At 36.0% G+C, this 57,671-nt stretch carries 49 protein-coding genes (1 of these 49 running past the window's edge); 32 read left to right on the forward strand and 17 right to left on the reverse strand.

The genetic code is table 11. From position 1 onward, the window contains the following. Nucleotides 1-115 precede the first annotated feature (115 nt). Together HNS40_RS07200 and HNS40_RS07205 are read right to left on the reverse strand one after the other, a co-directional pair. Entirely contained in the window at nt 116-976 is an 861-nt protein-coding gene (locus HNS40_RS07200; protein ID WP_172279170.1) for a hypothetical protein, read from the reverse strand. Between the two features lie 9 nt (nt 977-985). Continuing rightward, entirely contained in the window at nt 986-1,807 is an 822-nt protein-coding gene (locus HNS40_RS07205) for a hypothetical protein (RefSeq protein ID WP_172279172.1), read from the reverse strand. A 232-nt stretch (nt 1,808-2,039) separates the two neighbouring features. Here HNS40_RS07205 and HNS40_RS07210 point away from each other — a divergent pair, with 232 nt between their 5' ends. The 11 genes from HNS40_RS07210 to HNS40_RS07260 all read left to right on the forward strand — a co-directional run bounded on the left by HNS40_RS07210 (nt 2,040) and on the right by HNS40_RS07260 (nt 14,454). Beyond that, nucleotides 2,040-3,428, forward strand: coding sequence for a PQQ-binding-like beta-propeller repeat protein (locus HNS40_RS07210; protein ID WP_172279174.1), 1,389 nt, complete (start codon nt 2,040-2,042; stop codon nt 3,426-3,428). Between the two features lie 7 nt (nt 3,429-3,435). Further along, the gene (locus HNS40_RS07215) at nt 3,436-4,407 is read left to right on the forward strand and encodes an NHL repeat-containing protein (RefSeq protein ID WP_172279176.1); all 972 of its coding nucleotides are present in this window, start codon (nt 3,436-3,438) and stop codon (nt 4,405-4,407) included. Between the two features lie 2 nt (nt 4,408-4,409). Next, the gene (locus HNS40_RS07220; RefSeq protein ID WP_172279178.1) at nt 4,410-4,613 is read left to right on the forward strand and encodes a hypothetical protein; all 204 of its coding nucleotides are present in this window, start codon (nt 4,410-4,412) and stop codon (nt 4,611-4,613) included. Continuing rightward, complete coding sequence (locus HNS40_RS07225) at nt 4,606-5,187, forward strand: ferredoxin (RefSeq protein WP_172279180.1); 582 nt, start codon at nt 4,606-4,608, stop codon at nt 5,185-5,187. The genes HNS40_RS07220 and HNS40_RS07225 overlap by 8 nt, the downstream gene beginning before the upstream one ends. Nucleotides 5,188-5,437: 250 nt before the next feature. Further along, entirely contained in the window at nt 5,438-6,763 is a 1,326-nt protein-coding gene (locus HNS40_RS07230; protein WP_172279182.1) for a 4Fe-4S binding protein, read from the forward strand. Nucleotides 6,764-6,954: 191 nt separating this feature from the next. Next, complete coding sequence (locus tag HNS40_RS07235) at nt 6,955-7,314, forward strand: four helix bundle protein (protein WP_172279184.1); 360 nt, start codon at nt 6,955-6,957, stop codon at nt 7,312-7,314. Between the two features lie 170 nt (nt 7,315-7,484). Next, the gene (locus HNS40_RS07240; protein ID WP_172279186.1) at nt 7,485-9,437 is read left to right on the forward strand and encodes a PQQ-binding-like beta-propeller repeat protein; all 1,953 of its coding nucleotides are present in this window, start codon (nt 7,485-7,487) and stop codon (nt 9,435-9,437) included. Nucleotides 9,438-9,664: 227 nt separating this feature from the next. Beyond that, nucleotides 9,665-9,901 (forward strand): hypothetical protein, encoded by a 237-nt coding sequence (locus HNS40_RS07245; RefSeq protein WP_172279188.1) that lies wholly within the window; start codon nt 9,665-9,667, stop codon nt 9,899-9,901. After that, nucleotides 9,883-10,203, forward strand: a complete 321-nt coding sequence (locus HNS40_RS07250; protein ID WP_172279190.1) for a type II toxin-antitoxin system RelE/ParE family toxin — start codon at nt 9,883-9,885, stop codon at nt 10,201-10,203. Before HNS40_RS07245 ends, HNS40_RS07250 begins: the two co-directional genes overlap by 19 nt. A gap of 122 nt (nt 10,204-10,325) precedes the next feature. Continuing rightward, on the forward strand, nt 10,326-12,662 hold the full coding sequence (locus HNS40_RS07255) for an NAD(P)H-dependent oxidoreductase subunit E (protein ID WP_172279192.1): 2,337 nt from the start codon (nt 10,326-10,328) through the stop codon (nt 12,660-12,662). A gap of 232 nt (nt 12,663-12,894) precedes the next feature. After that, nucleotides 12,895-14,454 (forward strand): FAD-dependent oxidoreductase, encoded by a 1,560-nt coding sequence (locus HNS40_RS07260; protein ID WP_172279194.1) that lies wholly within the window; start codon nt 12,895-12,897, stop codon nt 14,452-14,454. Nucleotides 14,455-14,506: 52 nt separating this feature from the next. Here HNS40_RS07260 and HNS40_RS07265 read toward each other — a convergent pair whose 3' ends face one another. Then, complete coding sequence (locus HNS40_RS07265) at nt 14,507-15,205, reverse strand: hypothetical protein (protein ID WP_172279196.1); 699 nt, start codon at nt 15,203-15,205, stop codon at nt 14,507-14,509. A gap of 284 nt (nt 15,206-15,489) precedes the next feature. On the opposite strand from HNS40_RS07265, the gene HNS40_RS07270 reads away from it, so the two are divergent. Next, nucleotides 15,490-16,089: a hypothetical protein gene (locus HNS40_RS07270; protein WP_172279198.1), complete on the forward strand. Its 600-nt coding sequence runs from the start codon at nt 15,490-15,492 to the stop codon at nt 16,087-16,089. A 98-nt stretch (nt 16,090-16,187) separates the two neighbouring features. Here the strand turns inward: HNS40_RS07270 and HNS40_RS07275 are convergent, their stop codons facing one another. The 4 genes from HNS40_RS07275 to HNS40_RS07290 form a co-directional block, all read right to left on the reverse strand. Continuing rightward, nucleotides 16,188-16,964, reverse strand: coding sequence for an SGNH/GDSL hydrolase family protein (locus HNS40_RS07275; protein ID WP_172279200.1), 777 nt, complete (start codon nt 16,962-16,964; stop codon nt 16,188-16,190). Between the two features lie 75 nt (nt 16,965-17,039). Then, the gene (locus HNS40_RS07280) at nt 17,040-17,279 is read right to left on the reverse strand and encodes a hypothetical protein (RefSeq protein ID WP_172279202.1); all 240 of its coding nucleotides are present in this window, start codon (nt 17,277-17,279) and stop codon (nt 17,040-17,042) included. A gap of 145 nt (nt 17,280-17,424) precedes the next feature. Continuing rightward, nucleotides 17,425-17,793: a porin gene (locus HNS40_RS07285; protein ID WP_172279204.1), complete on the reverse strand. Its 369-nt coding sequence runs from the start codon at nt 17,791-17,793 to the stop codon at nt 17,425-17,427. A 214-nt stretch (nt 17,794-18,007) separates the two neighbouring features. Further along, entirely contained in the window at nt 18,008-19,228 is a 1,221-nt protein-coding gene (locus tag HNS40_RS07290; RefSeq protein WP_172279207.1) for a DUF418 domain-containing protein, read from the reverse strand. A gap of 116 nt (nt 19,229-19,344) precedes the next feature. On the opposite strand from HNS40_RS07290, the gene HNS40_RS07295 reads away from it, so the two are divergent. The 3 genes from HNS40_RS07295 (at nt 19,345) to HNS40_RS07305 (ending at nt 22,294) form a co-directional block, all read left to right on the forward strand. Beyond that, nucleotides 19,345-20,448, forward strand: coding sequence for a PQQ-binding-like beta-propeller repeat protein (locus HNS40_RS07295; protein ID WP_172279209.1), 1,104 nt, complete (start codon nt 19,345-19,347; stop codon nt 20,446-20,448). Between the two features lie 4 nt (nt 20,449-20,452). After that, the gene (locus tag HNS40_RS07300; protein ID WP_172279211.1) at nt 20,453-21,529 is read left to right on the forward strand and encodes an alanine racemase; all 1,077 of its coding nucleotides are present in this window, start codon (nt 20,453-20,455) and stop codon (nt 21,527-21,529) included. Between the two features lie 72 nt (nt 21,530-21,601). Further along, a complete protein-coding gene (locus tag HNS40_RS07305; RefSeq protein WP_172279213.1) occupies nt 21,602-22,294 on the forward strand; it encodes an NUDIX hydrolase in 693 nt (230 codons plus the stop codon). Here the strand turns inward: HNS40_RS07305 and HNS40_RS07310 are convergent. Continuing rightward, nucleotides 22,291-23,754 (reverse strand): M28 family peptidase, encoded by a 1,464-nt coding sequence (locus HNS40_RS07310; protein ID WP_172279215.1) that lies wholly within the window; start codon nt 23,752-23,754, stop codon nt 22,291-22,293. The genes HNS40_RS07305 and HNS40_RS07310 overlap by 4 nt on opposite strands. A 134-nt stretch (nt 23,755-23,888) precedes the next feature. On the opposite strand from HNS40_RS07310, the gene HNS40_RS07315 reads away from it, so the two are divergent. From HNS40_RS07315 to HNS40_RS07330, 4 genes are all read left to right on the forward strand, one after another. Continuing rightward, entirely contained in the window at nt 23,889-25,895 is a 2,007-nt protein-coding gene (locus tag HNS40_RS07315) for a DUF4139 domain-containing protein (RefSeq protein WP_172279217.1), read from the forward strand. Between the two features lie 164 nt (nt 25,896-26,059). Then, on the forward strand, nt 26,060-26,557 hold the full coding sequence (locus tag HNS40_RS07320; protein WP_172279219.1) for a hypothetical protein: 498 nt from the start codon (nt 26,060-26,062) through the stop codon (nt 26,555-26,557). Nucleotides 26,558-26,651: 94 nt separating this feature from the next. Beyond that, nucleotides 26,652-27,776 carry an acyloxyacyl hydrolase gene (locus tag HNS40_RS07325; protein WP_172279221.1) on the forward strand — a complete coding sequence of 375 codons (1,125 nt, stop codon included), beginning with the start codon at nt 26,652-26,654 and terminating at the stop codon, nt 27,774-27,776. A gap of 76 nt (nt 27,777-27,852) precedes the next feature. Next, complete coding sequence (locus HNS40_RS07330; protein ID WP_172279223.1) at nt 27,853-28,428, forward strand: hypothetical protein; 576 nt, start codon at nt 27,853-27,855, stop codon at nt 28,426-28,428. Here the strand turns inward: HNS40_RS07330 and aroA are convergent. The 5 genes from aroA to HNS40_RS07355 form a co-directional block, all read right to left on the reverse strand. Continuing rightward, nucleotides 28,425-29,681 (reverse strand): 3-phosphoshikimate 1-carboxyvinyltransferase, encoded by a 1,257-nt coding sequence (aroA, locus tag HNS40_RS07335; protein ID WP_172279225.1) that lies wholly within the window; start codon nt 29,679-29,681, stop codon nt 28,425-28,427. The genes HNS40_RS07330 and aroA overlap by 4 nt on opposite strands. 215 nt (nt 29,682-29,896) lie before the next feature. After that, nucleotides 29,897-30,982 carry a bifunctional 3-deoxy-7-phosphoheptulonate synthase/chorismate mutase type II gene (locus HNS40_RS07340; protein ID WP_216663695.1) on the reverse strand — a complete coding sequence of 362 codons (1,086 nt, stop codon included), beginning with the start codon at nt 30,980-30,982 and terminating at the stop codon, nt 29,897-29,899. Between the two features lie 159 nt (nt 30,983-31,141). Beyond that, nucleotides 31,142-31,984, reverse strand: coding sequence for a prephenate dehydrogenase (locus HNS40_RS07345; RefSeq protein WP_253916271.1), 843 nt, complete (start codon nt 31,982-31,984; stop codon nt 31,142-31,144). After that, the gene (locus HNS40_RS07350; protein ID WP_172279229.1) at nt 31,984-33,144 is read right to left on the reverse strand and encodes a pyridoxal phosphate-dependent aminotransferase; all 1,161 of its coding nucleotides are present in this window, start codon (nt 33,142-33,144) and stop codon (nt 31,984-31,986) included. Before HNS40_RS07350 ends, HNS40_RS07345 begins: the two co-directional genes overlap by 1 nt. Further along, nucleotides 33,128-33,988, reverse strand: coding sequence for a prephenate dehydratase (locus HNS40_RS07355; protein ID WP_172279231.1), 861 nt, complete (start codon nt 33,986-33,988; stop codon nt 33,128-33,130). Before HNS40_RS07355 ends, HNS40_RS07350 begins: the two co-directional genes overlap by 17 nt. Before the next feature lie 643 nt (nt 33,989-34,631). Between HNS40_RS07355 and HNS40_RS07360 the strand changes: the two genes are divergently transcribed. The 12 genes from HNS40_RS07360 to HNS40_RS07415 all read left to right on the forward strand — a co-directional run bounded on the left by HNS40_RS07360 (nt 34,632) and on the right by HNS40_RS07415 (nt 52,641). Beyond that, nucleotides 34,632-35,630: an AAA family ATPase gene (locus HNS40_RS07360; RefSeq protein WP_172279233.1), complete on the forward strand. Its 999-nt coding sequence runs from the start codon at nt 34,632-34,634 to the stop codon at nt 35,628-35,630. Between the two features lie 3 nt (nt 35,631-35,633). Beyond that, a complete protein-coding gene (locus HNS40_RS07365; RefSeq protein WP_172279235.1) occupies nt 35,634-38,099 on the forward strand; it encodes a S8 family peptidase in 2,466 nt (821 codons plus the stop codon). Nucleotides 38,100-38,304: 205 nt separating this feature from the next. Then, nucleotides 38,305-38,979, forward strand: coding sequence for a hypothetical protein (locus HNS40_RS07370; protein ID WP_172279237.1), 675 nt, complete (start codon nt 38,305-38,307; stop codon nt 38,977-38,979). 202 nt (nt 38,980-39,181) lie between these two features. After that, nucleotides 39,182-39,898, forward strand: coding sequence for an RluA family pseudouridine synthase (locus HNS40_RS07375; RefSeq protein ID WP_172279239.1), 717 nt, complete (start codon nt 39,182-39,184; stop codon nt 39,896-39,898). 29 nt (nt 39,899-39,927) lie between these two features. Further along, nucleotides 39,928-40,509, forward strand: a complete 582-nt coding sequence (locus tag HNS40_RS07380; RefSeq protein ID WP_172279241.1) for a YdeI family protein — start codon at nt 39,928-39,930, stop codon at nt 40,507-40,509. 178 nt (nt 40,510-40,687) lie between these two features. Then, nucleotides 40,688-42,559: a M1 family metallopeptidase gene (locus HNS40_RS07385; RefSeq protein ID WP_172279243.1), complete on the forward strand. Its 1,872-nt coding sequence runs from the start codon at nt 40,688-40,690 to the stop codon at nt 42,557-42,559. Nucleotides 42,560-43,014: 455 nt separating this feature from the next. After that, a complete protein-coding gene (locus tag HNS40_RS07390; RefSeq protein ID WP_172279245.1) occupies nt 43,015-44,955 on the forward strand; it encodes an ATP-binding protein in 1,941 nt (646 codons plus the stop codon). Between the two features lie 120 nt (nt 44,956-45,075). Continuing rightward, nucleotides 45,076-46,554, forward strand: coding sequence for an alpha-L-fucosidase (locus HNS40_RS07395; protein ID WP_172279247.1), 1,479 nt, complete (start codon nt 45,076-45,078; stop codon nt 46,552-46,554). A gap of 17 nt (nt 46,555-46,571) precedes the next feature. Then, complete coding sequence (locus tag HNS40_RS07400) at nt 46,572-48,230, forward strand: PNGase F N-terminal domain-containing protein (protein ID WP_172279249.1); 1,659 nt, start codon at nt 46,572-46,574, stop codon at nt 48,228-48,230. A gap of 229 nt (nt 48,231-48,459) precedes the next feature. Next, entirely contained in the window at nt 48,460-49,779 is a 1,320-nt protein-coding gene (locus HNS40_RS07405; protein ID WP_172279251.1) for an alpha-L-fucosidase, read from the forward strand. 327 nt (nt 49,780-50,106) lie between these two features. Then, complete coding sequence (locus HNS40_RS07410; RefSeq protein ID WP_172279253.1) at nt 50,107-51,417, forward strand: T9SS type A sorting domain-containing protein; 1,311 nt, start codon at nt 50,107-50,109, stop codon at nt 51,415-51,417. A gap of 138 nt (nt 51,418-51,555) precedes the next feature. Beyond that, on the forward strand, nt 51,556-52,641 hold the full coding sequence (locus tag HNS40_RS07415) for an acyl-CoA desaturase (protein ID WP_172279255.1): 1,086 nt from the start codon (nt 51,556-51,558) through the stop codon (nt 52,639-52,641). Between the two features lie 138 nt (nt 52,642-52,779). Here HNS40_RS07415 and HNS40_RS07420 read toward each other — a convergent pair whose 3' ends face one another. From HNS40_RS07420 to HNS40_RS07435, 4 genes are all read right to left on the reverse strand, one after another. Continuing rightward, nucleotides 52,780-54,000, reverse strand: a complete 1,221-nt coding sequence (locus HNS40_RS07420; protein WP_172279257.1) for an ammonium transporter — start codon at nt 53,998-54,000, stop codon at nt 52,780-52,782. 33 nt (nt 54,001-54,033) lie between these two features. Further along, nucleotides 54,034-54,798: a TorF family putative porin gene (locus tag HNS40_RS07425; protein WP_172279258.1), complete on the reverse strand. Its 765-nt coding sequence runs from the start codon at nt 54,796-54,798 to the stop codon at nt 54,034-54,036. A 166-nt stretch (nt 54,799-54,964) separates the two neighbouring features. Further along, on the reverse strand, nt 54,965-55,624 hold the full coding sequence (locus HNS40_RS07430; RefSeq protein ID WP_172279260.1) for a response regulator transcription factor: 660 nt from the start codon (nt 55,622-55,624) through the stop codon (nt 54,965-54,967). Continuing rightward, the gene (locus HNS40_RS07435) at nt 55,617-57,377 is read right to left on the reverse strand and encodes a HAMP domain-containing protein (protein ID WP_172279262.1); all 1,761 of its coding nucleotides are present in this window, start codon (nt 57,375-57,377) and stop codon (nt 55,617-55,619) included. The genes HNS40_RS07430 and HNS40_RS07435 overlap by 8 nt, the downstream gene beginning before the upstream one ends. 228 nt (nt 57,378-57,605) lie before the next feature. Here HNS40_RS07435 and HNS40_RS07440 point away from each other — a divergent pair, with 228 nt between their 5' ends. Beyond that, nucleotides 57,606-57,671, forward strand: the beginning of a protein-coding gene (locus HNS40_RS07440) for a hypothetical protein (RefSeq protein ID WP_172279264.1). It continues 513 nt past the right edge of the window; the window shows 66 of its 579 coding nt (coding positions 1-66); the start codon lies at nt 57,606-57,608; the stop codon falls past the right edge of the window.

The following is a 57,671-nucleotide window of genomic DNA, read 5'->3' on the forward strand; positions in this document are numbered from 1 at the left end:
TATGAGTGGCACAACTTGCTCCGGTACGAGTGGCACAACTTGCTCCGGTATGAGTGGCACAACTTGCTCCGGTTTGAGTGGCACAGTTACATCGGTATAGGTGGCACAACATGAGTCAGCCTATCCAGTTTATTCCAAACTCTTTGAAAAAGCGATGGATTCTTTTTATAAAAACAGTATAAACAGTGTCTTCTTCAAGGTGACTTCTAAAATTGTAATCCTGAAGTATAAACTTATGATTAGTCAGTTGGGTTTTCAGGTCATTATGCTCTTCTTGTGATTTTGCTGGTGATTTCACCAGTTTTAAAGTTTTAAAATCTTTGGTTTCCCAAACGTCATAAATCTTAAGAATTATAGTATCCTTATTAAGCTCAATAACTTGATATATATCGGGTTCGAAATTAGAAAATGCAGTACTGATCAAATAAGAATATCCATTAAACTCCATCAAATTCCAAGCTGATTGTTTACCCCATCCTCGAATATTATGAGCAAATTTAAATGTTTTGTCATGGTTTAAAATCTTAATGTCATCATTAGTAAAATCAACTCTATATTTGTTTTCTCCATCAAGGAGAAACCATTCGTTTTCAAATAAATTCTCCTCTTTAATGGTTACCTTTTGTGATTCTTTATGTGGTAACTTAACATAAGTGACAATTGTATTATCCCAAGGAAAAATAAGTCGGAGGCTATCTGGTCCAAGATAATTAATGTGTATTTCACTTGAGTCTTGCAAAATGATTGAGCTATTGGTGAATGTTACATTTTCCTCCACTAAACTATCACTATAGCCATGTTGAAATATTCTTTTTCCTGGTTTGATTTCCATAAAATAGCCTTGATACAAAGTATTTATTTTTCCATCTTCAACTGAAGGCACAGATAACCAAGTTCCTTCTAATCCTTTTGGTGGAGTTTTAGAGGGTGGTGTACAGCTGGTGATGATGACTAATAATATGAGTAGTTTTTTCATAATGGAGAACTATTTTGAAAAAGGATTTCTAGTCTTTTTAATCAATTTCCCACCTTCATAGATTTTTTCAACTTTTAAATGGCAATCGTATTTAGAATAGGTTCTCCATGGTCCATGCTTTTCTCCATTTGAAAAGGATTCTAATTTTTGTAGACATCCGATTCTAGAATATTTAGTCCATCCACCATGTTTTTCTCCATTTAAATATGACTCTTCTTTCCATATAACACCATTTGAACGGTAGGTTTTAGTAATGACAGTAGTATCTGTATAATCTGTTGTATAATAAATATCATTCTCGAATGGATTGTATCTAATCCAGTGACAGATTTTTTTTCGTTCTTTAGAGTAATATCCTATTTTTTTTATATGACCATTTTTTAAGAAACTTACAAAAAGAGATTTGTAAACATTGTCACATTCTTTTAAAAGTGCAGAATATTTCTTCATTTCTGGAAAAAACTCAATTGTAGAATGATAATCATATAATGCATACGCTTCTATTTTCCCGCTTTTGGAGTAAAATGAGTGTAGTCCAACCCATTGCTTAGAACCAATTGAATCGGTTATGTAACCAGTGGCCTGAATAACGTTTTTATCATCATAAGCCTCGAAGGAAATTAAGTTTTTGTTATTGACTATATAACTCGTCTCTTTATATATTTCAATATATTTATACTTTTTCTCAGAACATTCATTCCATTTTTTATCTAAATAAATGCTATCATAATTTGTCTGTGCAAAATTGAAGCTAGGAATTAAAATAATAATAAAAGCTAAGTACCTAGAAACAGAACTTCTAAAACGAGAATTGGTAGAATTTGGATTCATAATTGTCAAATTGCTTGTAATTTTCAAATCTAATGAAAAAACCAAATACTTACACATGATAACAGCATAAAATCTAATCACCATTCTTTATACAAAGTAAAAATAAGCCCCAAACCATTTATCATTAAGGCCCAACTTCATATAGTTTTGTATTTTTACCCTGCAAAACTATTCCTACTCACAAAAACTAATACAAATCAAAAACCAACAAACATATCTAATCCTAAGCTCTGTGCTGATAGCGCTGATGCTATTGGCATTTTGGCTGTTTTATAATCCAGTAAAGGATTTTGAAATGAGTGTGCCAGGTATGGATAATCGTCCTGATAGCATTTCTGGAAGTGGAGAGAAAGTGAAGATTGGAGCCGATTTTATTCGTTTTGCTGAATCCTCTAGTCAACTGCAAGGAAAATGGACAGAATTTAGAGGAGGGCAAAGAGATAATATTTACTCTGGAACTATTCCTCTTATCGATAAATTTCCTGAATCTGGTCCTAATATTTTATGGACTAAGGAATTGGGAGAAGGCCATGCTGCTCCTGCCATCTACAATGGCGAAGCCTATATCCTCGATTATATGGAGGATGAAAAAGCCGATGCCCTGCGCTGCTTTTCTCTCGAAACTGGAGAAGAGCTTTGGCGAAGAAGCTATAAAGTCCATATTAAAAGGAATCATGGGATTTCAAGAACCATTCCAGCTGTAAATGAAGATTATATTGTCAGTTTAGGTCCAAAAGCCCAAGTGATGTGCTGCGATAGAAAAACCGGTGAATTGATTTGGGGTTTAGATTTGGTGAAAGATTATCAAGCAGAAATTCCATTTTGGTACACCGGTCAATGTCCTTTGATTATAGATAATGTGGCGATAATAGCTCCCGGAGGAAATAGTTTGCTTATGGGCGTGGATTGTAAAACCGGAGACATCCTCTGGAAAACTCCAAATCCAAATCATTGGAAAATGTCTCACTCATCGGTGATGCCCATGGAACTCAATGGCCAAGAAATGTTGGTTTATGCTGCGGTAGGTGGCATTTGTGGAGTGGCTGCTGATGGTGATAATGCTGGAGAGTTGCTCTGGGAAATGAAAGATTTTGCTCCAAATGTAGTGGCACCATCTCCTCTAATTTTGAAAGATGGAAAAATATTTATGACCGCTGGCTATGGTGCGGGTTCCGTATTGTTTCAAGTGAAAGAATCAGCAGGAAATTATAAAGTAGAGCTATTACAAGAATTCAAACCCAAACAGGGGATGGCTTCGGAACAGCAAACAGCCATATATTTTCAAGACCATATCTTCACCATTTTACCCAAAGATGCCGGAAGCAAAAGAAATCAATTTGTCTGTTGCCAGGCTGATGATGCCATGAATATTCTGTGGACAAGTGGGAAAGAGGAGCGCTACGGGCTCGGGCCTTATGTGATTGCTGATGGAAAATTCTTCATTCTTAAAGATGAAGGAACCTTATCCATAGCTAAAGCTTCTACCAAAAAATTCGTACTTTTAGATAAGCATAAAATACTAGATGGTCACGATGCTTGGGGACCTATTGCTATTGCCGATGGTCGATTGCTGATGCGCGACTCTAAAACATTAGTATGCATTGATATTGAAAAAAGATAAGGATATTATGAAAGGAAATAAAATCATCATACCCATTGCAATTGTGCTATTATTAGCCATTACTGGTTTTATGGCTATGGATTTCTTTGGCGTTTTCGAGAAGCCAAACGAAAATCCTTATGAGTATAATTTAGATACTTTTAAAGATGTCAAACCCCAAGATATTTCCCATAAGGAAATTCAGCAAATCTTCACCCAAATAGAAGCATTACGCGCTATTGCTATAGATAAAGACGATTATATCTATGTAAGTGGAGCTGATAAATTAATCAAATATGATAAATCTGGTCAGTTTCTCCATGAAATAGAAACTGGTTTTGATGCTTTTTGTATGGCCATTTCTGAACAAGGGAAATTATATTTGGGAAGCAGAAAAGAGATTCAGATATACACTTTAAGCCTAGAATTGATTGATACTTGGAAAATACATGCTGAAAATGCCATCCTCACCAGTTTGGCAGTGAATGAACAAAATATTTATCTGGCGGATGCTGGAAACAAAATAATTTTCCGATATGATTTGAATGGGGAGTTTCAAAATGAAATAGGAAGAAAAGACCCCAGTCAAGGTATTGATGGTTTTGTGATTCCAAGTCCTTATTTTGATGTGGCCTTAGGTAGGGATGGAGAGCTTTGGGCGGTAAATTCAGGCCGACATCAATTGGAGTCTTATCAGGAAGATGGTCGTTTGATATCTTCTTGGAAAAAGTCTTCCATGGGAGTAGATGGATTTAGCGGATGTTGTAACCCTTCTCATATTGCTATCCTCTCAAATGGTTCTTTCGTGACTAGTGAAAAGGGCATAGAAAGAATAAAAATCACAAGCCCAACCGGAGAGTTTCTTTCTGTGGTAGCTCCTCCTAAGTCGTTTGATTTAGGAACTAAAGGAATTGATTTGGCGGTGGATTCAAAGGATAGAATATTGGCCATCGATCCTAAAAGAAAACAGATAAGAATCTTTACAAAATTGGAGGAGTAGCCATGTATAACAGAAGAGATTTTATCAGAAAAATATTTAGAACCACTAGCCTTTTATCATTGGCAGTATTGAGTGGTTATTTACTATTCGGAAGGAAAACGGAGGAGGTCTGCGATTTTAGTTTTGTGTGTAGAAATTGCAAAAAGCAAGACAATTGTAGTTTGCCAGAAGCACGAGAATTTCAAGAAAAGAGAGTAAATGAGTAAGGACGAGAAAAATAAGGATTTGAGTAGGCGAGATTTCCTACAAAAGGGATTTCGGCTCACAGCTGCATTGTCGCTAGGAGGTTTGGGAATCTTTTTAGCCAAAGATGCTTCCTCTGAGGATATGCTTTGGCAGCTCGATCCGGCCAAATGTGTACAATGTGGCCGTTGTGCTACCCATTGTGTGGTTACTCCATCAGCAGTAAAATGTCTTCATGTTTTCGATATGTGTGGCTACTGCGATTTATGCGGTGGCTATTTCCGTCCCGAAGCTAAACAATTACATACCGGCGCCGAAAATCAATTATGTCCAACAGGAGCCATCAAGCGAAACTTTGTAGAAGATCCATTTTTTCAATACGAAATCATTGACGAACTCTGTATTGGCTGTGGAAAATGTGTAGCAGGCTGCGATGCCTTCGGAAATGGCTCCTTACAATTACAAGTAAGCCACGATATTTGTGTGAATTGCAATCAATGTGCCATTGCCACCAATTGCCCTGCCGACGCTTTTGAGCGAGTGCCCAGCAGTAAAAAGAATATTTCCAAAGGTTTTAGCGGAGGTGAAGATGTTTAAGGTTAACTGGGATATTAACTTTTTTGATTGCCCCTTCCCTAAAGGGAGCAAAAAAGAATACACAACTTCCTTAGACTTTAGACAGTTTTTTCAAAGAATCCTCCCTTTAGGGTCGGGGCAAAGATTCTTTGAAAAATATATTAGAGAAAATAAGCTAGCACCCAAGCTAGCGCGGATTTGTAATCCGTGCGATAAAAATACTCTCAATACTTCCTTAAGTTTGCACGGAAAACATTTCCGCGCGAGCCTCTTGTATATCACAAGGCTATTCTCTCGTGTTTTTAGCTTTTCTAAAAATTTAAAACCAAGATTAATACCACTTCTCCTAGTCTTATTCTTATCCATCTTTTCCTTCAATGCTTCAGCCCAAAGGTTCCCAAAACCAGAGTTCGAGTCAGGCTTCGAGCAAGAAGCTCATCAACTCACCTTACCTCGTTCCGACTTTATGGAATACTTCGATGTATTTGTATTGCTGGTGGCAATGAGTTTAATCACCTGGTTGGTTTTGAAAAAGAGATCTCGAAAAGGCGTGTTCTGGATGTCCCTATTTAGCATCCTCTATTTTGGTTTTTATCGAGAAGGCTGTGTCTGCTCAGTGGGCTCCTTACAAAATATTGCACTTGCCTTATTTAATCCTGGCTATAAAATCCCACTTACTGTATTGGCCTTTTTTCTGATACCACTTATTTATGCTCTTTTCTTTGGCCGGACTTTCTGTGCAGGAGTTTGCCCATTGGGTGCCATTCAAGATATATTTGCTTGGAAGCCTTTGCAGCTCAAACCTTGGCTACAAAAATTGTTGGGTTTAATTCCTTTTATCTATTTAGGATTGGCCGTTTTGTATGCCGCTACAGCCACCGATTTTGTGATTTGTCGCTACGATCCATTTGTGGGTATTTATAGAATCAATGCAGAATTCACCATGATTGTTCTTGGAGGATTGTTTTTACTCACCAGTATCTTTATTGCCAGGCCCTATTGTCGGTTTTTCTGTCCTTATGGAGTCTTACTAAATTGGATGAGTCGTTTCTCAAAATATCACATGACCATCACACCAAGTGAGTGTATTCAATGTAAGCTTTGTGAAAATTCCTGTCCTTTTGGAGCCATAGAAATTCCAGAAGTCTCAGTGCCAAAAGAACCCAAAAAGAAAAGTGTGAGAAGGTTTGTGTCTCTAGCTATGATTATTCCAGCTTTAGCCATTTTGGGAGCATGGACAGGAGCACAATTTCATGAGAATTTAGCTATGGTTCATCCCAAAATGAAATTAGCGGAGGAGATTTTTATCATCAATGAAAATGGAGGATTTGATGAGAACAGCAGTAAAAAAGAAACATTAGAAATAGATGCATATAGAAGGTCGGGGCAAGCTGCTGAAGAACTATATGCTGAAGCAGATATTATATTAAAACAGTTTTATATAGGTGGGATATGGTTAGGAGGATTCCTAGGATTGGTATTCGGTTTTACCTTGGCAGGTTTGAGTTTATTTAGATATAGAGAAGATTACGAGCCTAATAAAGGAGAATGTTTAAGTTGTGCTAGGTGTATGGATTATTGTCCTGTGGAAAATTAGGGAACAGTTAATAGTGAAAAACTAACAGTTGGGATAGCTTGGGAGGTTTTATACATGTTTTGAATGTTCCTTTCTGGTTGGTAAGGAAGTTTATTTATAAGTTAATAGTTGTTTGGAATTGAGGAATATTAGTTTGTGCTTAATTGAAATATTAGAAATGATAAAATTATAAACGCCTTAAATATAATGTCATGACTGAATCGATTTTAAGAAAAAAGAGTTATTTGTTTGCTGTAGAGATTGTTTTATTAGTGAAGAAGCTTCAGCAAGAAAAGAAAGAATACATATTAACGAAGCAAATTATAAGAAGTGGAACTAGTATTGGAGCTAATATTCGAGAGGCAGAGTTTGCACAAAGTGATGCTGATTTTGTTCATAAAATGAGCATATCTTTGAAAGAAGCTAACGAAACTATTTATTGGTTAGATTTACTGAAGGATACAGATTATTTAGGTAAAGAAGAATATAAAAAGCAAGTTCATAACGCAAAAGAATTATTGAGAATGTTGATATCAACAATAAATACAATGAAAAAGAAAAATAAGAAATAGAGGGAAGAACTTCAGGAGGGTAAACACTGTTACCTATTCACTATTAGTTTTTCACTTTTATAAAATGAAAAAGAAAAACAAGAACAAGAAATAGTTGTATGAATCCAGTGAATACTAAACTGTTAACTATTAGTTATTAACTGTTAACTAAAAACTCTTTCAAATAAAAAATGAAGACAAGAAATAATAACATAAAAACCTGGGAAACCATAGCAAGAATAAGCATAGCATTCGCCCTGCTCATATCCGTGTTGTTAATCGCTAACTATGCGCAATACAAAACCATGGATCCGGTGGAGTCGGAGCTCATTTTAGGTTTGGTACAGCGACTCAATGAAAACCCCGATGATGCACAATTACGCGATCAGATTCGAGCTTTAGACCTGCTATCTCGCAAGGCCTATTTTACCAAGCAGTGGCAGGTTCGAACTGGTGGATATTTATTGTTGATGAGTATCATCCTTTTGGTGATTTCCAAGCAAATGCAGCTTACCAATAAAGGAAAAGAAGTCGATTTTACAGAAAGAGAAGAGGGATTTGCGAGCCAAAAGAAAACCAGACTGTGGGTGAGTATTGCTGGAGGAACTATTGTGGTAATAGCCTTAGCATTCGCTTTTTTAAACCATAAAGATTTGGGTGAGAATTTAAACTATGCTATTGCTCAGAAAACGGAAGTTGAGTCCACTCCGGAAGCTCAAATCACTCCAGCTTCTCAAGAAACCATTATTGAAAATCCGAATGAACCTATCCAGACTCCTCCAGAGGAAATTCCTGCAATAGTTGAAGAAAAACAAGAGGAGCCTAAACCTGAACAAATAGAAGAAAAGATAATAGAAAAAACACCGAAGAAAGAACTTGAAAAAGAAGAATCAGTACAGCAAGAAGAACAAGTAAAAGCAGAGCCCATTGTAGAAGAAGATAAAGTAGTGAAAGAGGAAAACTCAAACACGCCAAGTTTTCCAACAGAAGCAGAACTCAAAGCCAATTATAATGCATTCAGAGGATTTGGAAGCAATGGAATCGATTTCCATAAAAACATTCCTACCACTTGGGATGCCAGCACAGGAGATAACATCCTCTGGAAAATAGAAATCCCCATTCATGGTTATAATTCTCCAATAATTTGGGGTGATAAACTATTTTTAAGTGGAGCGGATGCTAATAAACGAGAAGTTTATTGCATCGATAGAAATACTGGGGAAATCATTTGGACTTACGATGTAAGTGCTGTCCCAGGCTCACCAGAAAAATCACCCAAAGTAACTGATGATACAGGATTGGCAGCTCCTAGTCTTACTACCAATGGAATTCAGGTTTTTGCCCTCTTTGGAAATGGAGATTTAGTAGCCTTAGATTTATCAGGAAATAAACTATGGGATAAGAACCTCGGCGCTACCAATAACCACTATGGTCATTCCTCATCTTTAGTAGTTCATGAGGAGGTTCTAATAGTCCAATATGACATTAAGAAAAATCCCAAACTGATGGGTTTGAACATATTCACAGGAGAACAAATCTATTTAACACCTAGAAAAGTAAAAGTATCATGGGCTTCTCCGGTTCTTGTCAATACCGGAAATGAGATGGAAGTTATCCTAGCTGCCGACCCAATCATCGCCTCCTATCATCCAAAAACAGGAGTAGAGAATTGGCAAGTGGATTGCATTTTTGGAGAGGTTGGTCCTTCAGTTGCCTATGGCGATGGACTAGTTTTTGGAGTGAATGAATATGCCAAATTAGTAGCCATCAAATTGGGTGAAACAGCAGAAATCCTTTGGGAAGATGATGAATTGCTCTCCGATGTACCAAGCCCAATTGTAAAAGATGGGTTGATGTATTTAGCCACCAGCTATGGAGTAGTAGCTTGCTACGATGCAAATAGCGGAGAAAAATACTGGGAAAACGAATTTGATAATGGTTTTTATGGTTCACCCATTTATTCCGATGGAAATATTTACTTAATGGATATGGGCGGAATTGTTCATGTGTTTAAAGCAGGAAAAGAATTTGTATCTATTGCCTCCAATCCTTTAGGAGAAGATGGCATGACCAGCCCAGCTTTTATGGATGGAAGAATTTATCTTCGCGGTAATAAACGTTTGGTATGCATAGGGAAAAAGTAAAGGATGATAGCCCTGAAGTATACATGGAGCGGAGGTGAAATGTAAAAAGGGATAGCGTCCTTGGTTTTCAGACCAGGGCCTCAATCCTTTCGCAATGCTCAAGGCTTTGATCCCTTAGCTAATTTGAAAGGATGAAACGTATCCTTGGTATTAGGCGAAAATAAGATATTAGAAGTTCGAAATATCCATTCATCAATTTCCTTATCTTTGTAAGATAATTCTTCATTATGAGTACAATAGAAATTCGAAATCATATCATGCAACATCTTTCAAAAATCGAGGATGTATCATTTTTAAATGCCATTAAAACGATTATAGAATCTAAAGTTTCTTCAGATTATTATGAACTTAGTGATTATGAAATAGGAAGAGTAAATGAAGCAAGAGAGGATTTCAAGAATCAGAAAACCATTTCAAATGATGATCTCCAAAATGAAATAGGGGAATGGCTGAAAGAAGAATAGAATGGTCTATAGAAGCAAGAAATGATTTATTCCGAATCCTCAAGTTTTATAGAAATCGAATTGAATCGAACAAGTATAGCATAAAACTAAATAATAAGATTTCTAAAACACTTCTCACACTCTCTAAAAACCCCAATATAGGACTGAAAACCAGATTTGAATCAGTTAAAATTTATAATACTGGAGATTATCAAATTATCTATGAAATCTACGACCAACTTATTTTGGTGATTCTAATTTGGGATTGTAGGAGAAATCCATATAATAAGCGGATAGGTAAGCGAATCTCAAAGTATACATAGTCTTTTAGAAGTATTCTAAACTTTACAAAATTGGAGCCAAATAGGCTGGTTTTTACTATCTTCATCCTCTCATTTTATGGATATCAATATTCGTGAAAATCAGCGTAATTCGCGGACAAAATATGAAACAAAAAGTAGATCAAATAATAGCCGAAAAAGGCAGGAAGGTAGAAGCGGTCATACCCATTCTACAGGCCATTCAGGACGAGTATAATTACTTGCCTGAAGAGGCTTTGCAGCATGTGGCCGATAACACCGAGATTACATTGGAGCGTATTTATGGGATTTCTACTTTTTACTCTCAGTTTCGTCACGAACCTGTAGGGAAACACATGATAAAAGTGTGTGTGGGTACCGCTTGCCACGTGAAAGGAGCCATGCAGGTTTATGATGCTTTTAAACGAGAATTAAACATCCCAGAACAAAAAGAAACGGATTCAGATGGACTTTTTACAGTAGATAAAGTAGCTTGTCTTGGGTGTTGTACCATTGCGCCCGTTGTGCAAATCGACCAAACTACTTTCGGACATGTAGAGCCTTCCAAAGTAAAAGAGATTCTCGAAGATTTTCTCTCCTCGGATGTAAATCCAGCAACCTCAAAACTCGCAGCAAGTTTAAGTGATGCTAATAAAGACGGAGAGGTGAGAATCGGATTAGGTTCTTGCTGTGTGGCTAGTGGAAGTTCCGATGTGAAGAGAGAACTAGAGGAATCTTTACAGAAAAACCAAGCCAATGTGGATGTGAAAGAAGTGGGCTGTGTGGGTATTTGTAATCAGGTGCCTTTGCTCGAAATTCATAAACCCAACGAAAGCCCAACTTATTATACAAAAATAAAAGCCGAAGAGGTTAGTGAAATCATCAGGAAACATTTTAGGTCCAAGAGTATTTGGACCCGATGGAAGAATGATATTTCTGGAATCATAGACCAATATGTATTGAAAGACATCCCAAAGTCGGTTAAAAGATATGATTCTGAGCAGGTGGATACACCTGTTGCTGAGTTTTTAGATGGTCAGATTAATATTGCCACAGAGCATAGAGGATTTTTACAACCCACTGATTTAGAAGAATATTTAAAACTAGGAGGATTCCAGGCTTTCAAAAAATGTCTTAAGGAATTAGATCAGGATGCTATTATTAAATCCATTGAGAAGAGTGGATTGAGAGGAAGAGGCGGAGGAGGTTTCCCAACCTATAGAAAGTGGGAAATGGTAAAGAATGCCACCGATGATGAAAAGTATATTATTTGTAATGGTGACGAAGGTGACCCCGGTGCTTTTATGGATAGAATGCTTTTAGAATCCTATCCTTTTAGAGTGATTGAAGGTATGATGATTGCCGCTATTGCTGTGAAGGCCTCCTCTGGAATATTTTATATCAGAGCAGAGTATCCTTTGGCCGTGAAGCGAATCAAAGAAGCCTTGTATTTATGTGAGAAAGCAGGCTTGATAGGGAATAATATTTTAGACAGTGGAATTGATTTTCCAATTGAAGTTTTTGAAGGTGCTGGTGCTTTTATCTGTGGTGAAGAAACCGCTTTAATTGCTTCCGTAGAAGGAAATAGAGGATTGCCTAAAATGCGTCCGCCTTATCCAGCCATTAAAGGCTTGAATCAAAAACCAACTTTAATAAATAATACAGAAACCTTTGCCATGGTGCCTTGGATTATTCGTGAAGGGGCTGAGAAATTTGGAGAAATAGGAACTGATAAAAGCAAGGGAACCAAGGTTTTTGCCCTTGCTGGAAAGATAAATAGAGGAGGTTTGATTGAAGTTCCCATAGGCATTACTCTAAGGGAAATTGTGGAGCGCATTGGAGGAGGAATTCCTAATGGCAAAGCTTTTAAAGCGGTACAAATTGGAGGACCTTCGGGAGGTTGTATTCCTGCTTCCATGATGGATACTCCCATCGATTTTGAATCTTTAAAAGAAGCTGGCGCCATGATGGGCTCCGGTGGTTTGGTGGTTTTGGATGAAGACGATTGTATGGTAGATATTGCCAAGTATTTCTTAAGCTTTACCCAAGATCAGAGTTGTGGAAAATGTACTTTCTGCCGTATTGGAACCACTAGAATGTTAGATGTTCTAGAGAAAATCACCAGTGGGAAAGGGGATATGGAAGATTTAGAGGTGTTGGAAAAATTAGCTTATAGTACCAAAAAAGGGAGCTTATGCGGTCTTGGGAAATCCGCACCAAATCCTATTCTATCTACCTTGAAATATTTCAGAGAAGAATATTTAGAGCATATCAATGGCACTTGTAGTACTGGAAAATGCCATGAAATGATAGAGTATTTCATAGAGGAAGAATGTATTGGATGTACCAAATGTGCACAAGATTGTCCCACCCAAGCCATTGCCCTAAAACCTTATGAAGTACATGTGGTGGAGAATGAGAAATGTATTAAATGCGATATCTGTCGCCAGGTTTGTCCTGTAAATGCTGTAATCATACGATGATTATTTTCTATAAAAAGCTAATGCGGATTTGTAATCTGCATAATAAATGAAGATTAAAGTCAGGCACACGGATTGCAAATCCGTGCAAGCAGAATGCAGTAATCATATAATGATTATTTTTAATGAAAAGCTAGCGCGGATTTGCAATCCGTGTAATAATGAAAGAATAATGTTTGGTGCACGGATTACAAATCCGTGTTAGTAGAACGGTAGTAAAATTCAGTTTAAAAAGATGATTAAACTCAAAATAAATAATCGATTTGTGGAGGTTGCTGAAGGTATATCAGTACTTAAAGTAGCAGAGAGCTTAGGCATTGAAATCCCTACCATGTGTTTCAAAGATGGTTTTGGCAATCACCCCAGCTGTATGTTATGCTTGGTGAAAGATGCTAAAAATGGACAATTACATCCTTCTTGTGCTTTGCCAGCTGAAGAAGGTATGGAAATCATTACTGATGATGAGGAGATTTATAAAGCCAGAAAAGAATCGTTAGAATTACTCTTGAGCGATCATGTGGGAGATTGTGAAGCACCCTGCCGTACTGCTTGTCCCGCCTATATGGACATACCAAAAATGAACCGATTGATTGCTGAGCGAAAGTTTGATGAGGCATTACGATTGGTGAAAGAAGAGATTGCTCTTCCACTCATCTTGGGCTATATTTGCCCAGCTCCTTGCGAAGGTGCTTGTAGAAGAAGTCAGGCTGAAGCACCTGTTAGCATTTGTGAATTGAAGAAAATGGTTGCCGATGAAGACTTAAAGTCCGATGATTACTACTTACCCGAAAAATTGGCCTCCTCAGAAAAAAATGTTGCGGTAATCGGTAGTGGCCCCGCAGGATTGTCTGCTGCTTTTCATTTACTTAAATTGGGTCATTCGGTAGTGATTTTTGATCAGAATGAAGAAGCTGGAGGAAGCCTCCGATATGATATCCCTGAGGAGAAATTACCAAATTCTGCTGTAGGTGCAGAAGTAAAAATGGTAGAGAATTATGGAGCAGAATTCCGATTGAATACCACTATCGATAAAACCATTTTTGAAGATGAATTAAAGAAGGATTTTGATGCTGTCGTTTTTGCCTTAGGCAATTTTGAGGATGGTATAATGAAAGACTTCGGCTTCGAGAATAATAAATTTGGTTTACTAGCTGATAAAGCCACCTTACAAGTCAATGGAGAAGGAATATTTGCCTGCGGAAATGTGATTCGCTCCAGGAAAATGGCAGTGACTTCAGTGGCACAAGGAAAACAAGTGGCCCATTCTATCCATGATTATTTAGCTAAAAAAACTCCAGAAAAAATCTATCGAATGTTCAATTCTAGATTTGGTAAGTTAAAGCCCGAAGAAGTGGGAGAGTATTTGAAGGAAAGCCCAGAAGCAGAAAGACTAGAGTTAAACAAAGAGTCAAGAGTTTTTACAATGGATCAAGCAGTGGAAGAAGCTGGGCGTTGTATGCATTGTGAATGCCGAAAACCACATACCTGTAAACTCCGTATTTTCTCCGACGAATATCAAGCCGACCGCAGAAGGTTTATGTTTGGAGAACGCAAAACCCTTAAAAAACACATGCAACACGAGCTTATCGTCTATGAGCCAGAAAAGTGTATCCGATGTAATCTTTGTGTGGATATTTCTGCATTGCAAAAAGATAGTTTGGGATTTACGAGTATTGGTAGAGGATATACTGTTGAAATCAATATTCCCTTCAATAAAAACATGAAAGATATTTTTGATAAAACCGCTTTGGAATGTGCAGAGGCTTGTCCTACTGGAGCTATTAGTTTGAAGTAAAAGAGGTCCGCTAATTTTCGCGAATAAAACTAATTTTCACTAATTGAATTAACTAATTAATCCATTGTCTTTCTAATTTTACTACTTTCCAATTTTCTTGTGTCTCTAATAGAGCAATAAACCCAACGCCACAATCCATTTCGCATCCCCAATATTCAAACATAATAATTCCAAGTTGATCATCATGGAAGAACCTTGAAAAACGAATATGACCACCATATAAAAAAGGATACATGTTATAGAATAGATCTTTAAATTCATTGTCAAATTCAGAAAATGATTTTAAACGATACTTCATATATAGGCTTGTATTTAATTTTTTAACTCTAGCTTTTGTCCTTTCTTTACTGTTTGATTTTAAACTATCAATGAGAAAATGATAAATCTTATTATCATTGTTTTTTATAGTTGCCCAACTATAATTTGAAAATAAACTATCTGACATTGATAAGAAAATATAGGAACTATCTTGAATAGGTGTATTTATTCTCCTTAAATAATACCATTTTATGTTTTCTCTATATACACGATCATTTCTTATAAGTTGATTCAATACTGTGGAGTCTAGTTCTGTTCCGGGAAATGGATATGGAGGAGGTGGTCCCAACCTAGGGAATACTGTTCCATTTAAGAAATTTGATTCCTCTAAATAATGAATTGTTGCAACAATAGCTTTTTCATTCTCTGTTTCAATATCTTTTTCACAAGATAAAAGAGGTAGTAATATTATTAGGAGTAGGAGTCTTTTCATGCTTTTATTCTTACAAAAAGCAAGCCATATTGATTTTAGTAAGAGCTAATTTTAAAACTTTTTTATTGTCCCAGGGGAGCTAATAGTTTGATTTGATGATGGTCTACTAATTTTTGTGGATGGAGCCAATTAGACTAATTCAGATAATCAATGACTGGAAATCATTATGAATTACCACTTTGCGACCTTTGCATGTTTTTCCTCTGCCCCCTTTGCGTGGAATCTTATTTTTAATCATAAAACAATTTCATCTACTTTTACACTCAAAACTAATCAAGCCCACAATGATGAAAATATCAAGCATCCTCAAATCATTTTTTCTAATCAGCTTATTGGCTGTTTTTACTTTGCAAACCAATGCTCAATCTAGTGCAAAAAGTCAAAGGGATGCACAAATCAGTAAATCAATAGGCCATGGGGCCCTAATTGGAGGACTATCGGGTTTAGTATTTGGGAGAGGTTTTGGTGGAGTAGTGGGTGGAGCTATGATAGGCGCAGGAATAGGAGCAGTGGCAGGAGCTGTGAATGGAAGCTCAGATAATCCTCAACTGCAAAGTGAAGTAGACTTCTTGATTGACAAATATGGAGAAAGCAATATGCTAGGCTATGTAGATTTAATGGAATGCAAACATGATGAAGCCATCACTCACTTTATAGAACAAGAATTCTCTAATAATAAAGATTATAAAGTGGCCAGCCTTTGGATGAAAGCCATCACCGAAAAAGATAGAGGAAATACAGAACGTTGTAATGAACTCTATCAATTGATTGCTAATAATGACTCTAGATTCGAAACTCCACAAAATGCAGAGATTCAAGTGATAGAATTATATATTGGTTTGATGGCGGATAGAGAGTCTTATGAGATAGTTTGTGGGGAATAGAATCAAGTTGATTTATTTTCTTTGTGGAACTTAGTGAATCCTTTGTGCTTCTTCGTGTAATCGCTTTTGTAATAACTGTTCTAAGAATAAACAGAGCATTATTTTAATATCTTTTTTTCAATTATAAAATCCACAACATCCTTAGCCCAAACCTGATAAGTAAATTTTGATGGATGAACCCCATCACTGAAAAATTCAGAAGCTTTACCTTCTACTTGATATTTCTTTTTCCAAGATTCTACGGTGATCAGTTCTTGTGAGAAATATACATCATCAAATGATTTGATGGTTTCGTCGAGTTCTTTTCCTAACATATCCACTAAATTCCCCACTGAAAAACGAATAAGCCTGCTAAAAGCTGGGAATTCTTTGATGGGAGGCATATTCATAAATACGATGGGTGTATTGGGAAATAGTGCTTGTGTGTCTTTTAAAAGCGCAATGATATTTTCTCGCCAAGTCTTAGGGCTATTCATAGCAAAGGAATCGTTTGCGCCCAAAGCAATCACTATGATATCGAAATTCCGTTCTGTGATTTTAGGAAGGATCTTAAATCGAACTCGTTTTGCTGTATAGCCATTCCTAGCATAAACTCTCCAATAGACATTAGTATTTAATCGGCTCGATATTTCCTTGGCAATAGTTCCTCCAATGGCCTCCTCATGGGTTTCTGCTCCTACACCAGCCATACTACTCTCACCAATACATAGTAAACGGAGGCTTTTATCAGAATTAACTTTTACATTTCCTTCTATTCCTGTGGCTTCGGGCAATCTAGGAACGGTTCTTTTAATGATTTCTCCTTGGATATAGATGATAGGTAAAATGGGAAGCACCAAAGGAGCGGCAAGTATATATTTAGTCTGAGGTTTCATAAACAATATTTAGCTACAAAGGTGATTCATTTTCTCGATTCTGAAAAGTGAAAATCCCTTAAAAATGGTGTTGTTCTAGCTTTCTGATTGCTCAGCAAGTTCTTCATTCCTCATGAATATAGCCTGAAAGGTTTTGAAGGTAAAAGCCAGAACTACCGCACCAATAAATAATCCAATAATTCCACCAAGTACCATCCCGCCAGTAGCTCCCAATAAAATAGCCAACATAAGAATATTAACTCCTCTACACTTTAAGATAGGTTTAATGAAAGAATCGCTGATGGCCCAAGCCAAACTCCAAATGGCAAAAATCACAGCGGGGGTGGTGTTGGCATAGCTGAATACACGATGATGACTGGCAAAATAATAAAGGCTAGCGGCAGTTGAATGATAGCTATGAATAGAATGATGAGGGATACTACTCCTGCAGCTGGAAAACCAATGGCAAATAAAGCAATACTTAAGAATATGGTCTGCAATACGGTCGTTCCCAACACCTTTGAACTACTCCGCGAATGGTGGCACTGGCTAACTTGGCAAACTCTTTTCCTTCTTTTCCAGCAAAGAAGTTGTCGGCTTGTTGAATAATATCCGAAAATCCATATACATAAATCGGGTTTAAACCGAATTCTATTCCTCCCCAGCCGGCCCAGGTTTTACCAACAGTAAGTTGCCATTTTGGAGCAATATTGAAGCGTAGAAAGGCAAAGTTAAGGCCTTTAAAAATATTATCAATAGATTGAGGTTCAAAGGTGAAGGTATATCTATTGTTTGAAATGGAAAATTTTTCATGAACATAAGCCTTAATTTCCAATCTGAATTGCTCCATACTAAATTTGATGAAAGGTGTGTTCCGTCTTGAAACCGACTGGTAAAACCAGAACGAAAATGCATCAATACATCTATGTTCTTAAACAATTTTTGTTTCTCAATAGTGATGATACTGCTGGTGCTTGTAGTATCATCTTGTTCTACTTGTGCAAAACTCGTGAATACAATTCCAACTAATTAAGATCAGGAATATAACTTTTAGTTTCATGATTCTAGCTTTTGTCCTCTTTTTTCATCGATAGAAATTTTCCATAAGTTAGACTCCTCCATAGCCATTCTAATGGACCAAAAGTGTAATACTTTAACCAAAGTTTAGCCAAATACACTTGTAAAATGAAAATAATAACTGCAATGATTTCCGCTTGCCATAGCGTAATCTTCCCAAAATATCCTAAGGCATAAGGATAGAAAATTAAAATGCCAAAGAAAGTATGACTGAGGTAACTGGTAAACGACATTCTTCCAGCAAACTTTAATCCCGACATCATATTTTCTCCTATCTTGGTTTTATAGAGGATGGTAATAATGGAGATATAGGCAAAAGCCATATTTATCTGCCCAAAACTGAATAGGAATTTATAAAGGATATCGTTCCAAGTGCTAGGAAATTGGCCCATGCTGCCACCTACTTGTTTCGATAAGAGGGTGAGCCCCAAACCTAAAATAGAATAGATGACAAGGCGTTTCACAGAATGTGCTTTCTCTTGAAAATAGCCTGTGTACATTAAGTAATAACCTAAAATGAACAGTGATAGTAATTTAAATGGACGCCCAGAAGGCAATAAATCGAACCAGCGCCAAAGCAAGTTATGCCAATTCATTTTTGTGACTTCCCAGAAGCTTCCATTCATAAAGGGTTCTACGAGTTGTGTGGGTTCGATATCTAAATGGGTTTTTAAGGCCAAACTCTTTTCAGGATTCATAAATCCAGGTTTCCACATCAGCATAAAGATGTCAATAAGTAAGGGCATCATAAATGCAAGAGCAGAAACGGTGAATAGTTGTTTGGGTTTTAGGTTTCTGAACAAGGTGAAAAGAAATCCAACGAAAGCATAAATCATTAAAATATCGCCAGACCAGAAGAAGCTATGAATAGCTCCAAAAAGGATTAAAAACCCGAGTCTTCGATAATAAATGGGCATAAACTCAGCTTGGTTATTTCTGTTTTTATGGAACTGAAAATAGAAACCAATTCCAAAAAGAAGCGAGAAAATGGTATAGAACTTGGTGTCGACAAAAATTCCGATAAGCTTATAAATCATCAAATCGGTTTCGAAGCTGGGCCATAGTTTAATCTCTGTAAAAGGGAGAAACCTCACTCCACTAAAGCTCATAATATTGGCCAATAAAATTCCTAAAACGGCGAATCCTCTCAATGCATCAATGGCTTCTACTCTGTTTTTTCCTTTGGTAGGGGACTGTTTGGTGGGCATAAACATTAATTTTGTTTTGGGTTTTTAGATATTTTACAAGTATAGTAAAAAAATGACAATGCCTATTCTATTGTCATGCATAAAAATTGAGTAATTTTGAGGCAAAAGATATGTTTATGAAACCAATACTTTTTCTTTTGTTATTCCTTCCATTATTGAATTTTAGTCAATCCTTTGGTTGGAATATTAACCGAGGAGACCAAAACTTAAGTGGAGTCACAAATGTTGAGATAGCCGATCAGCTTGAAGTGAAATGGACTTTTAAGGCAAATGATGTGATCAAGAGTTCGCCAGTTTTTGGAGGGGATTTGATATTTGTGGGCTGTGATGATGGAAGTTTATATGCCCTCAATAAGAAGGGTGAGCAGGAATGGAAGTTTCAAGTGGAGACCAGTTTTGAAGCACCACCCATGTATTTAGATGGATTGGTTTATATTGGTTCATTGGAGGGGGGTCTTTATGCTATTGATGCCAAAACTGGAGAAGAAAAGTGGAGCTATGAAACCGAAGGTCAGATTTCAGGCTCGGTGAATTGGGCATACTCGTCCGACCAAAAAACCAAACAAATTCTCTTCGGCAGCTACGATTTCTTTCTTCATTCTGTGGATGCTCAATCCGGAAAGCTCCTCTGGAAGTATGAAACCGATAATTATATAAATGGAGCTGCTGCCATTTATGAAAATCTAGCCATTTTTGGAGGCTGTGATGGCTACCTTCATTTGGTGGATGTTTATACAGGGAAAGTAAAAGACACCATTATGATGGGGACTTATATTGCTTCGTCTTCTGCCATTCATGAACATTATGCCTATTTTGGAAATTACGATGGAACTTTTTTTAAAACGGATTTAAAGGAAATGAAGATCATTTGGAAGAACGAGCAAACAGGCTCTTTTGTGGGTTCTCCTGCTGTTAATGAAAGTAAAGCCATCATTGGTTCTCAAAACAGATATGTCTATTGTTATGATACAGAAAGTGGAGATGTTTTGTGGAAATTTAAAACCCTGAGAAAGGTAGACAGTTCACCGATTATTGCCCATGATAAAGTCTTGGTAAGCTCCACTGATGGGAGAGTATATGTTCTTGATATTGAAACAGGGGAGAGGCTCTGGTCTTACGAAATAGGTAGCCCTATTATTGGAACTCCTGCAATCAATAAGAAGATGATCATCGTGGCAGCTCAAGATGGTAGTATATTTTGTTTCACCGAAAAAAAATAGAAAAATGACTCGCCCAACTTTAACTTTAAACACCCTTCAGGCTAAAAAGAATATTCAGAAGATGAAGGCTATTTGTGAGCAGCATGAAATGGATTTTCGACCTCATTTTAAAACGCATCAATCTCCTCAAATAGCGGAATGGTTCAGACAAGAAGGCATTGACAAGTGTACTTGCTCATCATTAGATATGGCTTATGAATTTGTAAACCATGGATGGAAAGATATTTGTGTGGCTATTCCTCTAAATGTGAGAGAAATGCAAAAAGCGAATCTAATAGCTAGTCAAGTGAAATTATCCTTATGTGTTGACCATTTGGAAACCCTCACTCGTTTGGCTCAAGAAACCTATTCTCCCATTTTTGTTTTTATAGAGATTGATACGGGATATGGAAGGAGCGGGGTTTATTATGAAGACAGAACTTTAATCAATAGCCTCCTCAAAAAGATTGATGTTACTGAACATCTGGAATTCTCTGGATTTTTAAGTCATACCGGCAATAGCTATCATTCATTAAATGCTAAAAAAGGAAGAAGTATTTTTGAGGAAGCCAGAAAAAACATGGAGGAGCTTAAGAAGGAATATATGGAGCAATATCCTCAAATGATCCTCAGCATGGGAGATACCCCTTCGAGTAATTTCGCCGACAAGTTTGATGGGATTGACGAGTGGCGCCCCGGAAATTTCATCTTCTACGATTTTATGCAATATGCTATAGGGGCTTGTGCAGAAGAGGAAATCGCAGTACGAGTAAAATGTCCGGTCATTGGTATTTACCTCAAAAGAACAGAAATTGCCATTTATGGTGGTGGAGTTCATCTCTCAAAAGATTCCATACAATACCAAAAAGAAACCATTTATGGCTGGGCCCATTATGAAAATGAAAGTATAGCAAATGGATTTCCTGTTATAAGCCTAAGTCAAGAGCATGGAATTATCAGGGTTTCTGAAGCCTTTCTCAAAAGAGTAAAAATTGGAGATATTTTAGATATTATCCCCATTCATAGCTGCATGACAGCGGATTTAAATGCCTATTATTTAACAGAAGACAGTCGGCAAATATCTAAGTTTCGTACTTATTAGAATATTTTAGCACTATTTAATTTCTTCAATTTCTGTGATTTACTAAATTTGTAGCACCAAAAAACTAATATCATGGAACGAAAAGACATTGAAGAGTATTTTAATGTAGCTCTAGCTACCTCTCTAGTTATTTTTGGTTTCGACTTGGAAAAACTCCACGTACTATTGAAACTAAAAGATGAAAACCCTTATAAAGGAGCCTATATTTTACCCTCGAAATATATAAAACCAGATGAAAGTATCGATATTTGTGTCAAACACCTCTTGGAGGAATCTATAGGGAACGAAGAAGCCTATATTGAACAGCTCAATGCCAGTGGTAAGGTGTTTCGTAACCCTCTGGGAAGGGTTGTCAATATTGGTCATTATGGGCTAATCAGATATGATAGTGATGAGTCCATGAAATGGTCGAAAACAGGATTGAAATGGTTTCCTTACGATGAAATTCCCGATTTGGCCTTCGATCACAATGATATCATCGATTTTGCCAAAGAGAGATTGAAGAGAAGGGTAAAACGTCGTCCGGTTGGTTTTAACCTTTTGCCAAAAGAGTTCACCATTACGCAATTACAGGCGCTTTACGAAGAAGCACTGTCCAAGTCATTCGATAAAAGAAATTTCAGGAAAAAGATTTTCAACTCCAATTTACTCGTTGACTTAGAGAAGACAGTAGAATCAATAAATGGAAAAGATTCTAAGCTTTATAAATTTGATGAAGATAAGTATGCTAAGATGTCATTAAAGGGATATGATTTCTTGTTTTAAAACATATACCCAATCGTAAAATAACTAGCTCGGGAACTCATCTTTGGCGCATCTTGTTCTTTCATAATTTCGGAGAAGCCATTCTTGAAGTTTAGACTCACAAATATGGAGCTCACTTCCAGTCCTATTCCAAATACTAAGCCTGTTTCTGATTGGTGGAATCGATTTTCAAAATCTAAGGATTCTCCCCCTGCTTTTCCAGAAAAATGATAGGAATAGTAAGCTCCTGCTGAAACATAGAAACGACTATTCATTTGTCCCATTCCAGAAGCCAATACTAAACTGACAGGCGTACTGATGCTTTGTGTTCTGAAGTTTCCATCAGGGAATCCGCTTCCCATTGAAGAGTAAAGTACTTCGGGTAGTAAAGAAATGTTTTTGGTAATTTTTAGTTGGGTCATCAGACCTATTTCATAGCTAAATTTGTTTTTACCATTATAAAAGTCATCTGAATAATGATGATGGCTACTTCCAAAACTGGCTTTTAAACCATATCTGAGTCTTGGGACTCCTCCATTTTTTGTTTGTGCGATTAGATATTTACTTGGCTCTAGTTTTTCTTGTTCCGCTAACTTTATCGTCAAGTCGAAAAGAAGCTCTGTTATTTCCTTCATGCCATTATAGTCGATGGTTTCTGCATCATCTTGAGGTTTGTGGTATGGGCCAACAATTCCCGAAGAAATATAAAGTGCAGGAATTCCAAAATCTCCAAATGGCCCCGAATCGGTTCTTTGTGATACTTTCTTACCGGAATTCTTAATCTTGATTTGATGGTTTTTGGCCACTTCTTCCAAGATGTCATTTCCTCCATTAACACTAGCCATAGCGCCAATCACGCATTGTTGGCTCTCCGAATATCGACCTATCATATCGATACTCATCATTAGCTTTATATCATCAGCAGGAAAGAATTCCTGTTTTAATACCTTAGTAGAGCCAATCAACCCACTTTCTTCTCCATCAAATGCAATGAGAATAACACTACGTTTCAATAAATGACTATTTTCTTTTAATGCCCTCCCCAGTTCTATCACACCTGAAGTACCCGATGCATTATCATCGGCCCCATTATAGATAATTTTTTCGCCTTTAGAATTATAATAAAAGGATACATGATCATAATGTGCACCCAAAACGATATATTCATCTTTTAATTTGGAATCACTTCCTTCAATCAGAGCAATTACGTTGTGACCAACAAGATTGGTGGTGCTGAAATAGGTATTAAAAGGATGCAGATAAGAGTCTCCAATGGTTTCTAGACCAAATTCTTTAAAATAGCCAGCAATATAGTGAGCGGCTTTTAATCCTGAGTGAGTGGAGAGGCCTCTACCTTCTAAGGAATCACTAGCCAACACATAAACATGTTTTTTTAATGAATCGGCTGAAACTTCAACTTGTGCAATAACATTAATTCCACTGATGAGGATGACTAAAAAAGTTAGGATGTGTTTTTTCATAGATAGTTGATGTGTTTTTGAGGATGTCAAAGATAAAAATAATCGTTATGTATAATTTTTCTTCTTCGTTTTATCCTATTAATCTTTATATTATATTTGACTGCTGTAGTCTACACATTGTAAAACCATATCTCATGAAGAATATTCTCTTTTTATTTCTATCCTTATTTACCTTTGGAGCTTTTGCTCAAGGTTCTGATACCTTAATTGCAGAGTCAAAAATTAAAGAAGTCAATCTGTTTTTTAGTGGTGCAGAAGTGAGTCGTGAAGTCACTTTTAATGCCAAGAAAGGCAAGCAATTATTATTAGTTGATGAATTACCGGTTCAATTTAATCATCAGAGTTTGCTAGTGAGTAATGTGAAGAATGCCAAAATATTGTCGGTGAAGTTAGAGAATGGGCGTTCAAAAAAAGTAGATGATAGAGCTCAAATCAAAGCTATTGAATTAGAAATTAAAAATCTGAAGCAAAAGATAAAAGACAATAGAATTGAAAAGCAGGTCTTTCAAATGGAAAAGGATTTTATTTTAAATAATGGTGTGTTAGGTGGTGATAAAGGAGCTACCATAGCCGAAATTAAAGCTGGCGCAGAATTTTATAGAACCAAGCTGACCGAGATCAGTAAAAAGGTTTCAGCACTTGATTTGGAACTGGATAATATAAAAGAAGAGATAGTGGACTTAGATAATAAGAGGTCTAAAATCAAAATGGAAGGGAGCAAAGAGTATAGTCAAGTTTATATTCTTTTAGAAAATGAGAAAGAGGTTTTAAAGCAAACTTTCAAGCTAAGCTATTATTTAACCGCCGCAGCTTGGGAACCTGTTTACGATTTTAGGGTGAAAGAATTAGGCGAGCCTTTAGCCATTGATTATAATGCGATTATTTATCAAAACTCTGGCGAAGATTGGAAAGAGGTAGCTTTGACTTTGTCCACAAGCGATCCAAGTTTGGGGAGTGCCAAGCCCGAGTTGGAGGACTGGTTTATTGATAAGAGAAAGGCAAAAGAAAATAAATATAATTCTACTGTTCTTGGAACTGAAAAAAACGCATCGTTAAAAGGACAATTAGTTGATGCTGAGACTTATGAACCGGTTCCCTTTACAAATGTTATTCTTGAATATAATGGTACTCAAATTGCTGGTACATCAACAGATTTTGATGGGAATTATACTATGAAACCTATTCCTAATGGTGTGTTTACGCTTAAGGCAAGTACGATTGGTTATCAGCCAGTTATAGTTGAGTATGTGATTGTAGAAGAAGGAAAAATTAATTTTTTGGATGTTGAAATGAATTCTCGAGAAATAAATTTGGACGCGGTAGAAATTATAGCCTATGAAGTACCATTAATATCTAAAGATGAGACTACAACAGGCGGCACATTTTCATTTAATGATGATGCTCGTAGGCCAAATAGAAATGCTTCATCTGTTGTAACAACAGTTGGAGGTGTAAATCTTTCAGATCGGAGTAAAGGTTCCAATAGTTCCATTATAACAGAAAACTATCTTACAGAAAATGTAAAGCAAAAGTTGAGCAATCTAGAATATGAGGTTAAAACGCCATTCACCGTTCTTTCCGATGGGAAAGATTATAGCCTAAAGATTAAAGAAGTAAAAGTCCCAGTAGACTACGTTTACTATGCTATTCCTAAATTGGATGATGATGTTTTTCTAACCGCACAAATTCCCAATTGGACAGATTTAAATTTGCTCTCCGGAAAATCGAATATCTATTATAGCGGCACCTATGTTGGAGAAAGTTATATTAGTGACTCCTATGCAGGTGATACTTTGGATGTTTCTCTAGGAAGAGATAGAGATATTATGGTCACCAGAAAAGGAAATAAAGAAAGACTAGAAAGAAAAGTATTAGGCAAGAGCATTCTAGAAACCCTAAGTTGGGATATTGAAGTGAAGAATAATAAAAACACTGCTGTAAAAGTGATTTTAGAAGACCAGTTTCCACTTGCCATCAATCAGAATATTGAAATTGAATTGATTGAAGTTTCTGGTGCTAAATCTGAACCGAAAACAGGAAAACTCACATGGGATTTGGAGCTTGAACCTAAAGCCTCTGTTGAATTACAGGTGACTTATACTGTTCGCTATCCAAAATATTCAAAATTATATCTTGATTAGCCGATCAAGGGTTGTCGACCTTTTTGGAAGGTCGGCAACCCTTGACCTTTTTGGAAGGTCGGCAACCCTTGACCTTTTTGGAAGGTCGGTAACCCTTGACCTTTTTTTTGCCTTTTGAAAGAAATATCGATGCCAGAATTATTTAACAACAAATATTAATATTTATGAGTAATCAAGAAACACCAATGTTGGTCCTATCAAAAATCGTTGATAAACAGATTGAGAAAATAGAGCTATTGGAGAAAATAGCGCTGGGTATATTTGGTTTAGGCATTTTGATATTTTATACAAATGCTATAGTTTATGTAATGGCATTTGGAGGAATATTATTATCAATGAGCTATTTCTTATTGGCATTCAGAACCTATAAATTTGAGGACTCTCAAGAGTCAGAGTCTATACTACAATCACAAGGAATGATTTTGTTTCTCTCGAAGCTTAATTATTTGGCCTTTTCCATTGGAAGTGTTGGTTTGTTATTTGCCATCGCAAGTATAGCTGGTTCTGAGAAAATGGTATCAATTTCAATTATCACTCTAGTCACTAGCACCGGTTTTCTTATTGCCAGTAAATCATGGCAAGAAAATCATGTTTTAGGAAAGGGCTTATTGATTAGAAATATGCTTTTCTTAATAGCCTTAGGAATGACTTTATTGGTTTAATTGAAGTTCTACCTTAACTATCAGAATAGGGAGTTTGATTTTTTTAATTCCAGTATTCTAATATCTTTGTTCTAACAAAATCAAATATTAAATAATGAAATCATCCAAATTTATACTTGCTATCCTATTCTTGTGTTTATCCTTTTCGGTATATGCGCAAACGGAGGAGGCTAAAGTTAAAACTAAGAAGTTCTCAAAAACCTTTGATCTAAGATTTGAGAATGGTGCCATGTTGGGTAATAATACTGAATTTTCTCAGCAAGTGGTGGATGCATCCTATTATAATGGTGCAGATATACGTTTGGGGTTTCGTAATGCTAATGCAGATGATATTTATAGTAATGTATATCGTCGTCCTTATTTTGGAGTTGGACTTTATACCTCTACTTTCCATAATACCGACATCGGAAATCCGGGAGCGGTATATTTCTTCTTAACCATCCCCCTCAAATTTGAGGGCCTCAAAAAATGGTCTTTCTCTTATTCTGGAGCATTTGGTTTATCTTATAAATTCAATCCTTACGACCCTATTAAAAACCCAACCAATGTATTCGTAGGTTCCTATAAAAACTGTTATGTACATTTAGCTTTTGTAGCTAATTATAAATTTAATGACCGATGGTCAGCTAATGGTTCTTTCGGATTCAAACATTTTTCCAATGGCTCTTTCAAGCAACCAAACTACGGTTTAAACCTAATTCCTATAACAGTTGGTGTAAGTTATAAGATGGACAAAGTGGAGGTTGTTAAAGAAGGTCGCCCTATCCCGAAATTCGAAAGACATAACCTGGTGAATGTAGCTCTTGGAGTGGGAAGTAAGAACTATCAAGTTGGAGGAGATAACTACTTGAAAACTACTTTAACTATCGATTTCTTAAGACAGATTAATTATAAATATAGAATTGGAGCTGGTTTGGATATTTTTTATTCTGATAAATCCAATTATAGAAATAAATCAGATCAATCTACTTTTTCCAAATCCTATACATATGCACTTACTGGTTCTTGGGAGTGGGCCTTAACAAAGAAATTATATGTGCCAATCGCTATCGGTTTCTATTTACATCGCAATGAAGAAAACGATGAAAAAACAGTGTATTACGAAAGAGTAGGTATGCGCTATCGCATCACTGATCATTTCTTTGCGGGAGTTACTATAAAAGCTCATGCCGGTGCTGCTGATTATTTTGAATGGGCTGTTGGGTATACGATTTACTAGGGTCGTCGACCCTCTTAAGAGGGTCGACGACCCTAAAGCTTTCTTTTTTTCCTTATCTTTATGGCAAAAAAATATCATGCCCTCAGAAAAGATTTTAACGCGCATCGAACCTGGGAATGTATATCACATCTATAATAGAGGATTGAATCATCAGAAAGTATTCTTTCGAGAGAAGGATTATTATATGTTTCTGGATAAATTTATTGAATACCTTTATGATTACTGCGATTTATATGCCTATTGTCTTATACCCAACCATTACCATTTTGTATTACGAGTGAATGATGAAAATGGAGATCAATTTAGTAGACAAATAGGAAGCCTCATCGTGAGTTATACCAACAAAGTTAATTTGCGAAAGGATAGAATCGGAGGATTATTCATGAAACCATTTAGAAGGATTCTGGTCAGAAGAGAGGACTATTTAAAAAGGCTTATATTTTATGTAAATCACAATGCTGCAAAGCATGACTTAGTGAAAAACTTCAGAGATTATAAATTCAGTTCCTATCCAGCCATGTTATCTGATGAAGATACTATTGTTGCTAGAGAAAAGGTGTTTCAGATATTCAACAACAAGGAAGAATTTGTTGAGTACCACAATTTCCGTCATGAAGATTTCAAAATACGGAGGTATCTTCTAGAAGACTAGGTTCGTCGACCCGCTAAAGGGGTCGACGACCCTAAATCCTCAAAAAAACCAGGATAACTCTTATTAATAGCCTCTGCATGTTCAATTTCAATGGGCCCTGAAGCAATTAATGCAGCAATTGCACCTGCCATGGCAATTCTATGGTCATTATTGGAATGGATTTTTCCTCCACTGATTTCTCCTCCTTTTATAATCATCACATCTCCATCTAGTTTTATTTTTATGCCTAATTTCCCCATCTCTTGCTGAAGAACCAAAGCTCTATTGCTTTCTTTATGATACAATCTTGTGACGCCTGTTATTCTTGTTTCACCTTTGCAAGCTGCTGCTAAAACAACCAGAGGAGGGAATAGATCAGGACAATGGGTGGCATCAAAATCGAAAGCCTGCAAGGGAGCTTTGCTGATTTTTATAGACTCCTCAGAGATTTCAACTTTTGCACCTGATTTCTCTAATGCATCGAGTAGGGCTCTGTCTGCTTGAAGTGATTGAGGGTTTAAGCCTTTTACATCTACTTCACCAGCAATGGCTCCAGCCACCAAGTGAAAAGCCGCGCCACTCCAATCGCCTTCTATCTTATAGTTTCTGGCTTTGTATTTTTGGCTTCCTTTTATTTTGAAAGTTTCGTAATTCTCTTGCTCCACTTGGGCTCCAAATGCTTTGAGGATGTCTAAAGTCATGTCGATATAGGGAATACTTTGGAGTTTATTGACTTTTAAAAGGCTATCGTTTTCTGCCATGGGTAGGGCAATCAGTAGGCCTGTGAGGACTTGTGAACTAATACTCCCGTCAACTTCTGCTACTCCACCTTTTAAGGGCCCAGAAACAGTAAGAGGAAGATATCCATTATGACTTTCCACTGTTACTCCTAAATCTCTCAAAGGAGTTTCTACCATGTTGATAGGGCGTTTTAATAGCGAGCCCTCCCCAGTAAGCTTTATGGTTTGAGGGAATAATGCAGCAATAGGAGTGAAGGTCCGAATACCCAAGCCAGACTCCCCAGCCGATAAGGTTTTTCCTTTGAAGTCTCGCTTTCCTAAAATACATACCTGATCACCAGAAATATGAACCTCAGCACCCAATTGCTCTGCTACTTTTAAAATGGACATGCTATCATTACTAAAATCGGCATTACTAATCTGAGTTTCCCCATCAGCTAATAAAGCTATAGCGATAGCTCTTTGCATATAACTTTTTGAGGAGGGTGCTTTAACAACACGCTGATATTTTGAAGGATAAATTGTTTTGTTCATTATTCTAGTTTTTTTTGGGGGTTGTCATCTTTCTAAGCCTTATCTATTATGAAGAGACTAAAAATGGGTGCGTTTTTCTTTTACCTGGTCGGCTCGATATTAAATAGCTTAATTATAATCTCAAATTCGAGGCTTGTGCAGTCATTAAAATGTGAGTTTACTGTTGTAAATGACCATTTTATGTGCAAGCGTAACGAAGAAGTCTGAATTTCTAATTAACCATTTAGAATCTGTGTTTGTTTGTTAATAGACTCCTGATGTATAGCCTTAAATACAGCCGCAATGATTTCTGGACTCAACTGAGCTTCTTCTCCTTTTTTAATGTTTTTATCTAAAAGATGATCCCATCGCTTCGATTGTAAGACAGTCATATTATTCTCTTTTTTATACCTACCAATGGCTTCCACTTCCTCCATTCTCTTACCAATTATCTTGATGATTTCTTGATCGTATATGTCTATTTTATAACGTAAATCCTCCAATTCATCCAAACTCACATTCTCTGGTTTTACTTGGCGGAAAACTAATTTCTCAAGCATTTCATCAAAAGCTGCTGGAGTAATTTGTTGTTTGGCATCGCTCCAAGCACAATCTGGGTCGGGGTGTACTTCTACCATCAATCCATCGAAATTTAAATCTAATGCCTTTTGTGATAAACTTTGAATAAGACTCCTTCTACCACCAATATGACTTGGATCACAAATCAAAGGTAAGTTTGGAAGTCGGCGTTTCAATTCAATGGGGATTTGCCATTTAGGTATATTTCTAAATAGACTTTGCTCATAAGTGGAGAATCCTCGGTGAATGGCTCCAATTTTATCAATTCCTGCTTGATTGAGTCTCTCAATGGCTCCAATCCACAGCTCCACATCAGGATTAATGGGGTTTTTTACAAAAACAGGAATATTAACGCCTCTTAAAGAGTCGGCTATTTCTTGCATAGCAAACGGATTTGCAGAGGTTCGAGCCCCAATCCAAATGATATCAACGCCAGCTTTTAAGGCTTCATAAACGTGTTTTACCTGAGCCACTTCGGTGGAAGTGAGTAGACCAGTTTCTTGCTTTGCCGTTTTTAGCCATTCTAATCCTTGGCTACCTACTCCTTCAAAGGTATTGGCGCGGGTTCTAGGTTTCCAGATTCCGGCTCGGTACACTTGAACTCCAGTGTTCTTTAATTCTTTGGCGGTATTGACCACTTGTTCTTCTGTTTCAGCGCTACAAGGGCCTGAAATGAATAGTGGCTTTTCTATGGAGCTGATTCCCCAATCTTCTAATTTTTTAATTTCTATATGTTGTTCCATAATATCTTTTATTTAGAGCTTTTCTATAAAGTTGAGTGTTTGAGCTATAAAGTTAAGGTTCGAGGCGTGTGAGAAATTCAAACCGCAGAATACTGGAGTATTTGAGGATTTGGATTTTGAGCAACAACAATGAAGTCTGACTTTATAGCCGAACACTATTTAGGCTTTTAAAACGCGTTTAATACTATTTGCTTTATTTATCATTTGGTTTAAATCCTCCGTTTTTCTTTGGAGGATATTTTCTTTAAATAATTGGAGTTGCTGAATGTAATTATCCAAAACAGCCGTTATATTCTCTGAATTTTGCTCAAAAATGGGCGTCCACATTTCAGCTGAACTTTTGGCCAATCTTACCGTGGAATCAAAGCCACCACTGGCTAAATTGAAAATATTCTTTTCATTCTTTTCCTTTTCTAAAACTGTTAAAGCCAAAGCAAAGGAGCTGATATGAGAAATATGAGACACATAAGCTGCATGAATATCATGATTGCTGGCGCTCATATAAACTATAGGCATATTTAGAGTTTCGTAGAGTTGACTCACCATTTCTATAGCTTCTTTACTGCTGTTTTCGGCTTCTGTAAAAATAACAGCCTTGGCATCGAAGAGATTAGGAATAGCAGCCCATGGTCCGGAATGTTCGGTACCAGCCATTGGGTGGGCTGCTACATACTGACTTCTTTTGCTGTGACTCTTTACTCGTTCACAGATGCTCTTTTTAATGGACCCCACATCGGTAATGACTTGTTCTTCCACTTGGTCTAAAATCTTTGGAAGCAGATGTAAACTCACATTGGCAGGAGTGGCTAATACGATTAAATCAGCTTTTTTCACACCCTCCTCTAGATCACATATTTCATCTGCTAAGCCTAGTTTCTCTGCGGTATGGGCATGAAGCTTATTATTATCTACCCCTATGATATGCTTGGTGAATCCTCGCTTTTTTAGGTCGATGGCCATAGAGCCACCCATGAGCCCTAATCCAATAATACAAATTTTCATTAGGCGGTAGTTTTTTGTGTGATACGCTCCATGGATTGGTCTATGTCTGCTTGAGGTGCACATAAAGAAAAACGGATATATTGTTTCCCATTGCTGCCAAATATGCTCCCCGGACTAGCGAAAATGCCCTTTTCATAAAGTAGGTGATCACTAAATTTCTCACCCGACTCAAAAGACTTGGGAATCTTAGCCCAAACAAAAAGCCCAGCTCCATCTTTTTTATACTCACATTCTAAAATATCTAGCATCCTCCAAATTTTTTCTCTTCTATTGCCGTATTCCGCATTGATGCTATCAAACCAAACTTGTCCTAAATCCATGGCTTTTATAGCTGCTTTCTGAATGGGTTTAAACATCCCAGAATCAAAATTGCTTTTTACCTTTAAAATATGGTTAATGATTTCTGCATTTCCGGAAACCATTCCTACTCTCCAGCCTGCCATATTATGGGATTTGCTTAATGAGTTGAGTTCAATAACAGGGTCGTTTCTATCGCAAAAAGAATGAATACTAATGGCTTCATCATTTAAAATGGAGCTATATGGATTGTCATTCACCAATAGTATTTGATATTTTTTGGCAAAGGCCACCAAAGATTTTAGGCTTTCTTTTTGAGCTTTTGCACCAGTTGGCATATGAGGATAATTCATCCAAAGAATTTTGGTTTTTTCATTAACAAGGCCTTCTAACTCCTCAAAATCGGGTTGCCAATTATGCTCTTCTTTTATACCATATTCTTTTACATTCACTGCCAAAAGTTTGGCCGTTGAGGCATAGGTAGGATAACCCGGGTTGGGAATCAGTATTTCATCACCTGGATTACAAAAGGCCATGTGGATGTGCATGATGGCCTCTTTGGAACCCATCAAAGGCAGAATCTCTGTTTCAGGATTCAGTTGAACTTGATAGGTTTTCAGATACCAATTTTGAAAAGCATTTCTCAACTCAGGCAATCCTTTATAGGATTGGTAATAGTTGGCGCCCATTTCAGAAGCCGCTTGCTCCAATTCTGCAATCACCTGTGGATGAGTAGGAAGGTCAGGATTTCCAATTCCCATATTGATGATATTCATGCCTTTTTCTTCCAGAGCTAGAATCTCTTCTCTTTTTTTAGAGAAATAGTATTCTTCTACAGTTTGTAGTCTATTTGCTGGTGTCATAATCGGTATTATTAATATTATTAAATGATTTTTGTCCAAAAGGGTATTCACCTAGAATATGCAGCTCATCTATGAGTGGGCGGATGGCTTGTAACATATCCTGATATATTTTCACTTTATCAAAAAGCACATCGATGTAAAAGAGGTAGTGCCAAGGTTCTCCTATAACAGGCATGGATTCTATTTTGCTCAGATTGACTCCGTAAATATCAATAATGCTTAAGATTTTTGCCAAACTACCTTGTTGATGTGGTAGTAAAAGTGCTAATGAAGCTTTATTGAAATCTTCTGGACTTTGCCCTCCTCGCTTTCTTAGGGTGAGAAAACGAGTATAGTTTTGCTTATTGGTTTCAATACTTGGAGCTATGATTTCCAGACCATATTGCTCTGCACCCAATCTACTACCTATGGCTCCCGCATTTTGAAGATTGTTTTCCGCAATATTTCTCATGCTCATAGCGGTATCTTCTGCATCCACTAGTTTAATATGAGGATGGCTTCGGAAAAACTCACGGCATTGATTGATGGCCATATAGTGTGATTCTACTTGTGTGAGTTGGTCGAGACGAGTTCCGGGGAGTGCTACCAAGTTTTGTTCAATACGCAAATATACCTCACCTATAATCTGCAAGTTGGCTTGACGAATCAAGTTGAAGTTATTATGAATGGTACCCGAAATGGTATTTTCTATAGCCATAATCCCAAATTCAGCCTCCTCATGGCTCACCGAATCCACTAAACCCTGAAAGGTGACTTGCGGTAATATCTCTGTTTTCTGTCCGAAGTATTCTTCAGCAGCTTCTTGATGAAATGCCCCTTTAATTCCTTGTATGCTTACTACCATTTTTTTTGATTAAGTATTCTTAAATAAAAAAAGCGCCTCAGGATATTTTCCCGAGACGCTTTGATTTGTATAATTCATTTTTTCTATACAATACAGTCTCGGGTGTTTCCATAATAGAAATACCAGAAAAAGAAATAAGAAAAAATGCTGCTATATAAATTCATAATATTTTGCATAAAAAAAGCCCCTTTCAAAAAGGGGCTCTATATTTTGTATGACTACATATAAATTCCCCGCTCTTATTGTGTCCAATAAAAGAAGAAATAAAAATATGTAGCAATGTTTAAAATCATGTTGTTTGTTTCTGATTGCAAATAAAGAACTTTTTTTTGGAATGAGAGATGGTTTTTTTTAGAAATGTGAAAATTTTAATTTCTAAGAGATTACATGTCAATCATAATTTGAATAAATTGAAAGTTTTTAAGTACATCCTTTTGGTGGTATAGGTATTTGGGTTAATTTTACCAAACTTCAGTATACCTACTCATATGGCGGCAAGTATACTGAAGAAACTTACTTATATAAACAAGTTCTCAGCAAGCATGAAGAGTGAAATCCGAAATAGCAGTAGTTTTTAATGGTATAAAATACTAAATGGCAACTTAATATTAAAACGAATTATATTTTGTAACTTTGCATCATTATGAATCAAGCACTTTTAACAAGGTTATTTAAGTCAATTAATGGAGAGAAAGATACTCCATTGATGAAAGTTGCATATAGTATTATTGAGGATGAAAAGCGCAAAGGACATATTAAACTAGCTAATAAACTTAATGATTTACTTGCTGATAGTTTTATTGATATCTTGGAACCAACACCTAATTTAAAAGTTGCCAAAGATATCCTTTATAAAGTTCCAGTTGATAGAAGATATAAATTACCCTTAGCTACACATATAGAACATGACCATTTAAGACATGAAATGGTCTTGACTTCTGAGGTAGAGAGTAAAATATTACGAATAGAAAAAGAATACCTAGCACGCGAAAGGTTAGCCCATCATGGATTGAAACCTAGAAAAAAAATATTGTTCTACGGTTCTTCTGGATGTGGTAAGTCTATGGGTGCAGAACGTATTGCATGGGAATTGGGATTACCTTTTTATAAAGTGAGATTTGACTCTATTATTTCTTCTTATCTTGGAGAATCAGCCTCTAATCTTCAAAATTTATTTAAAAGTATTGAGGATTATCCATGTGTTCTTTTGTTGGATGAATTTGATATAATTGGAAAACAAAGAAACATATCGTCCAATGATGTTGGGGAAATTCATAGAATTGTTAACATACTTCTTGGCTTGCTTGAGGAATATGATGGTGAAGGAATTTTAATAGCAACCACAAACCTAGAAGGAAGTTTAGATAATGCTTTATTTAGAAGATTTGATGATTTCATAGAGTTACCAAAACCTAATGAAAGTGAAATTAAGCAATTATTAACTGTTTGTTTTTCTGCTTTGAATATTAATAACAAAATTAAACTTGCAAGTTATTCGAAAAAAATGCTCGGAATGTCTTATGCAATTATTGTAAAAATTGCCAACGACGCTGCAAAAAAGGCTATTATAAATTTAAACAACGAAATTTCTTCTGAGGATTTGGATACAGCTTTAGATGAGAATAAAGCTATTAATCGATAATCAATGGAACAATTTCCTCACCTAAATTTTGTTCAAAAGTTAAAAGGTAAACCTCGCTACCATGGAGGTGGTAACGAAAACAACAGAACTAGAGAAAATAAAGAAGATAGAAAAGGTCATAGCGAAAAATTACAGCGTTGGACGACAGGTAACAAATCGAATTGGGAACAATCTATCAATCTTCGAAATGAAGAGAATCTTGCCACGCTAAATGAAGAAATAATTCCAATATTCATTCAAATTAACCCCGAAATAATTAATGCTGAATTTGATTTAGAATCATTTGGAATAGAAGTCATTTCAGAAGAAGAGGATGGATATATTATTGGAGCTTCTCTTGATAACTTCCGTACACTTGAAAATAAAATTAATGGTTTTGTAGAATCAGAACGAGGAACAGGAGAAATTGCAAACTTTTGGGAAATATTTGAAGGTAATAGAAATGATTGGAAACCTAAACATATACTTTCTGAAGAGTTATACTCTAAATGGCATGAAATTGAGGATAATAAAGTTTATAATGTAGAAGTCTCGATAGCTTTTGCAAAATCTATAGGTAAAGAGCCTGACCCTACTAAAAGGGGTGGTGAATCAAGGCTGCGTAAGTATAGGGAAAAACAAATAGAGCTAGATGACCTTTTAATGGAAAGGGAATCTCATTTTGAAGAGTTCATAAATCACTATGGAGTAATAACAAGTTCGATTGTTTATCTAGAAGATAGCTTTGGTTGTGAAGTTTCTATATCAGGAACTGGTTTGAAAGACCTTGTTGTTAATTATCAGTTTGTTTTTGAAATTTCTGAAATAGAAGAAATTACAGGAATAGAAGGTGCCGATAGTGAAGTTCCTGAAATTGAGATTGATATATTGCCACCCAATGAGGGCTCTATTGAAGTTGGAGTAATTGATAGTGGTATTATGGAGAATCACAAATATATAGCTCCTGCCATAAAAAAAGAGAATTCTCAATCATATATTGAAGGCGATGATTCAACTGTAGACCATGTTCTTGGAGGCGGACATGGAACTAAAGTTGCTGGAGCAATTTTATACCCTAATGGGTTGACTGATTTGCCAATCCCATACCAATTACCTTGTTTCATAAGAAACATAAGAGTTCTTGATGATAATAATGAATTATCACATAATTATCCTGCTGAATTAGTTCAAAAAATTGTGTCGAATAATTCTGATTGTAAAATATTTAACCTTTCAGTATGTGCGAAGACTCCACACCGAACAAGGCATATGTCATCATGGGCTGCAATAATTGATAAAGTGATTTATGAAGAAGATTTGCTTTTTCTGGTTTCGGTAGGAAATATTTCATTTCAAGATATTGCAAATTATTTAAATAATGGAAAGCCTTACCCTCAATACCTTGAAGAAAAATTATGCAGATTGGCAAATCCATCACAAAGTAGTTTTGCTTTATCGGTAGGCTCAATCAATTATACTCCTTTTGAAGATGAATACTGGACTTCTATTGGAGGTGCAGATGAGGTATCTCCATTCTCTCGCATTGGAACAGGGATTTGGGGAAAAATTAAACCAGACGTAGTTGAGTATGGTGGCGGTCTTGTTTCTTCAAGGAATGGGTTTAACCAAATCAGAGAACATGAAGTTACATCACCAGAACTTATTCGTTCAACGTTGCATGGTGGTGGTGCTATGAGTAAAGATTGTGTTGGAACTTCTTTTTCAACACCAAAAGTTGCACATATTGCAGCTATTCTTAAACAACTTTATCCTGAAGAGCAAAGCAACCTGATAAGAGCCTTTATTGCTCAAGGTGCACGTTTACCTAATAATCATTTCCGTACGCCATCTAAAACAAGCATACAGCATTTTGGCTATGGTTTACCATCGCTTGAAAGAGTCACTAAAAATTCAGAGCACAGAATAACATTTTATAATACTGGTAATATCAAGGCTGAAGAAGCTCATTTGTATTCATTAAAAATACCAGAAGAATTAAGAGGGCAAGGCGAAGAGTATGATATCCTAATAGAAATTACTTTAGCTTTTTCAGCTCAGGTACGTCGTACAAGGCAAAAAACAAAATCATATTTATCGACTTGGCTTGATTGGTCAACCGCAAAAATTGGTGAACGTTTTGAAGATTTTAAAGATTATGCCTTGAAAGAAACAGGCGAAACCGAACTTGCTTATGATAGAGGTGCTCGCAATGAACTTCATAATTTTGATTGGAAAATAAAAAACCGTACAGACCAAGGTACAGTAGCGGATATAAATAGAACAAATAGTAGTTTACAAAAGGATTGGACTATAGTTCGGTCTTATGAATTGCCAGAAGATATTAGTATTGCGGTTAGAGGACATAAAGGATGGGATAAGAATATGAATGAAGTACCTTATGCTCTTACTGTGTCCATTGAAATATTAGGTTCTGATATTCCTATTTATGAATTGATTCGGTTAGAAAATGAAATAGAGATTGAAGTATAAGAAATGCCAGCTGAGAACAACGCATCATAAATAATTGCCGTATGTTAATAATATAAAGGGTTGTAGCCCGCACGAGCATAGTGGGTTTTGATAGTTTTGAGACCCGAACTCGGCAACTATTCATATGCAAACGTTAGTAATTTCCCCACATAGCAAATGAAAAACATTAAAACACTATCTTCCTTATTCATATTTAGAAAAACAAATGCAGATAAAAAAAGCCATTTCCCGAATTTCAAAAATACTCCTACTAGGAATACTCACCTTATTTTTAATGAGTTTCACACCCATTAAATACGATAAGATTTTCAAGAAGGATAAACAGAAGGTGGATACCTTAATCATGATCATGCCTTATGTGCAGGTTTTTGCTCATGACAATGAAGAGGTATTTATGGATATTGAGCTATCCATATTAAATGAAAACTTAATAGATAGTGTTAGCAAAGATATATTGGATAGGAAGTATGTATTTAAGAATATTACTCTAAAACCAGATGCTTTAGGTTTGTCTGATTTATTTGAAAAATTAGAAGCCTCCCCAAAATATTTGAATAATATTTCGGCACAAAATATTTTTATGAAACAGGAAATAATTTGGGAAAGCAAATATGCTATAATGATATTTTTAGAAGGTTATCATCTTGCCGCTTATCCTCCTCATTATTTTAGAAATGCCCAATTAAAGAGTAATACCATAATGATTCCTATCAATAACTCAACAGAATCTGAAATTGATTTAAGATTAATAATGATTAACACAGAATCCAATGAAATTGTTTATTACGATAAAGTAAATTCCTCTCAATATGATCCTAGGTTGCCAAATGAAATAGAAAATATGGTGAGGCAAATATTGAAAAAAATATATTATAAGTAGCAGGTCTTTTATGATGAAACAAATGGAAATTACTGATTCAGCTATTTGAGACATACAGAAAGTCATTTTTCATTCCTTTGGAATTCTACACTAAATAAATCAAGATTATTGCTCCCTTTATAATTTCTTTCCATACTTTTGGCTTCACGATCGAGAAATATCTTATCGGTAGGAACCATTTAATAACCTCTTAATAATCATAATGTTGCAGAAAGAAAGAATCATATTTAAAAAGCCTTCTAAGAAACATGCACCTAAGGGAATGGTCATTCTTTACGAAGATCAGGATATTATTGTGGTGAATAAAGAAAGTGGCTTGTTAGCGGTGAGTACTGATAAGGAAAAAGATAAAACAGCACATTTTATTCTGAATGATTATGTGAAAAAGGGAAATGTTAGATCCAAGAACAGAGTATTTATAGTGCATCGCTTGGACAGAGACACCTCTGGAATTTTGGTTTTTGCCAAAAGCGAAAAAGTGAAACGCTATTTACAAGACGAATGGGCTACTTTTAGCAAAACCTATTTTGCGGTGGTACATGGTCAGCTAGATGATAAAGAAGGCGAGATGATCTCTTATCTTGCAGAAAACAAGGTGTATATAGTGTATTCTGTAAAAGACTCTGCTAAAGGTAAGCTAGCCAAAACTGGTTATAAAGTACTTAAGGAATCGGGTAAATATAGTCTGCTCGAAATACAGCTATTTACAGGGAGGAAAAATCAAATTCGTGTTCATTTAGCAGAAAAAGAACATCCTGTGCTAGGTGATAAAGTATACGGAAGGATAGATAAAGGCATTAAAAGATTGATGCTTCATGCTGCTTCATTGACTTTGTTTCACCCTCTTACCAACGAAGAAATGACTTTTAATACAGAGATTCCTCAGTATTTTAAAATGCTGGTCAATTATAAAGCTTGATAAACTAAATCATAAAGCCATTAAACCTGATGAGCAAACTCGAAATAAAAAGCATCTGCCCTGCCAATAAACAAGAATGGAGAAAATGGCTAGAACAAAATCATTTAATTGAGGATGCTGTGTGGCTGATCGTATTCAAGAAAAGCTCAAAAACGCCAACCATCTCTTGGAGTGATGCCGTTGACGAAGCTTTGTGTTTTGGCTGGATTGATAGTGTAAAAAAGTCCATCGATTCGGAGAGGTATATGCAGTATTATGGCAAAAGAAAAGCCAATAGCATCTGGTCAAAAATCAATAAGGATAAAGTAGCCCACTTATCGCAACAAGATTTGATATTCCCTGCCGGATTAGAAATTATTGAAAAGGCAAAACAAAACGGAAATTGGGTCCTTTTAGATGATGTGGAAAAACTTATCATCCCCAATGATTTAGAGGAGTCTTTTAAAATATATCCATCCTCCAAAGATTTCTTTCTGAGCTTGAGTAAATCCGTGCGCAAAGGATTATTGGCATGGATAGTGATGGCTAAACGAGCTGAAACCAGAGAAAAACGAGTAAGAGAAGTTGCTGAAAAGGCTGGGGAGCATCTTTTGCCTAAGGCGTTTTCGTGATCTATACTTTGGGATATTCTTATTTCTATGGAGGGGATTTTAGGAAATAATATAGCATATAACAAATCTGGTACAGATCAAGCCAAGCACACAAATATCAATTTTCAGACACAATTAATCTAAAAACTGTAACTATTTTTTATGGAATAGTCCTGTAAGTGGATGTAAATGATAAAAGATGAAAGTGAGATTTTTAATGATGGTCGTTCTTGCATTATGCATAGGGCCTGTTTTGGCGCAAAAAACCAATGAGTTATATATGCCTAGGGAGTATAAACAAGCTTATGAGAATGAAACAAGGACACATGAAGGAAGGGCTGGGAAAAACTATTTCCAAAACAAAACCGATTATGTAATTAAGGCAGAATTTTTTCCCGACACCAAATTATTAGTTGGTAGCGAAATCATTAGATATTATAATAATAGCCCAGATACCTTATCATGGATTTATATGAATTTGTTCCAAAATTTATATAAGAAAGGAGAAGCTAGAGATTCTTATTTGGATGCCAATAGTATTCACGATGGAGTTCAAATTAAAAGCATAAAAGTTAATGGGATGGAAATAGAACTGGAATCTATGACCTATTATTCCACCATATTGGTTTTTCCAGTTCCAGATAAAGTTCATCCTGCTTCGGAAACTAAAATTGAAGTTGAATGGCAACAATTGATGCCGCTTTCTGCCATGCGTAGAATTGGAACTTATGATGAAAGCAGCTTTTGCGTGGGGTATTGGTATCCAAAAATGAGTGTATATGACGACATTGTGGGTTGGAATACTTTTGGACATACTGGAAATGCTGAGTTTTACAGTGATTATGGTGGTTTTGATGTGGAGATAACTGTTCCGGCAGAATATAATGTGTGGTCATCGGGTGTATTGCAAAACACCAAAGAAATATTTCGTGATAAATATATTCAGAGAATAGAGGAGGCTTCCAAATCAGATGAAGTCATTCATATTATCGATGAAAATGATAGAGATGAAAATAAAATTACATTAGCGGGTAAAAAACATATTTGGAGATTTAAGGCCAGTAATTTGCCTGATTTTGCATTTATCGTGAGTAATAAGTATTTATGGGATGCGACAAGTGCAAAAGTTGGAGATAGTAGAGTATTGGTAAATTCGGTTTATAATAAGAATTCTGAAAATTTTCGAAAGGTGACTGAAATCAGTAAAAAATCCATTGAATATTATTCAAATATTGTGCCTGCCATTCTTTATCCATACCCACTATTCACTGCCTTTAACGGAGAAGCAAAAGGAATGGAATTCCCCGCTATGATTAACGATCGAGAAGAAGATGAGTTTAGTACCTTGTTTACCACCACACATGAAATTGCCCATACCTATTTCCCTTTTTATGTTGGCACCAATGAGCAGGAATATGGCTGGATGGATGAAGGCTTGGTTTCTATCATTGGAATTTCAGCATTAGTAGAATTCATGGAATCTGATGAAGCATCAATATTCCCATTAGTCAATAAAAAGTATCATGCAGAATCGGCCAAACTAGCCATAGATATTCCACTTATGACAGGAACCCATAGTGCTGGAGATTTTACTTCTGGATTCATGACCTATGTTCGTCCAATAACAGCTTTCAGTTTGTTATTTGATTATATGGGAAAAGATAAATTTTATCAGGCCATTAGAGAGTTCACCGAACAATGGAAAGACAAACACCCAATTCCATATGATATGTTTTATGCCTTCAATAAAGTAGCTAATGAGGATTTGGGCTGGTTTTGGGAGCCTTGGTTTTTTGATCTAGGATATGCTGATATCGGAATAGGAAGGATTGATTATGGGACAGATGAAATAACAATCAATGTAGAAAACCTTGGTTCTTTTCCAATACCTGTGCACATGTTGGTAAATTATAAAAATGGGGAATCTTTTTCTGTGAACAAGAGGATGGATATCTGGAAATCTGGAATTAAATCCTGTCAAATATTAGTCCCAAAAGGTGAAATTGCAGAAATAGTTTTGGATACCAATACACCTGAAGCCTATTATGTGAATAATATTCTTTCCTACTAAATGAATCAAATAATATAATCATGAAGCCGGATTAAATAATCGTGAAATAAAGTTGTTTGAATTTAAGGACTCCAAAGTAATCTGAATAGATTCTCAACATAATAAAAAAATAGAAGGTGTTTCAGGCTAGGTGAGAATATTTATAGAAAACTCCGAAATCCTAGTTCTGTATTTATAAATCCAGATGGTGAGATTTTGGCGAAAAACATATAACATGAAGATCTGAGCCAGAGGCTTAATGAAATATTTAAGGATTAAGAAAAATATTTCATCATAAGCAATATAATCTTATTCTATAGTGGTTCATATCATTATATATCACCTGACCATAGGGGAACTCAAAAATATCTCCATATCCTTTTGATTGTATAATTATTTGACTTATTTTTACCATGCTTCCTTATGTAAAGTTAATTTAGCTCGTGTAGTAGAGCGTGAAACAACAAACAGGATCTATGATATTCAAAAATAATTATATTCGAGCCATATTCGTAACCATTTTAAGTTTTTTATTTCTGTTTTTTATGGCTTACAGATATACCAGTTTTCAACGTGGGCAGTGGGAAAGAGATGTTAGAACGGCTACACTTGATGTATTAATTGGAAAAAAATCAAAACTTGAAAAAGCATTATATTCGCGTATCTATTATACTAAAGGATTAGCTTCCTTTGTTTCATTAAATCCCAATATTACCACTGAAGAATTCAATATCCTTGCACAGGACTTTGCAAAAGATGATACTATTATTGGTTCTTTGGCCTTGTCTAAAGACTGTATTATTGGAGCTATTTATCCACTCGAAGGTCATGAAGCTGCTATAGGACTCGATTTACTAAATCATCCTGAACGAGCCGAAATAGTGAATAAAACCATTGAAACTCGAAAGACATTTGTAGCTGGTCCAGTAGATTTGGTTGAAGGAGGCGTTGCCTTCATTAGTTACACTCCGGTTTTTGATAAAACCATTACCGAAACTGGTGTTTTTTGGGGAGTTGCCGATATCGTTATAAATATGAATGCTTTATTTAATGAGGCGGAATTAAAAACGGTTGAAAATGATTTTGAATTTGCTTTAAGAGGATATAACGGTACGGGGATTAAAGGGAAAGTATTTTATGGTAAGGAGGAGGTTTTTAATAGTGATCCGGAAACGGTAATCATTAATCTCCCCTATGGGATTTGGGTTATGGCATCAAAGCCTGTAGACGGTTGGGAAGCCTTTTATGATCAAGATCGCTTTTTGTATTTATCTCTTATTTTCAGCTCTTTTGTTATCAGCCTTCTATTGGGTCTTTTAGTCCATGCTATTTTAAAAATACAATTGAATGAGCGAAGGTTGAAAGCGATTTTTAATTCTTTAGATAGTCTTATTATTGAATTCGATAAAAATGGTAAATACTTAAGTGTTGCCGCCACTCAACCTGGTCTTTTGGCAAAACCTGCGAATGAATTAATAGGTATGAATATTACAGAAATTGTGGATGTTGATACAGCTGTTCTATATAGAAACGCTTTTTTAAAGTGTCTGAAAAACAAAGAATTAGTGGTTTTTGAATACCCATTGATTATTGAGGGTAAAAAACGGTGGTTCCAAGGAAGGGTATCCTATAAGAATGCTAATTCTGTAATTTTTAATGCCATCGATATCACCAAAAATAAAGAGAATGAGGAATCAATTCTACAATCGAATCAAATGAAGGACAATTTGATTTCGGTTTTGGCCCATGATCTTAGAAATCCATTGGGTCACTTTATGCAAATGACCAATTTTTTAGTCGAAGATTTTAGTTCTTTTGAGAGAGAGGAAATATTAAGCCATCTAATAGGTATTAATGAATCCAGTAAAAACACCTATGACTTACTTGAAAATATTCTTAATTGGCAGCTTACTCGTAAAAACTCAAACCATATTATATTAAGGTCAGAAGATATAAAACCTCAAGTAGATGTTATTATTACTCAATTGAATTACCTAGCCATAGCTAAAAATATTAAGATTGTTAATGGGATGAATGAAGATAGCTATGCTATGGTTGATAAAAAGCTGTTTCATACCATTATCAGGAACCTTGTCGTTAATTCCATAAAATTCTCTTATTCTGGTGGTGAGATAATAATAAGTAGCCAAGAGCTTACTGTAAATGATATAAACTATCTGAAAGTTAGCATTACAGATAAGGGCATAGGAATGGATGAAAATCAAATACACGAGATTTTAGGGGGCAATGAAATAAAAATAAATTATGGTACTGAAAGAGAGAAGGGGACAGGTTTAGGTCTCATTATTTGTAAAGAGTTTATTGAGCTTTTAGGAGGCGAATTCAATATAGAAAGTACAAAGGGTCAGGGGAGTACCGTTTATGTGATGCTAAAAAGTGGGAAAAATGATAATTAAAAGTGCATTAACATGCTATATAAATTGATTATTTTGGAATAAGCTATAGTTTAAAAATCAGAAAACCACCAATTCCATATCCCCAAAATTCTCTTTAGATTTGTGCAAACACAAACAATCATGAGAAAATCTATTCTTTTATTTTTTATTTCAATATTTTTTATTTCCATGTCTTATTCTCAAGCCATTTACGAGGAGGAGAGATATGTGCCAGAAACCAATCCAGAGGTTCTAGCAAAACTTGCCCAATGGCAGGATTTGAAGTTCGGCTTATTGATGCACTGGGGAGCTTATAGCCAATGGGGAATAGTAGAATCTTGGTCATTATCACCAGAAGAATATGGCTGGTGCGAAAGAAAAATGGGAGAAAATCCAGAGAACTATAATGCTTATGTGAAAGAATATGAGGCTTTAAAAACGACTTTTAATCCTGTGAAATTTGCCCCAGAGAAATGGGCAGAAGCGGCTGATTATGCAGGGGTTAGATACATGATTTTCACCACCAAGCATCACGATGGATTTTGTATGTTCGATTCTAAATATACCGATTATAAAATTACCGATGAGGGATGCGCTTTCTCCCCTAATCCCAGATCGAATGTGACTTTAGAAATATTTGATGCTTTTAGAGAAAAAGGAATGTGGGCTGGAGCTTATTTCTCTAAACCCGATTGGCACCATCCTCAATATTGGGACCCTTATTATCCGCCACGTGATAGAAATGTGAATTATGAGCCAGAAGCCAATCCTGAAAAATGGCAGAAATATATGGATTTCACCCATAATCAGATTCTAGAATTACTGACAGATTATGGTAAAGTTGATATTCTTTGGCTCGACGGAGGATGGGTGGCCAAAGACAGTAAAGAAACCATCACCTCTTGGTACGACAAACAACTAGCAGCCACAGAAAATGGCTATATTAAACATCGCATGGTGAATCAAGACATTAAGATGGACGAGTTGGTGGCGAAAGCCAGACAAATCCGTCCTGATTTATTAGTCGTGGATAGAGCCGTTCATGGCATTAATCAGAATTATTTGACGCCAGAAAATCGAGTTCCAGAATCTACCTTAGACTATCCTTGGGAATCTTGTATCATCAGTGGTGGAGGTTGGGCACATACCAAGAATGCCAAATATATGAGTGGTAGAGAAGGGGTGCAACTTTTGGTTGACATCGTAGCCAAAGGAGGGAATTTACTCTTAAATGTAGCGCCAACTCCAGAAGGAAAATGGCAGCAAGGGGCTTACGATTTATTGAAAGAATATGGCGATTGGATGGCTGTCAATAGTGAAGCTATTTATAGAAGCAAAGCTATCTTCCCCTATAAAGTTGATAATATTTGCTTAACTCAAGGTGAAGAAGGGCAAGTATATTATTTTTATATGGCAGAAGAAGACGAAGGCAGTTTGCCTACAAAAATTCATATTCCAGTTCCACAGGATTCCAAAATTAAAAACATCCAATTATTGGGTTCTCCTAAAAAACTAAAATGGAAAAAGACAGAGGAGGGCTTTGATATAGAAATTCCTAAATCATTACAGAAGCAAGCGCCTTGTAAATATGTTTGGGTATTTAAAACCATCAGTAAATAATCATTAGAAAGATAAAAATGAGGTCAATATTAATAGCGATTATAGTATTTGGTTTTTCGAATCTTTTATGGGCTCAAAACTATGAAGTGAAATATCAAAGGCTTAATAATAATAAACTCGATTCCACCTATTCCTATTCTTTTAAATATATGGATGGAGTGGCTTATTTGTCTTCGGAGGGGTCTGAAAATAAAGCCTATATCGATTTCAATAGAAAGGTGAATGTGGACATCATGACTTATGATGAAGTCTTATATAAAACGGTGATTCCTTTTGCGGAAATTGCTGCTCCTGAGAAAATGGAGAAGGCCGAAAAAATACTGGGTTATAAATGTAAGAAGGCTATTTTTAAAGCTTTTTCCAATACCATAGAAGTTTGGTTTACGGAGGATGCTCAAGCCAAAGGGAGTCCCTATAAAAGCTATTTACCAGCAAATGCATTGGCTTTAAAGATTGTCATTAATGGAAGTAGAGAAATAAGAGCAACAGAGATTATTGAGTTGGACGAGTCCTTGGAACTCCCTTATCCATTTAAAGAGGCCAAAGAAATCTCCGAAGCCAAAGCTCGTGAACTTCAAATTAGGGCTCGCTATACCAATTTTCCGGTTTTCGACCATCAACAAATCAATTTTGAAGGTGATATTGAAAACCCTCCTCATGGACAATCCGATGTGGTTTATCGCTTATCAAATGGAACGGTGATTCTGAAAAAGATAAAAGTTCCAGAGATTGCCAAGCAAGGAGCCAGTGTTTTTGCCACAATCACCAATTGGTCTAATGGTGATGCCTACGATAGAACAGGTTCTTTATTCCTCATTACTCAAGACAAAGAAATGTCAATGCTAAATGCTTTAGAGGATAGCCTTGAAGTATTGCCAGTATTTATGGATAATATGGATAATCATTACCAAGGAATTATTAGTAATGAACAATACGATACGCCTGTTGAACTGATGCGGTTTTTTACTTCTTTTGGCGTTTCGCATTTTAATCATATCAGAGAAATTGAGAATTATCTGTGGCAAGATTCTGTGGTCTATAAGCAAGAAATTACTTCTGTTTTTCCCAATGATGAAGATGAAGTTTGGATAGGCGTTTTTATTGGTAATTATGATGGAGGAGGGCATTATGTAAGCCTCAATCTGCAGTTTTATCCGCCTTGGAGCGAAGGAGAGGTAGCAGAGAAATATATTCAGCCATTGTTCAATACGGTAAATATTATGGAAATGTCGGGGCAGAATTATGGAAAGCTCTTCGGAAATGACACTCTAGAAATGGAATTTGATTTGCCTGAAAATATTGAGAATTTAGAAATGCTTTTTACTACAACTGGTCATGGTGGTTGGGGTGGAGGAGACGAGTTTAACCCTAAACTCAATCAGGTCTTCATCGATGGAGAATTAGTGTTTAGTCATATTCCTTGGCGTACCGATTGTGGAACTTATCGCATGTCGAATCCTGCTTCCGGGAATTTTGAGAATGGTTTATCCTCCTCCGATTTGAGTCGCTCCAATTGGTGCCCAGCAACATTAACTCCTCCATATTTCATTAATCTTTATGAGCTTAAACCAGGGAAACACAAAGTAGAAGTGGTGATAGAACAAGGAGAAAATGAAGGCTCTAGCTTTAGCTCTTGGTGTGTTTCTGGAGTTTTGGTTGGGGAAAAGACAAAGTAAAGGATGATAACCCCGTAGGGGATAGCGTCCTTGGTTAATAATGGCAAATCCGTGAAGAAAAGATTTCTCAATCCCTGCGGTCTTTCGAAATGACCCGAGGTCAGCGATATATGGAGAGATGTTTGTGGCGGCAAAGCCGCCACAAACATCTCTCCCCAAAAGAATAAAAGGAATGTCATTCCGACCTTGCATAAGCGAGGGAGGAATCTATTTTTAAATAAGAAAAAACATGAAAAATAACCTAATTCTATTATTACTCTTAACACTTGGCTTTTCAAGCCTACAAGCCCAAGAAATTCCAAAAGAAGAAAGACTAGCATGGTTTAAAGATGCGAAACTCGGAATCTTTATCCACTGGGGGATTTATTCAGTGGATGGCATTGATGAGTCCTGGTCTTTTTTTAATGGATATATCTCCCATGAAGATTATATGAAACAGCTCAATGGTTTTAATGCCAAAAAATACGAGCCTAAGGAGTGGGCTGAGTTAATCAAAAAAAGTGGAGCAAAGTATGCGGTACTCACCACCAAGCATCACGATGGAGTGGCGCTTTGGGATAGCAAGGCTGGAGATTTAAATGTGGTGGATAAAAGCAAAGCCAAAAAGGATTTGCTCAAGCCTTTTGTATCTGCCATTAGAGAGCAAGGTTTAAAACTTGGATTTTATTATTCATTACTCGATTGGTCTCATCCCAATTATCCAAATGCCACACGTGAGCAAAAGCGATATGAGGAGGATGCTAAAAGATGGAATCAGTTTGTGGACTTCAATTTTGCTCAGTTGGATGAGCTTAATCAGTACCATCCCGATTTATGGTGGTTCGATGGCGATTGGGAACAAAGTGCCGAAATGTGGAAAGCCAAAGATATAAGAGCTTCCTTACTCAAAGCCACTCCAACGACCATTATCAACTCTCGATTACAAGGTTATGGAGATTATGCTACTCCAGAGCAAGGTGTTCCTGTTTACCCTCCTCACGACGAATATTGGGAATTGTGCATGACCATGAATAATTCTTGGGGATTTCAGCATAATGACAAAGAATATAAAACCAGTAACCAAATCATTAGAATATTGGTAGATTGCATCAGCATGGGCGGAAACTTATTATTAGATATTGGACCAAAAGCAGATGGCAGCATTCCCAAAGAACAAGTGGCTATTTTAGAAGATTTAGGCCGTTGGACCAACAAGCATGAGAAAGCCATTTATGGAACCAGAAAAGGAATTCCCAAAGAACATTTTAATGGATACACCGCTTTATCAAAAGATAAAACCATCCTTTATTTATATGTAGACAACAAACCCAATGGACCATTACTTATAAAAGGATTGAAGAATAAAATCAATAGGATTTGGGTAGTCGGTAATGGAACCAAACTTTCGCATAAAGTGGTGGGGAAACAATATTGGAGTTCTGTTCCGGGCCTTTTATATATTGACGTACCAGAGGAGGTTCAAGATAAAGATGTAACTGTAATAGGGGTATTGCTTGATGGTCCAGTGGATTTATTCCATGAGGAAGTACGAGCCATTGAGAGTAATTAGTGTTTGTCCATAAAGTCCGACTTCTTCGTTGCGCCTGTCTGACGACTAGGCAGACTTGCACTGAAAACAAACATCCCGACGATTTCTGTCGGGGCTTATTGTTATTCAGTTCTTCACAAGCCTCGAATTCGAACTTTCTGAATCAAACTCCTTAGTTTACAGATAGGCTCTTATTAGGCAGTAATAACCACAGGGTGTAATATATGTTAGATTTGTAAGTTGTGATTTATTAAGCAAAAAAAGTAAAATTTAGTTTAATAATCCTTAAATGTTTTCATAACGCTATATAATTATATTATATTTGATTATTAATTAATAATTAAAGTTATGAAAAACACATTTACACTTTTTGCTCTTCTTTTATTCTCTCTACTGGTTATAGGCCAAAATAATTTGAAGATAGATTCTAAATCGCATGACTTGAGAGCTCAAGTTAAAAAACAAATCTCTCTGGTTAATCAGCTGAATTTGAATAATGCCAGTCAAGTAAACAAAGCTATCTTGCAAAGACTGGATAGCGTTATTACAGATGACTATAATCAAGGGCAATGGAATACTGAGGATAGGATTTTATATACTTATTTAGATAATAGTCTACTCAGCGAAATGCTTTATTTTTATTGGGAAGAAGAATGGATTGGAGAGGAGAAACAAAATTATTTTTATGATGAAAATAATAGATTGAGTCAACAAAGTCTATCCTATTATAATCAGATGAATTCCACATGGGAAGAAGAAATCCTGATAGATTTTGCCTATGGTGAGAATGGTCTAGTGGAAGAGGCTCTTATTAAATATGAAGATGAAGATGGAATTTATTATGAAAAAGCAGTTTTTACTTATGCTGAGGATGGTGAACTCGCAGAATTGATGATGTATGAGCAAGGTGAAGAATGGTATGCTTACTCAAAAGATACTTATGCGGTGAATGAAGAACTATTGCAATATGAAGAATATGGATATTATTGGGATGGTGAAAGCTGGTTTAATAATTTCCAACAAATTGGGAAATGTAATACGGAATGGCAACAATATGAATCACTCTCTTATTTTTTTGATGAAGAAGTTAATGATTGGGTGACTAGCAATAAAACGGAATTTAGTTATGATGAACAAGGAAACCTTGAATTAGAATATAGTTTTGCTTGGGATGTTGAAGAGAACTCTTGGATACATTTTTCCACAGATCAAATGGCTTATAATAATGATTTCATATTTGAACAATTATTATTGCCATTTGATAATATTTCAGATGATGCGTCCAGCAGATTTATTAATAGTTTCTTCCATATGCTACTCAATATTGAATATTCGTATCTGAATATGGAAAGTAATGAAATAGAATTAACAGATAAGGACAAATACTATTATTCTGAACAAAATGTTTTGAATATCATGAATAATCAAGATGCTGATTTATCTTTCTACCCCAATCCAGCAACAGATTTTCTAATGATTGATTTTGAGGATTCAAAATTAATTGAAGCTGAGATTTATAATATCCATGGCAGTTTAATTAAAATCCAAACTCTGAATTCTGGAGATATTATTCAAATTGGTGATATTAAACCAGGTGTTTATTTACTAAAAGCCAAGAGTGAAAATAAGATATTCACAAGTAAGTTTATTAAAAAATAATCCCTAGAACCTGTCCTTGATTTCCTTAAAGGGCAAGTTCTTCATTTAGTATACATTAACAATAAGGTTCTCATTCAGCTTGACATACTATAAATATAATTCTATTTTTGCATTCAAATACCTAAATAGAAGAATAGCATGGCTACAACAAGAATAAAATTCACATCGAAACTACATACTGATTTTATTAAAGAACTCAGGCAGAATACCAAAGCTTACTTTGAGGACAATAATTTATCAAGATACGGCAACTTCAATCTGGCATTTAAAGCAGTGGTGATGGGAAGTTTATACCTGATTCCATTATTGATGATGCTCTTAGGCTGGATTCCTTCTGTTGGAGGAACGCTATTGGCGTGGACGATTATGGGCATAGGAATGTCTGGCGTAGGAATGGGTTTAATGCATGATGCCAATCATGGTTCTTTTTCCAAACGAGCTTGGGTGAATTCGCTAATGAGTAAGTCCATGTATTTCTTAGGAGGCTTTCCTACCAATTGGCGCCACCAACACAATACCATGCATCATGGTTTTACCAATATCGATGGTCATGATGAAGATATTTCTCCGGTAGGCATCCTCCGTTTTTCTCCTCACAAACCGCTTTACAAAATCCATAAATTCCAACATATTTATGCTTGGTTTTTTTATGGTTTAATGACTGTTTCCTGGGTTATCTATAAGGATTTTAAACAGCTTTATGGATACAAGAAAGCTGGAGTGGTGGTGAATAAAAACAAATCATATACCTTCTTGTTTTTAGATTTGATTTTGGCTAAAGTTGTGTATTATAGCTTGTTTTTAGTGCTTCCAATCATTCTTATTCCTATCGCTTGGTATTGGGTGGTTTTAGGCTTTTTTATCATGCATTTTGTTTGTGGTTTTATTTTAGGAATCGTTTTCCAAACGGCTCATGTGATGACTACAACCGAATATCCATTGCCAGATGAAGAAGGACATATCGATAATAATTGGGCCATTCATCAATTGATGACCACCTCTGATTATTCACCTAAAAGTAGATTCTTCTCATGGTTTATTGGAGGCTTGAATTTTCAAGTAGAACATCATTTATTTCCGCAAATTAGTCATGTGCATTATAGAAAACTATCCATAATGGTGAAAGAGACCGCAGAAAAATATGAGCTACCCTATTATGTGGAAAGAACTTTCTTTGTTGCTCTTCGAAATCATTATCAGATGTTGAAGGTTTTGGGAAGATAGATAAGCTTATTCAATAGAAAAGATAGATAAAAAATAAGGGCTGCCAATGCAGCCCTTTCTGTTTAACATCACTGTTAAATGGGGTTTATGCTGAGGACCAGCATACGTGTTCCGAGGTTAATAAATCAAATCACTAATCTATAAAGCACCTTCGTCATACGCTTTCTCTCCATGAAGGGACTCATCTAAGCCTAAATGCTCTTCATCGTCGGTCACTTTTACTCTTGTGATAAAATTGATTACTATCAACATTACATAAGTGAAAAGGAATGCATAAGCAGAAGCACCGACTACAGCAACTAATTGTTTTACGAAGAAGGCTGTATCTCCTTCTAATAAGCCTGCTTGGCTATTTATACTTGTTGAGGCGAATATTCCTAACGCAATGGTTCCAAAGACTCCACCCATTCCGTGAACTCCCCAAACATCTAATGCATCATCCCATCCTAATTTGTTTTTTAAATGAACGGCCCAGTAACATCCAAAACCAGCTATAATACCAATAACCATAGCTGCCCAAAGTGGAACGAATCCTGCGGCAGGAGTAATGGTTGCTAAACCAGCTACAGCACCAGTTAATAGTCCAATAAACTTAGGTTTACCTTCTCTGGTCCATTCTATAATTAACCAAGTGATGGCAGCGAAAGAAGCTGCTACATCTGTATTTAAAAAGGCCGCTGTAGTAATGGCATCTACTTTTAATTCGCTACCGGCATTAAAGCCATACCAACCAAACCATAATAAACCAGTACCAATGGCTACCAAAGGAATACTGTTTGGAGGAGTTTGTGTATCACGTCTTTTACCAACATAGATAACTGAGGCAAGGGCTGCAAAACCTGCTGTGGCATGTACCACAATTCCACCAGCAAAGTCAAGTACACCCCATTCTGCTAATAGTCCACCACCCCAAATCATGTGAACGAAAGGATAGTAAACAAATAACTGCCAAACTACTAAGAAGATAAGGTAGGCTTTAAAAGTGACACGGTTTACAAAAGCTCCTGTAATAAGGGCTGGAGTAATGATGGCAAACATCATTTGGTAAGCAATAAAGATGTATTCTGGATATTGACCATCTGCGCCTGCATAGGGGTTGTCAAAAGGGATATTAGCTAAGAAAGCCCAATCGAAATTTCCAATAATTCCGCCTTCTCCACCGCTAAAGCAAAGCGAATAGCCCACCATTACCCACATCATTGTGGTAATTCCTAATGATACAAAGGTCTGCATCATAATTCCTAAGATGTTTCTTTTTCCTGCTAATCCTCCATAGAAGAATGCAAGTCCAGGTGTCATCAGCATGACCAAACTGGTACAAAGAATCATAAATGTTGTTGTTCCTGTATTGAAATCCATGATTTTATTTTTTGTATTTGGTTAATAAATTGCTTAGAAATTAAATCCAGCAACTAAATAAATCTTTTCTTTTTGTGGGTTTGTAATGAGGGCTATATTTAATGGTAAACTGAAATTCTCGGTAATTTTAATTTCTCTACTAGCAGAAATACCAAGGTTTACCACACCAAAAGAATCTCCATAATATCCTGATTCTCCTTTGTCTGCATCTGGAGTTGTTAGGTTAAAACCCATAAACAAATCGAAGTGTTTAAAAGCATAGGCCAATTCAGCATAGGTGGAGTATTGGATGCTACCTACAGTTTCATCATCATTCATTCTTCTGGCATCGGCGCCATAGAAATTGGTAGCTAGTAAAATAGATAGAGGAAGTTTTTCAGTTCCATTGAATGCTATGGTTCCTTCAAATACATGACCCGTAGATTTGTCTTTATAATCGAAATAATTATAATCGGATGCTTCATCAGGGAAGAAGTAATCGGTTACTGTTACGCTAAACATATCATTAATGCTATAGCTTAAGTATAAATCAGCTTCTTGAACTCCAGTATTCACATTATTGAAGGTATAGGCTCCCCATGCTCCTAAAGTGAATCCCCATTTACTATAACTAACACCTGGTTGAATGCTAGGAGCAGCGCCAAAGTCCTGACCTCTCCAAATATACCTACTCATTAAGTCTACATTTAAGCTCAAGGGACTTTCGTCGCTTGTCGTTTCCTCTTGTGCCCAAGATAAGTTCGTTCCTAACATGGTAAATGCCAGTACTAAAACCATCATCATTTTATATCTTCTCATTGCTTCAAATTTTATAATTGATTGTAGCAAAAGTGAGGAGGATCAGGAAAATAGACAATTAGGCGCTCGCGTATTCTCAGATACGGGGACTCCGTAGCTTTTTAGGTGAATCAAGGAAGGAGGAGGTTTTGTAGTGATGAACCTCCTGTGTAAAAGGGAATAAATTCTATAATTCTATGATTTTATTTTTGATGGCAAATTTCACCAAGTCTATGGTATTATTGAGTTCTAGCTTTTTCATGATGCTGGTTTTATGAGTTTCTACAGTTCTAATACTGATAAAAAGTTGATCCGCGATATGCTGATTGCTGACGCCTTCTACCACCAATTTTAAGATCTCCGTCTCTCTTTTGGTGAGAATACTCATTTTATCGTCATTGGCATTATTACCATATTTGGCACTATTCACAAAGCTTTTCAATATGATATTGGAAATAGATTTGCTGAAGTACTCACGGCCATTATGAACTTCTTCTATGGCCAAAAGGAGCTCGTCGCGAGTGGTGTTTTTGGGTAAGTATCCATTAATGCCAGCCTTAAGTCCATTAAAAATGAAATCCTCAGAGGTATACATGGAGAGCATGAGGATTTTTATCTTGGGATAGTCCTTTTTTAAGATTTTAGTGATTTCGATGCCAGACATATTAGGTAAAGAAATATCCATTAAAATAACATCGGGCATCACTTGGTGGAGTTGCTTAAAAAGTTCCACGCTATTTGAGGCTTCTCCAATAATATCAATACCAAAACTATCAGAAATTAATGATTTTATACCATCTCTAACCAATTGGTGATCGTCTACAAGTATGATTTTAATCTTATTCATTTTCTGTTGTATTTAATGGAATGCTGATATTGATTTCTGTTCCTTTTTGTGGCGCAGAAATAATTTGGATGTCGCCAGAAAGAAGCTTCACCCTATCTTTCATATTGTTAATTCCATGGCTGGTAAATTTAATGGATTCATCCATAGAAAAACCAATTCCATCATCTTTATATTGTAGTTTTATCTCAGATAAATGGATGTGAATTAAAATCCACGCTTCATTCGATTGTGAATGTTTCAGGATATTGGTAATGGCTTCTTGAGTGAGCCTGAAAACATAAGTTTTTATCTTGTCATCGAGAATATGGTCTTTGCCTAGTATGTCTAAATGGATCTTTATTTTACTGCTTTCAGCAATCTCATTGCAAAGATGTCTGATGGCAGAGAATAGACCAAATGCCTTAAGTGCAGCAGGCATGAGGTTATTGGAGATTCTTCTGGTTTCTTCAATGGTACTGTCAAATAACAGCGCCAATTCGGTGAAGTTCTTCTGCTCTTTTGCATTTATCTCAGAGCGATTAATGCAACTTTCATATTTTAGTTTTAAGCCAATTAAAGATTGACCCAGACTGTCGTGAAGTTCTCTAGATAGCCTTTGACGTTCTGTTTCTTGTCCATCTATAAGCGATCCTAAGCTCTTTATTCGCTCCGCTTTTAATTCCAGAGCCATCTGATTGAAAGAGTTGGTGAGCTCTCCAATTTCATCATTGAGATTGGTTTTTATATCGATATTCAAATTCCCGGCTCCAATAGCCTTTGCGGCTTGATTGAGATTCTGAATGGGAATGGTGATTCTACGTGATAGAATATAAATAACAGCCAAAACCAGAAAGAAAATAAAGATACTGATAAAGATGATCTCGTTTCGGATTCGATAAATAGGTATGGTAGCTTCTTTATAATCTATCTCTGAGAGAATAGCCCAATCGAGCTGTGGAAGATCTAATTTCCCATAGGAACTCAATACTTCTATTCCTCTGTAATCCTCAATAATATCCATTCCTGCTTGTCCAGCTAAAGCTTGCTCAACTGCCCGAGTTTTTACTCTTGTTTTTAAAACAGAATTGAATTGAAATCTAGAGGAGGATCTTAATAAATAGTCTGGTCCAACTAAATAAGACTCCCCCGAAATTCCTAAACCATGAGCAGGATTGTATTCTAGCATGATGGAGTCGATGGAGTTGGACGAGATTTCAAAAAGTATCATCCCGAGTTTATGGCCAGTGTCATCTGTTATTGGAGCCGAAATCCTCAAGACAGATAAACTACTGTCTAGCTTTTGAATATCAGTGATATTGAGATCGTCAGGATGAAGTAATTGTTGATTATTTAGAATATCAGAAAGTTCTTGGTCTTTTTCTTTGCCAGCTTTTAAGGTGCAAATATTTTGATTTTCTCCGATGATAAAAATCCGATGATAAAAATTCTCCTGAATTTGATTGATAAATAATTCATGTTCTTGAATAAGATCGGAATTTTTAGAAGGATCTGTTTTAAGCTGGTTTAGTTGCTTGGTAATTTCAATGATATCGGAGGATGATTTTGCTATTTGTATTTCCTTAATGCAATTAGAAAAGAACTGATCCAGTAAATTGGATTTAATCACTCTTACGGAGGTTAACTGGCTGAAGGTTCTATTGAGAATAGCTTCCTTAGCATTGGTAAAGGAATAGGAGGCCACTATGAGAATAGTGATGATACTCAATGCCAATGAAGCAATGATTAGTTTGTCGGTAATTGAAAATCTTCTCATTAATTTATTAAAAGGCTGTCTTTTTAACCTTTTGCTTTCCCCTTTTATAGAAAAACAAATTAAAGGCTTTGTAATCAGAAATACTAATGATAATAACTGTCATGCTAATAATTTAAATCTGGTTTATATAATTTGAATATACTATTCTTTGCATGATGAAGTTGAGATTATTTTGCTCTATATTTGTGCGTATAAACAGTCATTTATAATCTATCATCTTTTCAACTTATGAAAAAGCAATTATTTATTCTGGTCTCATTTATTCTATTTAATTCCATTTTATTTGGCCAAAAT

This window comes from Lentimicrobium sp. S6, from assembly GCF_013166635.1.
Classification (GTDB): Bacteria; Bacteroidota; Bacteroidia; order Bacteroidales; family UBA12170; genus UBA12170.

Coding starts and splice junctions, on each gene's coding strand:
- HNS40_RS07200 (WP_172279170.1), bottom strand. CDS start 976: ATGAAAAAACTACTCATATTATTAGTCATCATCACCAGCTGTACACCA.
- HNS40_RS07205 (WP_172279172.1), bottom strand. CDS start 1,807: ATGAATCCAAATTCTACCAATTCTCGTTTTAGAAGTTCTGTTTCTAGG.
- HNS40_RS07215 (WP_172279176.1), top strand. CDS start 3,436: ATGAAAGGAAATAAAATCATCATACCCATTGCAATTGTGCTATTATTA.
- HNS40_RS07220 (WP_172279178.1), top strand. CDS start 4,410: ATGTATAACAGAAGAGATTTTATCAGAAAAATATTTAGAACCACTAGC.
- HNS40_RS07225 (WP_172279180.1), top strand. CDS start 4,606: ATGAGTAAGGACGAGAAAAATAAGGATTTGAGTAGGCGAGATTTCCTA.
- HNS40_RS07235 (WP_172279184.1), top strand. CDS start 6,955: ATGACTGAATCGATTTTAAGAAAAAAGAGTTATTTGTTTGCTGTAGAG.
- HNS40_RS07240 (WP_172279186.1), top strand. CDS start 7,485: ATGAAGACAAGAAATAATAACATAAAAACCTGGGAAACCATAGCAAGA.
- HNS40_RS07245 (WP_172279188.1), top strand. CDS start 9,665: ATGAGTACAATAGAAATTCGAAATCATATCATGCAACATCTTTCAAAA.
- HNS40_RS07250 (WP_172279190.1), top strand. CDS start 9,883: ATGGCTGAAAGAAGAATAGAATGGTCTATAGAAGCAAGAAATGATTTA.
- HNS40_RS07255 (WP_172279192.1), top strand. CDS start 10,326: ATGAAACAAAAAGTAGATCAAATAATAGCCGAAAAAGGCAGGAAGGTA.
- HNS40_RS07260 (WP_172279194.1), top strand. CDS start 12,895: ATGATTAAACTCAAAATAAATAATCGATTTGTGGAGGTTGCTGAAGGT.
- HNS40_RS07265 (WP_172279196.1), bottom strand. CDS start 15,205: ATGAAAAGACTCCTACTCCTAATAATATTACTACCTCTTTTATCTTGT.
- HNS40_RS07270 (WP_172279198.1), top strand. CDS start 15,490: ATGATGAAAATATCAAGCATCCTCAAATCATTTTTTCTAATCAGCTTA.
- HNS40_RS07275 (WP_172279200.1), bottom strand. CDS start 16,964: ATGAAACCTCAGACTAAATATATACTTGCCGCTCCTTTGGTGCTTCCC.
- HNS40_RS07285 (WP_172279204.1), bottom strand. CDS start 17,793: ATGGAGCAATTCAGATTGGAAATTAAGGCTTATGTTCATGAAAAATTT.
- HNS40_RS07290 (WP_172279207.1), bottom strand. CDS start 19,228: ATGCCCACCAAACAGTCCCCTACCAAAGGAAAAAACAGAGTAGAAGCC.
- HNS40_RS07295 (WP_172279209.1), top strand. CDS start 19,345: ATGAAACCAATACTTTTTCTTTTGTTATTCCTTCCATTATTGAATTTT.
- HNS40_RS07300 (WP_172279211.1), top strand. CDS start 20,453: ATGACTCGCCCAACTTTAACTTTAAACACCCTTCAGGCTAAAAAGAAT.
- HNS40_RS07305 (WP_172279213.1), top strand. CDS start 21,602: ATGGAACGAAAAGACATTGAAGAGTATTTTAATGTAGCTCTAGCTACC.
- HNS40_RS07310 (WP_172279215.1), bottom strand. CDS start 23,754: ATGAAAAAACACATCCTAACTTTTTTAGTCATCCTCATCAGTGGAATT.
- HNS40_RS07315 (WP_172279217.1), top strand. CDS start 23,889: ATGAAGAATATTCTCTTTTTATTTCTATCCTTATTTACCTTTGGAGCT.
- HNS40_RS07320 (WP_172279219.1), top strand. CDS start 26,060: ATGAGTAATCAAGAAACACCAATGTTGGTCCTATCAAAAATCGTTGAT.
- HNS40_RS07325 (WP_172279221.1), top strand. CDS start 26,652: ATGAAATCATCCAAATTTATACTTGCTATCCTATTCTTGTGTTTATCC.
- HNS40_RS07330 (WP_172279223.1), top strand. CDS start 27,853: ATGCCCTCAGAAAAGATTTTAACGCGCATCGAACCTGGGAATGTATAT.
- aroA (WP_172279225.1), bottom strand. CDS start 29,681: ATGAACAAAACAATTTATCCTTCAAAATATCAGCGTGTTGTTAAAGCA.
- HNS40_RS07340 (WP_216663695.1), bottom strand. CDS start 30,982: ATGGAACAACATATAGAAATTAAAAAATTAGAAGATTGGGGAATCAGC.
- HNS40_RS07345 (WP_253916271.1), bottom strand. CDS start 31,984: ATGAAAATTTGTATTATTGGATTAGGGCTCATGGGTGGCTCTATGGCC.
- HNS40_RS07350 (WP_172279229.1), bottom strand. CDS start 33,144: ATGACACCAGCAAATAGACTACAAACTGTAGAAGAATACTATTTCTCT.
- HNS40_RS07355 (WP_172279231.1), bottom strand. CDS start 33,988: ATGGTAGTAAGCATACAAGGAATTAAAGGGGCATTTCATCAAGAAGCT.
- HNS40_RS07360 (WP_172279233.1), top strand. CDS start 34,632: ATGAATCAAGCACTTTTAACAAGGTTATTTAAGTCAATTAATGGAGAG.
- HNS40_RS07365 (WP_172279235.1), top strand. CDS start 35,634: ATGGAACAATTTCCTCACCTAAATTTTGTTCAAAAGTTAAAAGGTAAA.
- HNS40_RS07370 (WP_172279237.1), top strand. CDS start 38,305: ATGCAGATAAAAAAAGCCATTTCCCGAATTTCAAAAATACTCCTACTA.
- HNS40_RS07375 (WP_172279239.1), top strand. CDS start 39,182: ATGTTGCAGAAAGAAAGAATCATATTTAAAAAGCCTTCTAAGAAACAT.
- HNS40_RS07380 (WP_172279241.1), top strand. CDS start 39,928: ATGAGCAAACTCGAAATAAAAAGCATCTGCCCTGCCAATAAACAAGAA.
- HNS40_RS07385 (WP_172279243.1), top strand. CDS start 40,688: ATGAAAGTGAGATTTTTAATGATGGTCGTTCTTGCATTATGCATAGGG.
- HNS40_RS07390 (WP_172279245.1), top strand. CDS start 43,015: ATGATATTCAAAAATAATTATATTCGAGCCATATTCGTAACCATTTTA.
- HNS40_RS07395 (WP_172279247.1), top strand. CDS start 45,076: ATGAGAAAATCTATTCTTTTATTTTTTATTTCAATATTTTTTATTTCC.
- HNS40_RS07400 (WP_172279249.1), top strand. CDS start 46,572: ATGAGGTCAATATTAATAGCGATTATAGTATTTGGTTTTTCGAATCTT.
- HNS40_RS07405 (WP_172279251.1), top strand. CDS start 48,460: ATGAAAAATAACCTAATTCTATTATTACTCTTAACACTTGGCTTTTCA.
- HNS40_RS07410 (WP_172279253.1), top strand. CDS start 50,107: ATGAAAAACACATTTACACTTTTTGCTCTTCTTTTATTCTCTCTACTG.
- HNS40_RS07415 (WP_172279255.1), top strand. CDS start 51,556: ATGGCTACAACAAGAATAAAATTCACATCGAAACTACATACTGATTTT.
- HNS40_RS07420 (WP_172279257.1), bottom strand. CDS start 54,000: ATGGATTTCAATACAGGAACAACAACATTTATGATTCTTTGTACCAGT.
- HNS40_RS07425 (WP_172279258.1), bottom strand. CDS start 54,798: ATGAGAAGATATAAAATGATGATGGTTTTAGTACTGGCATTTACCATG.
- HNS40_RS07430 (WP_172279260.1), bottom strand. CDS start 55,624: ATGAATAAGATTAAAATCATACTTGTAGACGATCACCAATTGGTTAGA.
- HNS40_RS07435 (WP_172279262.1), bottom strand. CDS start 57,377: ATGAGAAGATTTTCAATTACCGACAAACTAATCATTGCTTCATTGGCA.